The following is a 44,262-nucleotide window of genomic DNA, read 5'->3' on the forward strand; positions in this document are numbered from 1 at the left end:
GCAGAACAGCGGTTTTTGGTACCGTTAGTTGAGGTTCGAGTCCTTGCGGGGCAACTAGACATACAAACCTTTATTTCACTTGAAGTAAAGGTTTTTTTTATGGAAAAATTCTAAAAAACATTCTAATTTTTCTATAAAAAATCGTATCTTAATAAATATTTATATTTTTTTACTTTCCTTTTGAATAACAGGTTATTTAGAAATGTTTTTTCAATCAGACTGAAAAAAGCGTATTTTTAATGTCGGATATATTAGAAAAGAAGTGCGAACAGTTTTATTTTGAGCAGAGACTGTTTTTTTGATAAAAAAGGAATCGTTTTTGAATTATTTTGAAATAATATGGGTTGAGTAATTGAATTTGAAGGAGTTAGAAATAGCAATCAACTACCTTAATTAAACAAAACCCTTAGTTAATTGATTTATATTATTAGATATTGGATAAAATTATGTTAGACCACAATGAATTTCAAGTAAATAATTTAAGTAAAGGATTTTATCCTGTCTTTACTAAATTTTTTAGTGGTTTTTCTTTATTTGATAGTCTATTTAACTCAAAAAATACGCTTCAAATTCAGTTTTCTAATTTTTTGGAGGAAAAAAACTCTATAACCACAGGAAAAAATCACACAGAACAACCAACTGGTGGAAGTGAGCAATCTTTTTTTGTTCAACTTTCAGATAATTTTGGTCTTGATAATGTTCTTCCAAGAGATTTTGATACATATAAACGATATTTTGTAGCCTTGAGAGCAAACTTTTAGTGTTAGCTGTTGAGGTTTTTTATTTACCAGCTTTTTTATAAAAAAATCAGACACAAAAAGCTGTTTTAAAACGAATTTATACCTTTTCAAACCATATTATCCCATAATTATTATGAGCAAATTAAATAAACTTCCAGTATTCAAAGAAACAGTATATTTGATATTAGACGGAGAAGCATCACACAGAGAAGAAGCAGAATTTATGAAATTTATAGCCACTTCAAGATGGCACAGAGAATACTTCGAAAACGAAAAGCAATTACATACGCTCATTCAGAAAAGCATAGAACGCCAACCAATGCCGTTCAACTTACAAGAACTCATACAAAGTCAAGTTCAAGAGGAATACAATAAAAATACAGAAGAAGAAAAAGTCAGAAATAATAAATAGAAATATTATAACAACGCAAAAAAACTCTTAATTCAAATTATAATTTACTGAATTAAGAGTTTTTTATTCTTTAACTTTTTGGCTCTACTGAACTTTCTAGCAGAAAATAACTTATGCTTCACTTCTACGGAGCTGACATTTTTAGACATTTTCTCCATCTACCAATGGAAAGCTCTTACAGAGCTATTTTGTAGCCTCATTAGAAGCAAGCCACTGGTAGAAATAAATCAAATTATGTTGTAATTGAGTTCCATAGGAACGAGCCTAATTATCCATAATAAATCAGTTTGAAGAACCAATAATAAAAATATTATTCTTTATTTCCTTAAATCCTCCTCTTTAATAGCAAGAGAATACAAATCTTTTCCATCCTTATCTTTATACGTAATTTTCAATACTCTTGACTTTCGTTTGCCTTCTATTTCAATAACTGCATAGTTGTGCTTTTTAGCAATGAAAGAATCCTTGAGAGCTGTCGGATTTTCGTCCTTATAACGAGAAGAAGAACCTGCCGTTAGTGAAGATGATGTAAAATCATACAAGGGATAATTATTTTCTCTTTCCATTTTTGTAATTACGCTATGATGACGGTCGCCAGTAAGGAAAATTACACCTTCAATATTTTGCTCTGCAATCGCATCTAAAAGCCTTTTACGTTCCTCTGAATACGTAGCATAATTTTCAAAAATAGCACTCTCATTCAATACTTGCGCTCCCATTACTACAAACTTAAAGGTAGCATGGCTAGAAGCTAACGACTCAATAAGCCATTGTACTTGCTTCTCACCCAAATAATCTTTGTTTTCAGCTTCATAATCTTGAGACTGTCTGAATGTTCGATTGTCTAGCATAAAAAATTGAGCATCTCCCCACGAAAAAACACTTACAATATCATTTCCTCCCTCTATTTGATTGGTATTCTGATTGCTCCAAAAAAGATTGAAGGCTTCTGTTGTGATGTCTTTGTTCCAAAATGTATAATCAGAGTCATTTGGTCCAAAATCGTGGTCGTCCCAAGTAGCATAATTATGAACTGTTCCTAAAAGAGGTTGCATTTCTGGCAGCGAACGAGTGTGCGTATAACGGTGCATAATGCCCGAACGACTGCCCCAGTCTGGTTCACGTAAGTAGGTATTATCTCCTCCCCACACCATAAAATCTATATTTTCCTTATAAATTGAAGTAAAAATTTCATATTCACTTCCATATCCATCCCCAGCTCGGTCGTCATTTTTTTCATTCACATAGGTACAAGAACCAAATGCAAATTTTATTTTTGGTGGGTCAGTACGCCACTTCCAAAGCACTTGAGTTTGACATTTCAAATTATATTCAAAAGGAATTTCTTTACCATCTATAATGACTTTGTACTCATATTTTGTAGAATGTTCTAGGTAAGGCAGTACTGGTTTGGCTACAAAAGCTGTCAGAGCGTTGGTTTCGATAGGCTCTGTAAGTTGAAAAGCAGTACCTGAAATAGTTTCGCCTGTAGATAAGTTCATCGTAGGACGGTAAGCAATCTGTACTTTTGCAGCTTTTTTTGTCTGTACCCACAATCCAATTTCTTTCATTTCAGAATAGCCTACCATAGGTCCTGACTGAATGAGTTCTGATTTTAAATTGTCTTGAGCAAAAGAATAAGAAGGTAAAAAGACCAAAAGACAACAAAACAAGCAAGCAACTGAAATTATATTGGGAATTTTTCTTGTGTCAAAATTCATTTTGAAAAGATTTTATGTAATGAGATATTATTTTGAACGTAAAAATACATATCTTTTCAAGAATGAACGGATAAATTTACTTTAATAAATCTTTATTTTAATGGTCATTCGTTGCTGTTACAATTTTACAGATAACTTGGTCTAACGACTCTACTTCGTGTTGCAAATGGTTTAAATAGTGTAGTATATACTCTTGATTTATTTCTATTTTAATCAAATTCATTAACCCTAGGATAGTAGCAACTGGTCTTCTGACTTCATGAGATTGTTGCCAAGCAATTTCTTTGAGGCGTTCGTTTTGTTCTTGTATCTTGATTTCCTTCTGTTTCCTTTCTGTAATATCAATAACCATCAAAACAAAAGATTCTATTTCTTCTGCTTCGTCTTTTATAGGAGATATTTTCGTCAAATATACTCGCTCTTTGTAAGTTACTTCATACGAGATAGACAACCCTCGCCAAACTTTAGGTATAACTTCTTGAAGTCTGCGATATAATCTAGGCAAAATCATTGCGCTGACGTGTTTTCCAAAAAATTGCTTTGGGTCAATATCATACACTTTGTAACCTTGCCCGCCTGTATAAAGAACGGTCAAGTTTTTATCTATTAACGATATTGAGCCATCTGGAAAGTTTTGAGCAAGAATATCCAGATTTTGTTGAAGTGTTTTTGCTGTTTGTTGTATTTCTCTATGTTGAGTAATATTTTCTACACTATGTGATATGCCAATGATATTTTGTTTTTTGTCATAGACAGGAAATAGTATAAATCTCCACCAATTCTTGTTGTCATGCTTTTCAATTTCTATCCTTTTTCCTTGCAAAACCTGCTGATAATATCCTTCAAATTCACTTCTGTATCTAGGCAAAACAAAATCTAATGCAGCATCATATTTTTTTGGAACTCTATCAAATATTTTCTTACAAATGCTTCTAACCATTTTATTACTATAAATAATTTTCAAATCATTATCTATAAAACTCTTTGCATAATTACTACTCTCATAAATAGAATCTAATATATTAAGTGTACTTTCTTGCTCTTTTATGGCTTCTATCGCTGAAAGGCGAAGTTCTAACTGCTCTGTAACTAAATATGCCAATGATTTGAGTCTCTCTTGTTCCTTTGCCGTAAGACGGCGAGGCTTTTTATCAATGATACATAATGTACCTAAGCTATACCCTTCTTTTACACGAATAGGAACTGCAGCATAAAAACGTAGTCCAAACTCTCCTCTTACTAAAGAATTATTTAATGTTGCAGGATTTTCAATCGCATTTTGTATCTCATAAAATTCGTCTGCGAAAATAGCAGATGAGCAAAGCCCTGTTTCTTTGGGCATCTCTCTTATATCTAACCCTTGAGCAGATTTAAACCAAACTCTATCTTCATCAACTAAAGAAATAATAGAGATAGGAACATCAAATAAGTCTGCAACGAGGCTTGTAATTTTATCAAAAGCTCCATCTTTAGGAGTATCCAATATTTGATATTTTTTCAAAGTACTCAAACGCTTTTGCTCATAGTCTGTATCTACATAAAACATTATAATGGTAATATTTTTAGAAAAAAAATAATAGATTTTATAAGTATTTTCATTTAACGAAACAAACCAACATTTTGTTTTACAAACTCATTAAAACAAAATCAATATTATTTATCAATTTTTTAATACAAAAAAGAAAATAATAGAAATAACCACAAACAGAAAATATAAATATTAATTTTTGAATTATTTACAGAAACAAAACCTTTATTTTTTCAATACTTTAAAATTTACTGAGTATTATGAGAAATTTTGAGGTCATGCCTTGAAATTGTAAAATATCTTTCAGATTCGTAACTTTGCATGTTATTGTAGCACAACACTATACTGACATTTTGGCATCTTGTTAAGCAATAGACTGTTTTTTCTTATCAATTTTGAAAAAATGAAAGGCTTTGCTCTATTTTTGACTTAACACATAAAACATCATAAGCCATAGCTGCTTCGTATAAACAGCTCATAATTAGCAAATAATACAGAACTATATAAAATACTATGTTTAATTCAATTACAAATGTGGTTGCTAAAGTTTTCGGTACAAAATCGGAGCGAGACCGCAAGAAACTTATTCCTTACGTAGAGCAAGTAAATAAAGAATATAAAGAACTTCACGGACTGACAGATGAGGAGTTGAGAGAAAAAACTCGTAGCGTAAGAGCAGAGATAAAAGAATATACTTCAGAGATAGATAATGAAATAGCGACGCTCAAGCAGCAAATTGCAGACGACCCAGAAATGGACATCAGTACGAAGGAAAAAATATTTGTACAAGTAGATAAATTAGAAAAAGACAGAAACGAAAAGCTAGATGAAATATTAGACAAAGTATTGCCTTTAGTATTTGCTATTGTAAAAGACACAGCCAGACGTTGGACAGAAAATAAAAAAATTACGGTAAAAGTTACTGACCACGACCGTAGAATTATTCAGAAAAGACAAGCAGAAGGTCGCTTCAATGATGAAATAGAAATTAGTGGAGAAGGAGATAATGCAACTGTTACATGGCACAACAAATGGATGGCTATGGGACAGGAAGTAAAATGGGAGATGATTCACTACGATGTTCAGATTATGGGTGGCGTAGTTCTCTACCAAGGTAGGATTTCAGAAATGGCGACAGGTGAGGGTAAAACATTGGTGGCAACGCTTCCAGCCTTCTTGCGTGGTTTGTCTGGAAAAGGTGTACATGTAATTACGGTAAACGACTATCTAGCAAAACGAGATTGTGAGTGGGTTGCTCCAATTTTTGAGTTCCACGGAATGAATGTTGATTGTATTGACAAACATCATCCAAACACAGAAGCACGTCGAAGAGCTTACGAAGCCGATATTACTTACGGAACAAACAATGAGTTTGGTTTTGATTATTTGCGTGATAATATGGCTCGTGATACAGAAGAACTCGTACAACGTGGTCATTATTTTGCTATGATTGATGAGGTAGATTCTGTTTTGATTGACGATGCTCGTACGCCTCTTATTATTTCAGGTCCTGTACAGAATGCAGGAACACAAGAATACGATATTTTTAAACCTCGTGTAGAAAAATTGGTAGGACTTCAAAGAAAACTAGCACAAGATTTCTTGAAAGAAGCCAAACAAAAAATTAAAGACGGTAAGGAAGCAGAAGCAGGCTTATCACTTTTTAGAGCTTACCGAGGACTTCCAGAATACAAGCCTTTGATTAAGTTTTTGAGTGAGCCAGGAATGAAGGCATTGCTTCAAAAAACAGAAAACGAATATTTGGCAGACAATGCTCGTCGTATGCCAGAAGCAGATGAACCTTTGTATTTCTTTGTAGAGAAAAAGCAAAACAAAGTTCAACTCACAGAAAAAGGAACACAAGCTATCACAAAAGACGGCGAAGACCCACGTTTCTTTGTACTTCCAGATGTAGCAACACAAATTGCACGCATAGACAATGCAAAAGACTTGGAAGACAAACAAAAATTAGAAGCCAAAGAGAAACTTCTTACAGACTATACCAACAAAACATCTCGTATCCATACCGTAACACAGCTTTTAAAAGCCTACACGCTTTTTGAAATTGATGTAGATTATGTAGTGATGGACAACAAGGTAAAGATTGTAGATGAGAAGACAGGTCGTATTATGGACGGTCGTCGTTACTCTGATGGACTACACCAAGCCTTAGAAGCCAAAGAAAGTGTTGAGATTGAAGACCCAACTCAAACCTATGCAACTGTTACACTTCAAAACTACTTCCGTATGTATTACCGTCTTTCTGGTATGACAGGTACGGCAGAAACAGAAGCAACAGAGTTTTGGGAAATCTACAAGCTAGATGTTGTTATTATTCCTACAAACCGTCCGATTCAGAGAGACGACCGTCAGGATAAGATTTTCCGTTCGGTACGTGAAAAATACAACGCTGTAGCTGATGAAATTCAAGATTCTGTAAAGGCAGGAAGACCAGTGCTTGTAGGTACAACTTCGGTAGAAAATTCAGAGATTTTGAGCCGTATGCTCCAAATGCGTAAGATTCCACATGAAGTTTTGAATGCCAAGCAGCATCAAAAGGAAGCAGAAATTGTAGCCAAAGCAGGAGAATCTGGACACGTTACGATTGCAACCAACATGGCAGGACGTGGAACAGATATTAAACTATCTCCAGAATCAAGAAAAGCTGGAGGATTGGCAATTATCGGAACAGAACGCCACGATTCTCGCCGAGTAGATAGACAGTTACGTGGTCGTGCAGGTCGTCAAGGAGATGTGGGTATTTCACAGTTCTTTGTTTCTTTGGAAGACCAACTAATGCGTATGTTTGGTTCTGACCGTATCGCCAAAATTATGGATAGATTAGGCTTAGAGGAAGGCGAAGTAATTCAGCACTCTATGATTACGAAATCTATCGAAAATGCACAGCGCAAGGTAGAAGAAAATCACTTTGGTTCTCGTAAAAACCTATTGGAATATGATGACGTGATGAACCAACAAAGAGAGGTTATCTATAAGCGTCGTCGTAATGCACTTTTTGGAGAGCGTTTAGAGCTTGATATTATGCTCATCTTTGCAAAAGTAGCAGACCAATTAGTAAAAATTTATAAAGGAGATTACGAAACATTCCATTTGGAAGTATTCTCATTGTTGGGGGTTCAGACACAGATTACAAAATCTGAATTTTCATCGCTCAATGATACTACTATTGCAGACCGTTTGTATGAAGAGGCTTACACAGCATATCGTCAGAAAAACAAAGATATTGCTGAAAAAGTAATTCCTATTTTAGAAAATATACATCAAGGACAGCCAAATGCAAGAGAGATAATCATTCCGATTACCGACCAACGTAGAATGGTTCAGATGCCAGTCAATATTCAAGAGACTATTGAGAAAAAAGGTGCAAATTTAGTGGCTACATTGGAACAGACAATGGTACTTTCTATCATTGATAATCTTTGGAAAGAGCATTTGAGAAATATGGACGATTTGAGACAGCAAGTTCAGATGGCTCGTTTCGAACAAAAAGACCCATTGGTTATCTATAAAATGGAGGCTTTTAAGCTTTTCCGTTCTCTTTTAGATGAGATTAATCAAGAGATTACTTCTTTCCTTTCTCGTGCTAAACTTCACGAACCAGACCCAGAAGAATTACAGGCTCTACAAAATGCTCAACGCAGACAGTTAGAAATGAGACAACGCCAAGAGCAAGAAGCAAGAAAGCAAATGGCAGCTAACCGTACAGAAGACGTAGATACAACTAGCGATAATGAAAAAGCACATGGAACACAGCAAAATGTTGCTCCAACTGCTCCTAGAACGGTAGCCAAAGAACCGGGAAGAAACGATGTAGTTACAGTGCGTTATCAGAACGGACAGGTAAAACAGGCAAAATACAAAAGTGTAATGTCTGATGTTCGTAGTGGAAACTGTGTAATTATCTAATCAAATAGAAATATAGTTCTTAGTTAAAAAGCAACTTCATTTTTTGGAGTTGCTTTTTTTATGAAATATTCTGTACTATTTTAGAATTATTGGCAAACCTTAGTTACAGTGATTCACGTAAGTTTATTCAAACCTAGTCCAAACACAAAGTCCATTTTCATGCTAATTTTTCTTGTTATAATTAGTTCTATTATTTTCACTCTACTTGTTATCACAAGCATTATATTTATTATTTTTAACCGTAAAACGGAATTTCAACTATTTTTAAAAAGTATTTTTTCAAGAGTATGGATTTCTCCTGTTTATCTTTTTTCATACCCTAAACATAAAGCTAAAATAAAACAGATAGTTTCTGACTTCATGTATCTTTATAAATTAGGTGTTATAGTTAAAATTACAGAAATAGAAAATTGGTACTATGGCTCTGAAGATTTAACCTTATTATATGTGTTACTTATAGGAGAGAGAATAAAATACGAGAGAAGTAAGAAAAAAAGAGAGTATTTATACAATAAAAATCCATTCTTCAAATATGACGAAGATGATGTGTTTGTTTTTCGCCATAACTATGAACAGACGTATATAGTAAATTCTATTTTTGAAAAAAATGAGGAACAAAGTCTATGTGTATATATTGAATGTACTTCTAGAACTAATATTACTAGTGTCGTTGATAGAGTTGCAAAAGGCTTTCCACTACAAGGAACTTTAAAGGTTGATATTTTAAATCTTATCTATGAGGATTTTGGAAAAATAAACCTTTTTGAAACATTAATACATAGAAAAAAAGAAATAGAAGTTCTCTTAAATGAAAAAATTGACAAGAAAAAATATGCTTTTGATATTGAGACTATATCTGTGAATATAGAAAATACAGACGAAGTCACTACATTTTTAAATAATTCTGAAAAACTTTTTAATAGAGACTTTATTCATGATTTTTCTCATATAAATCCACCATTTATCTCTGCATACCTTGGTAAAAAAAACAGATTACGAATAGAAAGTAAACAAACATAATTTATAAGTATTGTTTTTAATTTCTTTTCTAAAAAGATATGTATTACTTAATTACTCTTCCTCATCTTGTAAAGGAGTAAATTGGTTCTTTCTTGCAGCCATACTCTGTTCTATGTGTTCTACTATTTTTGAAGCAATATCTACTTTGGTTGCCGTTTCGATACCCTCCAAACCAGGGGAAGAATTTACTTCCAATATCAAAGGACCACGAGAAGATAGCAGAATATCTACACCAGCCATAGACAAATCCATTGCTTTGGCAGCTTTTATAGCTGTTTGTTTTTCTACTTCTGAAAGCTCTATAACTTCACTTTTACCTCCTCTATGAAGATTCGAACGAAATTCTCCCTCTTTCCCTTGTCTTTTCATAGAACCTACTACTTTTCCAGCCACAACAAAGGCACGCACATCTGCCCCTCCAGCTTCTTTGATAAATTCTTGAATCAGAATATTTTCCTTCAATCCAGAAAAGGCTTCAATAGTTGATTTAGCCGACTGTTCTGTATCTGCTAATACTACTCCTAATCCTTGAGTTCCTTGTAAAACCTTTATAACGACTGGCGTTCCTCCTACTTCATTGAGAAGCATATCCACTTCTGCATTTTTTGGATATTTTGCAAATACTGTTTTAGGTATGCCTACATCTGTTTTTGAAAGCAATTGAAGACTACGAAGTTTGTCTCTAGACTGTAAAATACTTTGAGAACTATTTACACTAAATGTGCCCTGCATTTCAAATTGACGTACCACAGCCGTTCCAAGATACGTAACAGATGCCCCAATTCTAGGAATGATAGCATCAAAATGAGAAAGCAATTTCTTTCTATGAAAAATTTGAGGACTTCCCTCTTCCATTCGAAAATGGCATTTCGTATGATTGATAACAAAGGCTTCGTGTCCTTTTTGCTCAATGGCTTCTACAAGTCTTTTTGTAGAATATAAATTCTTATTTGTAGAGAGAACTGCTATTTTCATTATATATATTTTTATTTTTTCATCTTTGGTAGAGGCAATAAATATTTATGAGCGCAATCTACTAAGAAACGTCCACTCAAAAGTTTTCTACCAAGTAAAATAGGATAACGCATATTTCCACGATTAGTTAGAGTAAAGTCAGTTTTATAATCACTTCTACCAATACGTATAGGGGTGCGTATTTTATAACGAGTTTGTGTAATTCCGTTTGAGCTACGTACTTTTTTCTGTGAAAATTCCTCTAAGCGATATTCTTTGTCTTGGTAACTTTCGTGTGTGGGGTCTAAGATGGAAAAGCACAACAACTGTTTTCCGTCTTCTTCTTCTATTCTTATATTATGACAATGCAATGAAGAAGTATATGCACCTGTATCTGTTTTTGCATCTATTGAAGGCACTCCCAAATCGGTTAGTCCTACTTCTTCTACTCTTCCAATAATTTCCATATTGCTTTTTTATTGATAAAAATTTCAAGTTTAGAATCTAAAAATAACCATTTTGTTTAGTTTTATAGAAACTTATTTTCTTGGAAGGTAATTTTTCAGTTTTTGACTTTGCACTAAAAAAACAGATAGAGTACTGGACATCAATAGGTATTTGCTGTTCTGTGAGCCACAGAACAGGGAAAAAATACCGTTGTTGGTGTTTAAGCGTAGCGACACCAACAACTTTTTATCTCATGTCCAGTACTCTAAAAAACAGATATATTTCTCTTGTTTAGTTTCAAATGCAATGGTATAGCATAATATCAATAGAACAATAGAAATTGACTTCTATAATTTTTACTCTTTCATTCGATTTTATTAAATTCGGTAAACCATTGTCTTTTAACTATAAAAATATTATATCATGGCTAGAATACATTTATTTGAGTTTGAAGACCAAAAATGGTTTCCTACTTTTTTGAGAAATTATGGAACAGATTTTTTACAGTTTTTATCGAATAAAACTAAAATGTATAAACCCATAATTCCTCTTATTGAAAATCTAATTTCAAAAAATCAAACCAATCAGATTATTGACCTTGGCTCAGGAGGAGGAGGAGGATTAATTTGGTTAAATGAGGCTTTAAAGAAAAATAACCCTCATTTGAAAATTATTTTAACAGACTATTATCCAAATATCACAGCTTTCGAACACACAAAAAGTGTCGCTAAAAATTTTGATTATATACCTACCTCAGTAGATGCAAAAAATGTTCCTCAAGATTTGAAAGGAGTTCGAACACAATTCTTATCATTTCATCATTTTAAACCTATTGAAGCGAAGCAAATATTACAAAATGCTGTAGATGCAGAGCAATCAATTGCAATATTTGAAGCTCAAGAAAGAACTATTCCGAGCATATTAGCGATGCTTTTTTCTCCGATTACGGTTTTATTAGTTACCCCATTTATAAGACATTTTAGTATTGGAAGAATTATTTTCACCTATTTTATTCCTATTGTTCCATTATTTGTGTTATGGGATGGTGTAGTTTCTTCACTACGTACATATTCTGTGAAAGAAATGACTCAGCTTGTAGAAGAATTGAATAACAAAGAGAGTTTTGATTGGAAAATAGACCGAATAAAATCAGGTCCAGGAAGTATCTTATATTTGATTGGCACCAAGAAATAGTTTTTTTGCTGCTCTTTTTTCCTATTAAAAAACAGCAAACTTTTTTAGCTTTACACAAATTCATTTTCGAAATTCTATTCAAGAAACTATTTTCTAAAGAAACTTAGCTATGTCAATAAAAATATTCTCTTTCTCATCCGTTAGAACACTAATAATATTGCTTTGCTTTATTTCTTTTAGCTGTCAAACAAAAAATAATCAAATAAGTAAAAATAGCAATTCTGATAGAATACACGACGACCTTAAAGACAAACTAGAGAGTGATATAAATATAGAAGAACAAGCTCAACAAAGTGTCAATTTAGAAGATGACAAACAAAACTTTGATGCTTTTATGCGTATTCGGAGTTCTGTAGAAGGTTTAGACAGTTCCAATCAAGCTAAGGAAAGTACCTATTACTGGGAAGGAAACATTTATTCATTCATTAATGGAGAAAAAAGTAAAAAATTAATGGGAATGAAAGGGTTCAGTATGTCCAGATGGATAAAGACCGATTCTTCTAGGCAGCTTCTGACAAGAGAAGTCGCTCTATATACCGACCCAAAAACTGGAGAAATTTTAGAAAAAATGAAGAATCCATTTTTAGATAAAAATGCAGATTCTATAACTGTAATCCACGTGTGGAACAATCCAGTAAACCAACGTTTTCCTTATTATATAAACGAAAAAAATCCAGAAGAAAGCTATGTTTATGGAATTCCTTATAGCAACTTAGGAGAAGATATGGTTTGTTTTTATGCAGATATTTTCTTGGCTTACCCATCACTCATTACTCGCAAAGAGTTTCCAAACAATGTTCAAAGCGATTTGTATCAAGGTGCAGAGCTTTTCCAATTTTTCGTTCGAAAAGACGACGTAGAAAATCCAATGCTTACCGACATTCCAGCTACAATTTCTTGGACACGTATAGGACAGTGGCTGCCATTTATGGAAATGGGCGATAGAGACGGAAACCTAGTCTATCAGTGTAGAGGGTATAAAATTTTAGAAGGCTTTGAAGGCTTGCCACAAGATGTGAAAGGCTACGTTTTAGAAAAACAGCCTATTTTTCAGCACGCACCGACAGAATACACACAACCCAATGAAACTAGTTGGTCGTATTTTAAGAAAGTAAAAATTAAAAATTAAAAATTTACTTGTATCAGATTTACTTTATTTTTCTAGAAGTCAGTTTAGTATTACAAATTACTTTTTTTGTAGTGATATTAAAACTGTTTTTTTACAAAAAAAAATCAAAGTTACCTTCTCAAAAATCTGTCTCTGTTGTAATTGCTGCTAGAAATGAGGCTCATAATTTAGAAAAAATACTTACTTCTATTTTTCAACAGAGTTATCAAAATTTTGAATTGATTGTAGTAAACGACCGTTCGGAAGATAATTCATTAAAGATTTTAAAAAAATTTGAAGTAGAAAATCCTACTAAAAATTTCGCTGTTATTTCTATAAAAGACAAACCTCAAAACTGGAACGGAAAAAAATATGCTCTCCAAAAAGGAATAGAAACTGCTCAAAATGAAATCATACTGCTTACTGACGCTGACTGCTTACCAAAAAACAAATTTTGGATAGAAAAAATGGCTGATTCTTTTGATGAAAATACAAATACAGTCGTTGGAATTTCATTGTATGAAAAAAGTAAGAATCCTTTTTTAAACTGGTTTATCCAAAACGAAACACTCATTACAGCACTTCAATATATTTCCTTTGCCAATATCGGAATGGCATATATGGGCGTGGGGAGAAACCTAGCATATAAGAAAAATCTTTTTTTCAGTCAAAATGAAAAAATAACAAAGCCGTTGTTAGTATCCCCACCAACGACAATATTTAAAAAAATATCTTCAAAAACTGGAGGCGATGATGATTTAATTTTTTCAGAAAAACGTTTTTATAAAAATGTAAATATATGTTTAGAAGGACAAACTAAAAGTCAAGCTCCTCAAACTTTTCAAGAATGGATAAAACAAAAACGCAGACATTTGGCTGTCGGTGTACAATATTCATTTCGACAAAAAGTTATTTCTAGCATTTATCCATTGAGTATTATTTCTTGGTATGCTGCCATTTTTGGATTTTTGATACAAGGGTTTTATGAAGTTTTAGGCTTTGAACTGCTTCGCCAGTTGTTTTTTTTCAGTATTTTGCGTATATTTTGTAACCAAATTCAAGATAATTCCGTTTTAGTCCGTTTTATAAAAGAAAAGTTTTGGAAAGGTTTTCTCAAAGACTTTTTTACTCGTTTTTTTGGTTTTGAAATCGTATTTATTTTTTATTATTTCGTGGTGGGAATGGGAGCAACTTTTTTTCCTCCTAAAAAGTGGAAATGATTTTGAATTAGAAAAATCATAAAAAACGTGTCAAAATGACCTTTTCTTACCTACTTCTTGTTTATGGATTGAAAATAGCTAAGTAAAAATAGATAACAATACGAGTAGTTACCAATCATACAAAAGCATTTATTTATACCTCTATTGATGAAAGATAATAAAAACACCTCCGAAAATTCAGAAGAAAACAAAAAACCTTTGGCAAATGCTGACAATAAAGAATTTTCAGATAAAGCACTCAAAGACTTTGATTTGATAGATTTGGCAGTAAAAGGCGACCAACAGGCGTATGCTGAACTGATGAATCGTTATAAAAATTCGGTGTATTTTATGCTTCTCAAGATGGTAAAAAATACGGACGATGCAGAAGATTTGACCGTTGAAGCCTTTACAAAAGCCTTTAAAAGTCTCAAAAAATTTAAAAAAGAATATACTTTCAGTACATGGCTTTTCCGTATTGCAACCAATAACTGTATTGATTTTATTCGTAAGAAAAAATTAGAAACCCTTAGTCTTCATACGCCGTACAAAAACGATTCGGGCGAGCAGATTCAGATGGATGTTCCAGATAAAAATCTTACACCACAAGAAGAAGCTATCCGAACACAAAAAATAGAAATTATTAGAGATTTTGTTGACCAACTCCCACCAAAGTATAAAAAATTGGTAGAGCTTCGCTACTTCGATGAGCTTTCGTATGATGAAATTGCAACAGAGTTAGATGCTCCTTTGGGAACAGTAAAAGCACAGCTTCACAGAGCAAGAGAGCTTATGTATGACCTTGTAAAAAACAAGCGTGATGTTATTTAGATAGAAAACTATTTCTAGTATTTATAAAAAATTAATCCCTAAGATTTGATAAAAGTCTTAGGGATTCTTGATTTATTTTACGGCTACTGTATTTTCCTCATACTTAGACGGACATTTCAAAAGAATATCACTTACCACAAATTGCTCATTCTCATATTTTCCAATCACAACCACTTTTTCAGAACGTTTGAAATCTGTCATTGAAGGTGGAGGTGTACTGGTAATAACACGCTGCTTTTTACCTTTTTCATCTACAAGTTGAAAAGCCATAAAATTAGCATCTGCAACAGGATTGTATTCAATTCCCATTACTTCACCACTTGCATCTCTAGGAAGTTCGCCTACAACATGAATTTTGTTATCATTACCATCTTTAGCAAGAGAAAGAGCTGTATCAAAATCTACGTACTGACTGGCATTTTCACTAGAACTGACAAAAATTCCGATACCCACAGCAATAATAATAAGAACAATGATATGTGAAAGTTTCATAGTTGAATCAATTACGGATTAGAAAATAAGCGAAGCTAACTGATTATTAGTTTAGAGTTTGTTTAATTTTTTGTTTTACTAGCAAAAATGAGAAACTTTTTGACTTATCAAGGCATTTTTTGAGAAGAATAGCGAGCTATTTGACGAAAAATAACGTAGATACAGACTAAAATTTACCATTTGTAGCTCAAAGAAATAATTTTAAACAAGCTCTTATCTTATAGCCTCTTTTAACGATGAACAGTATAAGAGAGTTGTTTTATTTTTTTGTTAAAGCACTTTATGTGTTTTGCCTTTATCTGCAAAAACTAAGTCTTCCAATTTTTTTACTTTGCGTTCTGTTGCTACTAAAAAAACAACGATTCCAGCAAAAATAGTTGTCAAAACAGCTACCACAACATAGATTTTCCCATCTGCTCTGAATGTATCAGCCATTTCAACTTCTGTATTTTCATAATCTCGCTGCGTAACAGGAATTTTTCCATTTTTTGTTTGTTCTGTATTTTCAGTTTGTGCCATTACAGCTAAAGGTGAAAAAGCAAAAGAGAAAAGAAGTAGAAGGAAATATATATTTTTCATAGTGATTGATGTAACTCAGACTTCTAGTCTGTGTAAAAGATTATTTATTTATAAACAGGCTGGAAGCCTATCTTACAAGTTTAACCAAAAAGAGTTTTGTATTCTATTCTTCGCATTCTGACACGAAGCTGTGCCACCCAAACTCCTAAAAGTGTCCAGCCAATGATGGCAATGTAGAATACTTTTTTCAAATCATTATCATAGTCATACGCACTAAAAGCTGGATTTCCCTCTGCCCCTGGGTGCAATGAGTTTACTAATCTTGGCAAAATATAAATGAGTGGAATATAAGTAGCAAAAGCAAAAATATTGAAGACTGCGCTTATTCTGCCTCGTTTTTCATCGTCTGGCAGTGCGCTGCGTAAGAGCAAATAGCCAAAATAAATGAGAAGAGCAATAGCAGAAGCATTTTGTTTGGGGTCGCCACTCCAAAACTGTCCCCACGTAAATCTTGCCCACCACATTCCTGTCAAGATTCCCAAAACACCAAAGGCAATTCCAGAATTAGCAAGCTCTACAGCCCAATCGTCATGTTTTGGATTAGACGTTTTGAGATACATAATTGAATAAATCACAGAAGCAAGCAGCATCAAGACCATTCCAAACCACATTGGAACGTGAAAGAAAAGATTTCGAATAGTTTCGTTGAGAATATTGAGCCTTGGCACTTGAATTAAAAGCCCTCCAATAATTGTATAAAAGAGAATAATAACACAAGCAACTTTCCACCAATGTTTTTTGAGTAAATCCATAATGTAGAATATGTAGAACATTCTGTTAGAATGTACATAAAATAATTTTTTGCAAAATTACAACTCAAAACACCAAAGAACAAAAATAGACAGACAAAAGAAAGGCTAAAAGTTTATAAAAACAGAAAATAAAGCGCATAAAAAAGCCGTTGCACATCATTCCGATAGTGCAACGGTAAAATTTTAGTTTTGTCAGAAAGCCCCCTCTCCGAAAATAACTAAATGAAAGCCTTTAAATATTTATACTCTAAAAATACTACTTAGGTTTCAAAAAAACAACTTCTGACAAATAAATATTTTATTCTGATTCAGAATTTATTAAAAACACACTAAATCACTTGTTTACAAAGATTTACAAATAAAATAAGATTAATAACAACTTAAAAAAGTTGCACTATTCTATCAAAAAATTTCATATTAAATTAAAAAAATAGCAAAAAACAGGCTACATTTGTTTCAATTTTGATTTATATACAGAAATAAAATCTAGTAGAGTACTGGACATTAATAGCTATTTACTCTTCTGTGCGTCACAGAACAGGGAAAAGTGCCGTTCGTTGGTATTTTAGTGTAGCAACACCAACAACTTTTTATCTCATGTCCAGTACTCTAAACAATCTAGGCATTGGACAGGCTAGTATAAATCTTATTAAAAATATTTGAAAAAAATTTGTAAAACTGATTTTGAAAGTAAAACAAAAAAATGAAGTGCTACGTTACACTTTTACAATAATTAGGTTGTCGTTTTGGTAAATCAAAAATCAGAGACAATTTCTACAAAAATGAAGCAAACTAACTTGTTTAGTCTGAATAACTTATTACCTTTGCAGCCTTAATTAAGAAAATCAGTTTTAGAGTAGAAAGCTGATGCAAAACTTAAAATTATCTCAACAACATAATTAAATATAAGCCTATGTATTGGACACTAGAACTTGCTTCTTATTTAGAAGATGCCCCTTGGCCAGCGACAAAAGATGAGCTAATCGATTATGGCACACGTACAGGTGCGCCTATGGAAGTAGTAGAAAATTTACAAGACTTGGAAGACGATGGCGAGCCTTATGAAAATATTGAAGAAATTTGGCCAGATTATCCAACAAAAGACGACTTCTTTTTCAATGAAGATGAGTATTAAGAAACACTAATCAGAAAATAATCTGATGTATAAACTCTATTTTGATTACTTTTGTAACAGAATAGAGTTTTTTTTTACGTAAAAGCCTCGTTGATGGCTGCATTTGAGCCTCAACGACGGTTTATAACTTTTAATCAACCGTCAACGAGATTAAAATCGTCGTTGAGGATTTACTGTTATTACATGCAAACTTTACAAAACGACCTACTTTTAAGAACAGCTAGAGGAGAACAAACCGAGCGTGCACCTGTCTGGACGATGCGCCAAGCAGGAAGAATATTGCCAGAATATAGAGAACTACGTGGAAAATTAAGTGGTTTTATCGAACTGGTTACTACGCCACATTTAGCTGCCGAAGTTACGATTCAGCCTGTGGATAGATTAGGAGTAGATGCTGCCATTATTTTTTCAGATATTTTGGTTATTCCAGAAGCGATGGGATTGCCTTACGAAATGGTAGAAAAAGTAGGTCCTCGCTTTCCAGAAACTATCAAAACAGAAGCTGATGTCAAAAAAATGACAACTGACGGAATTGAGGAGAAACTAAACTACGTTACAGAAGCTATTTCAATTACTAAGAAAGAACTCAACGGACGAGTTCCTTTGATTGGCTTTGCAGGTGCGCCCTTCACACTTTTTTGTTATATGATTGAGGGAAAAGGCTCAAAAACATTCTCTAAACCTCGTGGACTTCTCTACGAAAATCCAAAAGTAGCACATCAGTTACTCCAAAAAATTACCGATTCTACAATTACATATCTGAAAGCTCAAATCAGAGCAGGAGCAGATATTGTTCAAGTTTTTGATTCTTGGGCTGGCGTTTTGGGATTGGAACAATACAAAGAATTTAGTTTGAAGTATATTTCTCAAATTGTGGATGCGATAGATGAAGTTCCGACAATTGTTTTTGGAAAAGACCAGCACGCAGCTAGAGCAGATTTTGGAAAGCTAAACTGTAATGTTGTTGGCTTAGACTGGACAATGACGATTGAAGAATCAAGAAAACTCATTGGAGAAGATAAAGTATTGCAAGGCAACCTAGACCCTTGTGTTTTGTACGGTTCGTATGAAAGCATAGAAGCAGAGACAAAGAAAATGCTCTCATCTTTTGGAAAAGGCAAGCACATTGCTAACCTCGGACATGGCGTATATCCAGATTTAGACTTTAGAAAAGTAAAGCATTTTATTGATACAGTGAAGAGTTGGAAATACTGATTTTAATTGATAATTAGTTGATTGCTACTCTACAGTTTCTAGTGTATTGTTTTATAATATTCTAGGATTAGAAAACTAATAAAAAATTGGAAGGTGCAACCCTTCCAATTTTTTTTACATCTTGACTACAAATAAGTTACTCAAACTATAATCTCTTTTCTGATGAAACCATCAATTCTTTGTAGCCTGTTAATGCTTAGTTTTTTATTTTTCACAAGTTGTAGCAAAGAGGAGGAGAAAACGACCTTCAAAAATAAATTTGAAATAAATATAAATGGAGCTAATTATAAATCTATAAATGAAGATATTTATGGAAACGAAAATTGTGATAATATTTATGTAGGAGCATCTTATGCTAATGAAAATGGCGAAACGCTATTTCATATTAGGTTTCAAATTTCTAAGACAGGTCATCTTATTGAAGCAAGATATGAAGAGTATGCTACTCTATCAAAAAACTCTAACTACATAAACATTTTTTTAACACCTAATTTCAATCCATTAGCAACCTTCAACATTTCAAACTTCCATTATGAGCCTATTACCGAAGAGGTAGAATTTGATTTTGATGGAACAGTCTATTATGCAGATGATAATTCTATTTCTAGGAATATATCTGGTAGTATGCAAGCAACGTCCTTAAAGAATATAGATTGTTCTGTTCCAAATACTGGACTTGAATATTTTTCTTCTGAATTGAATTTATTTAGTTTTAATAATAGTGCATCAGAATATGATAATGGCTTACAGTTACACCGTTTTTTTTCCAACAATGGATTCCGTGTTTACTTATCTCTTTCAAAAGACTTGTGGCTACAGAATTCTGACGAAATTACTTTTGATGAAAATACTTCTTTAGATAGAGTAGATTTTTTTGAAACTATAGGTGATTTAAAAGCTGACCACTTCAAGCATATCAATGAACAGGACTGGAAGACTTATAAAACAAGTGGAAAAATTATTATTGAAGAGAAATATGTAGAAAAAGGTAGAAATATGGTGCGTGGAAAACTTAATATACTAGTAAAAGACAATGGAAAAATAATATATAACCTCAACGGAATAGAATTTAGAACAAGTAGCTTTGAATAATCAGTCTTGCCGTTGCTGGTGTCTTACCAATAACGGCATTTCATCATCTAAAACTCATAACTCAAAAAGTAGCTAAAACCAAGATTTACTGGTTTATCATTTTGTCCGAAGCCTGCAATGGTAGTAGGCTTAAAAAGTGAGTCGTTGGGCTGACTTACTCGCATTCTGATTCTGAACAAATAACTCATATAAAAATGAGATAAAAATCCTTTTCTAGCCAAGTTTACTTTCATTCCTGTATTGATTTCTGCCCAATGGAAAGTGAGGTTGTCTTCTGAAAGATTTCTAAAGAAACGAGTACGGTCATTTTCTACAGCTTCCAAATCCCAATAACGGTCATCGACATCATAAAATAGTTTATGAGAAAAATTAGCAATCCCATATCTTGCTCCCAAAACTATCGCTTCTCTGTCTAAAAGGCGATGTAAAACATTGTATTCTACACCAACACTGCCATAAAACCCAGTATTCTGATATTGAAAGAAATTAGCAACACCTACATCTTGTGTAGAAAGAGCGTCTCCATATCCACCTTCCAATACAGCAAACCAAACATTATTTAGTGTAAACTCTGCATTTCCATTGAAACGTAAAATATTGAAATTACGAACATTATTGAAGAGCGACCAAACATCGGCACCCACACGCAAAGAAACAGGCGTATATTTTACAGGAGGTTTGGGTTCTTTTTTCTTCTTGACTACTATCTGTGTCGTATCTGTTGGAGTAGTTGTTTGTGCAACTCCAATATTTGTCATTCCTAGAAAAAGACATACAATACAAAAAGTCTGAAAAAGCGATGTATAATTAATTTTCATTTGATTTATTTTTGTCTTTATCAATTCTTATTTACTGTTCTGTGAGCCACAGAACAGGGATAAAACCTTACTCCTGCCATGGTTGGTGTCCCTACCGATGATAACTAAACTATCTGATTATTTTGATATGAGGTAATGGATTATCATCATTGATTTCTTTGAGTTCTGGTCTCAAAACTTCTATATCCGTAAAGGTACTATAAACAATTTCTAAATTTGTAATAGCTTCGTCATACCCACAATCTGGAGGCAAAACCTCAACATCTACTTTGTATTTCATTATCAAAGTATCTTGAACCGTATCACGCACAGCATTTATAGTTCTGTATTTATAAAAAACAAACATGGTAGAATCTGCACGAGTAAAAATAGGTAATTCAAAGACCCTTGATTTTGTAGTTGAGTCATACAAATCTGTTGGCATTAGTTCGTTAGTGCGAGTAAAAACACCCACCACTCTATTAAAACTTGTGTCTATAGCTTGTGTACTGGCTTCATTAGCATAAAACGAAACGGCAGCAAACTGCACATTATCACTCACAAAAGTACAGTTTTCACAACTAGAGAGAAAAAATGGCAAAAATATAATGCTATATAAAACCTTTACTAAATATTTTGAACGAAATTTTGACATAGAATCAAGTTTAGAATGATTTGTAGCCACAAAAGTAACAAAGACTTTCCGAACTCTCTCTAAAGTCGTTCTCTAATTTTATTTTTTTATAGAATCCTAAGAGTTAGTAGCAATTTTGTTTATTCAAAATCTACCTCTCTAACGTTTTTATTTGTTCTGAGTCTCTCTACTTGATGTCTTAGCTGATTTCTAAGTTCATTTCCATTTTTTATTCCTTTTATAGAAAGATTAGGATTCGTTCGGTCAGAAGAAGTAATTTCAATGATAGAAAGTCCTACCAAACGTTGTAAAAATGGCTCTACTAAGCGAATATCTTTTACTCTATACAGCTCAATTTCATCAGTTGTGCGTGTCAATATGCCTTTTTGAATGATTAAACGTTCAGTAGTAAGTGTGTATTTTAAGAAACGGGCATCAAAGATGGTAAAAGCAATTATACTAGCAGGAACAACCATAGCAGCTATTAAAAGAACCCAAAACGTGGTATCTAACTTTGGATTTTGTACGCCAGCCGTCCACAAATAAATTATCAGAGTAGGTAGTGTTATATCCAAAATTACCCAAAAGATAATTTTTTTGATATGCAAAAGCCACGAAGGCGAACCACTCCAAATAGTTTGCTCTGAATGTTGAGTATTTGAATTATTTGCTGGATTTGGTGTATTCATAGTATAAAAAGGCTTTTTTTGGTGAAAATTAAGACAGAATAAAATATCTTTGTAGTTGAATTATCTAAACTACAAAAAAATCATAGTTAAATAAATCTGTATAGCAGGCTTCTAGCCTGTGAAAAAAGAAGAATTTTAAAAAATACGTTTTAAGACCAGTCTGGAAGACTGATATACATAAAAAAATGAAGTAACACTTTGTGTTATACGTTTGAAACAACATAAAAGATGGGTAGAAAAAAAATGGAGCGTTTTGCAGAAAACCTAGAACGCTATAATGTATTACAAATTGAAGATGAAAATTATTTAAAGCTAAAAGGAAATTGGAACAAGATACATTTTCCAAGTTCGCAGCCTATTGTTTTGGAACTTGCTTGTGGGTATGGTGAATATAGCGTAGGACTAGGAAAAGTATATCCCAATAAAAATTTCGTAGGTGTAGATGTAAAAGGTGACAGACTTTGGAGAGGAAGCACGGAAGCCTTGAAAAACGATTCTCATAATATTGCTTTTCTTCGTGCAGAGATACAAAAACTAGATGAGTTTTTTCAGGAAGATGAAGTTAGTGAAATTTGGGTTATCCACCCCGACCCACGCCCAAAGAAAAGAGATAGAAAACGCCGTCTGACAAATTCTCGCTTTTTAGATATGTATAAAAAAATATTGAAAAAAGGAGGAACTGTTCATCTCAAAACTGACGACGATGGACTGTATGACTATACCTTAGAAGAGCTTTCTAAATACAAAATTAAAAATCTGCTTCTAACAAGAGATTTACATAACTCTCCTCTCTATCCAGAGCATCATGGCATCTTGACACGCTATGAAAAACGAGCGCAAAATCAAGGGTTGAAGATAAATTATTTGCGTTTTGAATTTGAGGATTAAACCTATAAGGTTTTCAAAATCTTATAGGCTTAAAATAACTATTCGTTTTTCAGCAGTTAAAGCAGAATTAGGTGATTATTTCAACATTAAGTATTTTTCTAAATCAAGATTTTGCAACTTAGGTAAATCAATACTAAATAATTCAGCTTGAGATTTTAAAGTAGTCAAAGAATCATAATATCCCATTATCTGCCCTATGATGTAGTCTTTATCATCTTTTTCACAAGAAGAAATTTCTTGTTCTAATTCAGATAATTTATCTAGTTGTAAATCAATAAAATCATCTAGGTAATTTTTATAGTTACTAGTATTCATGTTACTTCTCTTTTAAAATTCTTAATATGTTTTACTCCACCTTTGTTAAGGTTTAAACTACTCTACAAATATTTTCTTAGTACCCTCATTCCCTGCAATATTCGGAAAATACATAAGTTCTACACTAGCAGGATTGAGCGTAAAGACACCAGAATAACGTGGTTCTAAGACAATTTCAAAAGTATGTGTTCCGACAGGAATTTGAGTACAGAAAATAGCTGTTTTGTGTTTGAACTCTTCTCTGTACGTTTCTATGCCTCGGTAATAGTAAAAATAATTTTGACGAAACGAATACGGATTTTTTCCATACACACAACTGGCAGGTATTGGCACTTCGATAGCAACATATTCAGATTGCTTTGTTACAGTTAGTTCAACAGTAAGAGTAAGTTTTTTTCCTGCTTCCAAATAGACAGAGTCTAGTTTTTCCCTTCTCCCATCTTGCTCTAAATAGGTTTTGATTCGGAAACTTCCATCTATTTTTTGTTTGGGTTTTTCTTCAAAATATTCTTGCGAAAGGCTTATAAAAACAGGTAAACTTCCCTTTTTAGAAATTTCATTTGGTAAATCACTTTTGGAGAAAGAAGCCAATTTTTCAGCTTTCCATTCTTTTCCACCCCAAAATAATTTAGTTTCAAAATCATTATCATCACTTTGAGTTTCAGATTTATTTTTATTTAAACTATACTCTTCTTCAAAATCTAGTAAAATAGTGGAAAGAATGCTTGCCGATTCGTGTGTATTTCTCCAATAACCATTCTGATTTCTTTCTTCTAAAAAATACTGACGAACTTTTGCCAAATCAATACCCAGTTTTTCAAATTCTTTGGGTTTAGTTTTTTTAGCGTCTCTCAAAATTTGATAGGCTAAGAGTGTAATCTGATTGTTGTTTTCAAAAAGTGAATAATATCTCCAGCCATAATCCCATTCTTTCCAATATATTCCATCAAATTGAGTTTGGTTTCTATTCATTTTCAAAATATCTAAAGAATATGGCAAATCATAGAGTTGTCTAAGACGGATAATAGAAAATAAACTATACAGCGACTTCAAATTTTGCTTGTTTTCATAATATTCTAAAGAATCAGCTATATTTTCTGCCTGTTTTTTATAGGTAGAAATTAATTTTTTATTAGTTGCTAAACTTCTGTACAGGCTTGCTTTCTGATACAAATATGGAACATACGTATCTTTAGCTATCGCTTGTTCTGCTTTTTGTAGTGTTTCTAGTGGAATGTCAAAGCCTTTTTCTTTGGCATCATACAATACACCATAAATATAAGCTGTCATCAAAACATTTGGAGCTGACGACTCCCACCACCCCCAAAGTCCGTCGTCGTACTGTGCCTTTACAAGTTTTTTAATGAGCTTTTCTAGTTCTCTTTGCTTGTTTTTTTCAAAAGGTTTGCCTAGTTTTTCCTTGATTTCTTTTTCTAAAATATAGGCTTTTATCTTTGAGGCTTTTTGTTCATTACAGGCATACGCATAATTTTGAATATTCTCTAACTCCAAAACCATCGCTTCTAAAATATTATCCTGTACAGTAACTTTTACTGGATTTGCAGATGAAAGAGAATCCTTGAAAGCTGATAGGTTGAGCGTCGTGTCGCCTTCCAAAATAGCAAAAAAGCCTCTTTTTTTGAGTAGTCCTTTTCTATAAATAGGAATTTTTCGTTCTTCTCCATCCGTATAAATTTGTCCTGCTTTCAAATTAGCATTCATCGCATAACTGATTTTTAATGAATCTCTGAAAATGCTCAAAGAATCTGAATTTTTATCAGAACTGAAAATAGAATAGTCTTTTGCCTTAAAACGAAGCGAATCGACATACGAAAACAAAACATGTTGGCTTCTACCTTCCAATTTTTTATCATCCAAACTAAAAAATGTCGTCGTACTGACAGAATCACTGCTGTATGAATTTATCTTTCCAATCACTCTGACAGAATCGCCTTCCAACAAAAAACGAGGCAAGGAAAGTTCTGCTGACAGCGACAAAAAAGAGTTGGTTTGTGTGAGTGCTTGCCCATTTTTCCACTTTTTCCCATAAGCTATGGCAAATGTTTTCCAAGAAGTGATATTGTCTGGAAAAGTCGTCATGAAACTTGCCTTTCCATTTTTGTCTGTTTTGAGTGTAGGTTGCCAGATAGCATTGTCTGTAAAATAATTTCGTAACGCTTTTTTCTTTTGAGGAGCAGCATCAATTCCATCTATTTCTGGATTTTCTAAGGTAAATGAATTAAAATTTAGTGGGATTCCTATATTTTGAATTTGAACACCTGCTACCTGCCCTTGTAGAGCTGTTATGTCTGCGCTATTGACAACACTCACAGAATAAGCCATACTGCTTTTTTTCTCTGCTGCGTACCCTGTAACTACAACAGACTCTAAAGCCTCTGTACCTTCATTCATTTGTACTTCCATGTGTGCTGAAGTTGCTTCTCTCTCCTCTATGCCGTAACCTACATAGCTAAATACCAATGTACAGCCAACGGGAGCGTAGAGCGTATAATTTCCTTCTATATCCGTAGTTGTTCCAATAGTTGTTCCCTTCGCCATTACAGTTCCACCTGGGAGAGCTTCTCCATTTTCATCGGTTAGAGTTCCTGTATAAGTTATCATTTGAGTAGTGGCATCAATTTTAAAACTGGTATAATCAAACTCTTTTTCTTTACGCTTAGAAGGAGCAAAAACATCATATTGCTTTTTCTCTTTTGTTGAACAGTTTATTCCATTTTGTGAAATATCAATTTCAATAACTTGATTTTCTTTGACTTCTACATTTTCTACTTTATCGCAACCCACTTCTTTATAAATGACCAATACAGTATAAATTCCTGATGGAAGTTTTCCCTTGAAAGGAATCATGTTTTCAAATCGGTATTCTTTTTCAAACTCTGTACTGGTAGAATCTGTATTTTTAAAAATAACTTCCTTCCAACGTTCACTTTTCAAAGTCAGTTGAGGAGTTTTCCAATTGTAAATGATAGGCTTGTGTTTTCTTCTTCCAAAATAAGCATAACCAATAAATGGAAAAGCATAATTAGCTTTAGTAAATTCTTTTGTGCCTATTCCAGAAACATATTTTGAAGTAGGGAAAAAGTCAGATGCAGGAATATTATGATTTTTAATAAACCCTTTTTCTTCATCAAATTCATAGCGCACAAACGGCTCAAAGTTTAGAGGATAAGATAAAGTAGTGTCGTTGGTCGTTTTACGAAATACAAAACTTCCTTTTTGTATTAACGGATATTCCCATTTATATACATAATCATTTCCTTCTCTTTTAGATTTAGAATAAATAACTTGTTTTTTCCCATTCTGCTCTAGTATAGCGTTGCTATTGCTATAATAATTTCCATTAGTTTGAAGGATAACTTTGTGAGCCCCCAACATCATTTTTTCCTCATCAGAATATTTTCTTTCTACTGATTTTTTGGAAACATAATTAGGCAAGTTATCCAAATCATACGATAAGACCGTTAAATGATTTTTTGGAATGGAAAGGCTATCTATCGTAATGATATAGTTTTCTGTTCGGATTTCTAACTTATGCTTTCCTTCGGAGAGTTCGATATGGTAGTCTTGATTTGGTGTTATGGCTGAATAAAAAGCTAAACTATCATCTATTTTTATCCACGTAATGCCGTCTTTTTCGCTAGGAAAATGTAAGAGTAAAGCTCCTTTCTTTCTGTTATGTCCTGCTTCAAACGCTGTAAAAAGTCTATGGTTTTGGTCTTCTATTCCATTTACTCTTGCAAGTTCTCTTTTCATTTTTGAGAGAATAGAATCATACGCAATAGAATATCTAAATCCTTCTTTTTTTGGAAATAAAAAGTCGTAATACATTACAGAATCTAATCCAAAACGAGTTTTCCAATGTTTATAACTTCCCAAAAACAAATTATTTCTCATATCAGTATCCAAGTCGATATATTTTTCCCAAAAACGTTTTTTCTTAAAGTTGAAACCTGATTTGTAGCGTGCATTAAGAAGAGGTTTTGTATGCTCTTCAAACTTGGAATTGGTAGAAACAACGGTTACATCAGCATTTTTTACTGGACGATGTTTGTAATCCTTCACACTAACCGTAATTTCTTCTTTGAAGGAAGGCGAAGTAACCAAAGGCGCATCAATACCAATAAAAAGTTGTTTTTTGTTTCGCAGGAAAGCATTCTGGTTCTCATATACTTCTGCTCCATAAGTATAAGCTGTTTGCAAAACGTAGGGTTTGTTCGCTTTGTCTTTTATTGCTATTCGGATAACAGAATTAGAATCTACTTTTTGTAAAATCAGTTTATTTTTCTGAAAAAGACTATAACGAACGGCTGCTTTATGTGGATTCTGAATAGTCAGAAGCAGAGAATCTAGGCTATAATTTCCCATAACCTCTAAGCTATTGGGTACATTATGCGTTTGTGTAAGCGTGATTTCTTCGCCGTGTAGTTTTGTTTGGAGAGCAAAATCAAATTTGGTAATGGTTAGGTTAGTGCATTGCTTGAATGGAAATGTGATAGAATCTTGTCGTTGCACTTCTTTCACAAAATCTGCATTAGTTTTATAATTTCGAACGACGATTCCTTTTTTTGAAACAGTATCCTTTCCTTCCTTATAAACAGCATACACAAAACCGTCCTCAAAACGAGTTTCTAAGCTAGGAATTTGCGTAAAATGATGGTATTCAACAGTTTTTTCCTTTTCTTTGGTTTCGTTGTTAGAGTTATGTAAAGTTACTTTGAGTTTGTAAGACAAATCGGCCGCAGGAAAAATAGAATCTGGAATTGTGATGAGAGTTTCTCCAAAAGGTTCAAGTTTTTGTTCGTGTTTCCACAGGTTTTTGTATTTGTATTGTTCTAAAGAAGGTTCATAGGTGGTGTGAAAGTCAGCATTTGTCAAAGCAACGGTTACTTTTCCATCCAAAATATTGAGATTATTAAAATCTTTTGCTGAAAGGCGTACTGAAAAAGGAGTATTTCTATACTGCTTCTCATCTGAAAGTTTCATTTCAAAATTTTTGATATTGGGTAGAAAATAATCTTGATATTCAAATTTTGTAGCTACCAAAACTTTTCCTTTTTTATCCTTCAAAACAAGTCCTGCAAACTGCCCTAATTTTAAACTTAACGAATCAGAAAGCACAATTTCTCCCTCAAAGCCTCCTTTTCGGTAGCGTTTAAGGGTCATTATTTTTTTGTGTGTGGTAGTGCTAGTAGAGATAAAGACATCTACTTCTTTTGATTTGATAGGTTTTCCTTTTCTAGCTGCCAGATAACCTTTAAAACGAAGTGTGTCGTAAGGACGATATTTTATTTTGTCAGTCAAGAAATATCCCCATCTGTTCAACCCACGAAAATAAATGCTATTATTTTCTTCTTTCTTTTTGAAAATATTAGCAAAAAAACGAACCAAACGGAGGTCAGTAGCTTCACCATAACGTATCACATCTACAATTTTTTTACCTTGACGATATGGCACAATCCAAAAGTATTTGATAGGAAAACTATAAATAGCTTTTTTATAAAATGGAGGTCTTCGGTGTCGGTAATCGTATCTATATTCTCTTTCTGCATAGAGGAACCACGTTTTGCCAGCATATTGTATTTCTAAACTAGCATCGTCTTTTTTATTTGGTAGTGGATAATGTTTAAATTGTTTATTGTAGGAAATTTCAATTTCTTTCTCTCTAAGTGTATTTTCATTTTCCAAAAATGCCTTTACTTTCAAGTCAGCAAGTTCATTTCCCAAAGAGTCATAGACAAGAAGCCAAGAATGATGAGCATTTTTTTGCAGCACTACATATAAAGGGACAATCGTAACGAGTTTGGTTTTTAAGAGGTCTTCTTCTGTCCAAACTATTAAGTAATATCCATATTCTGATTTTTGAGATAGTTCTAATTCATACTCTTTTGTGTATGCGCCTTTGTACTTTTTAGACAAATCAATAGAATCTACTAAAGTCAGATGGTTTTGAAGTTCAGTAAAATCTTTATCTAAGATATTACGAGTAGAATATGTTCCAAATTCGTCTCCATCTGTTTTGAATTTATAGACTAAGGCAAATTTGCTATCAGTTCGACTTTCAGATAAAAGTTTGTTTTTTGAAGTAGTTTGAGCAAAAGAAGTTTGAAGAAATGATGTAAAAAAAGTAAAAAGTAGAAGTAAAAAGTAGTTTTGTTTCATAGTGAGTAGTTTTTTATCTTAATTTTGTTTGAGATTATTATCTATTCGTGAAAAAACTGAAATACGTTGCAATAAATGTTAAATTCATTTTACCTGTCAAAGTCAATCTGTTTGAACTACATAGTTTTTAAATAACCCTTCATATTCTAAACTCTTCCATCAAAATTTGTATTTATGTTTTTACCTCAACTTTTAAAAAATTATAAGGTCGTTTTGGGTTCTGGCTCGCCACGTAGAAAAGAGCTTTTAGCTTCTATGGATATAAATTTTGAGCAGCGTGTCAAAGAAGTCAATGAAGATATTTTACCCTCTTGGAAAACCGAAGAAGTAGCTCAAAAACTAGCAGAAAAAAAGGCTCAAGCACAGCAAAAAGAACTACAACAAGATGAAATTCTGATTACCTCTGATACGGTGGTTGTTATTGATGAGAAAATACTTGGAAAACCTCAAAATACGGACGAAGCAAAACAGATGTTAGCACTACTTTCTAATAAAAAACATTTGGTAATCACAGGAGTTTGTATTTGTAGTAAAGATAAGTTACATAGCTTTTCAGACACTACAGAGGTCTTTTTTAAGGAATTGAGTGAAGCAGAAATTGATTACTATGTTCAGCATTATAAGCCTTTTGATAAAGCAGGTTCGTATGGAGCTCAAGAGTGGCTCGGAATGGTAGGCGTAGAGAGAATAAATGGCAGTTATTTCAATGTGATGGGATTGCCTGTCCATAAATTATACAAAGAGTGGTCTTATTTTTTATCTTGAATAGCTTTGTTTGTTCAAAATCAGTCTTCTAGCTTGCCGTAATTCGTGGTAAAAAGATACGATTAATCAACTTTACTATTTTTATTCTAATTGATTTACTATAAAGAAAAATTGTTATAAAAAACAACCATATAAATACATATTTTTTTTAAATAAAAACAGTTGAAAAACTGCAAAAAATACACAAATTGCCTTTATATATACATCAAATAAAAAAATAAAATTTGCAAAAATTACGAAAATAAGCGAATTTGCAATACATAGAGTAGTTTTGATTGCTGCTTTCTTAAAAATATCCTATCTGTTATTTCTTTAATAAAATAAAATATGCCTTTCCAAAACCAACTATATGGTATATTGGGAATGTTTGTGTATCTTTTAGTAGTACTTTTTGTCCCTTCTTCGTATGCCTTTCCCCAACATCATACGACTTTGGGCGCAACTCCACTAGAAAACACCTTCCAAAATGCCCTTACTCTTTTTGAACAGAAGCATTATGAAGCTGCTCAAAAAACTTTTTCTTCCTATTTAGATGCTACTGGTTCTGATTTGTCCCCTCAACAAGAAATCAGTCAAACGCTAGAAGCCACGTACTATATTCGTCTGTGTGAACTCTATTTAAAAAAGCCTTATTCAGAACGCAACAGTGTCGAATTTATTTCTACCTACCAACATACGTATTTTGCCGACAGACTCACACTTGCTTTAGCCAATGCTTTCTATGAAGAAGGAAATTATCGTAAAGCTGCCTATTACTATGCTTCCTTAGAAAAATCTCGTCCTACTGAGCAAGAAGAATTGGAAATCAATTTTCGCTTGGCATATTCTTATTTTAAAATTAGAAGAACAGACAAAGCGCTTCGTACTTTTTCATCTCTACAATCGAAAAACAATGAATACTATGCACAAGCAAGTTATTATGTAGGATTTATTAATTACGAACTCGGAAACTTCGAAAAAGCCATTGAAAACCTTACTAAAGCAAAAGCAGATAAAAAATATGTAGAAAGTTCCAACAAACTCATCGCACAATCTTACTATGGCTTAAAAGACTGTGATGGATTGAGCAATTTTCTCTCTTCTATTGCACAAGAAAAGCATGAGGTTGAGCTTTTTTATTATGCTGCTCAATGTGCTTATCTCAACAATGATTTTGATTTAGCCTATGAGTGGTTTGGTCGTTATAAAAGAAACAGCAAACAGCTTTCCGATTCGGCAGCCTATCAATACCTCAATACGCTTTATGAAACTGAAAAGTACGACGAGTTTTTAGATTATGAGATGTCTTCACTTGCTGGTGGAGAATACTACTCTCCTATTTTGCTGATGAAAGCTGGTATTTATGAGAAAAAAAATAATTATAAAAAAGCAGCAACAGTTTATGATGAGTTAGCAGCCTATAACCCATCGGGAGCAGAAAAAGCATATTTTTCTAAATTAAAAAATCTGTATTTGTCAGAAGAATATGAGTTCCTGTTTTCAGAGAGCAAAAAATTTGAAGAAAAATTTCCTCAAAGCGATTACTTGCCAGAGGTTATTATGATTACGACAAATGCTCTAACGATTGGGAAGGATTTTCAAAGTGCAATGAACTACCTCAAAACTAGAGATAGTAACAAGAAAAATATTAGAAAGAATGAATTAGATAAGATGTATGTAAACTTAGCCTTAGAAGCTATAAAAAAACTTTTCAATCAGTCTTCTTATGATGAAATGAGAGGTGTGATGAGTGAACTTAGTAATACCGTTTCTATCAATGATTCTCTTCAAAATTTCATTCATTTTTATACTGCTGAAGCACTTCTTCAAGAGACTAAAGTGGGAGAAGCTGAAAATATATATAAAAAGATTCCTGTATCAAGTCAGTTTTATGCTGATTCAAAATATGGATTAGGAGTAATCAATTTTAATAAGGCGAGTTATAGCAGCCGAGCCAAACAAGATGCACTGACCTTTTTAGAAGAATATTTAAAATCTTCAAGAGAATTGGTGGTAAAGGAAAAAGCTGTAGATGCTCTTACTCGTTTGGCGACTATTTATGCTTCAAATGGTCATAACCAAGAGGCTGAAATAAATTTTATGAAAGCTCTACAATTTGGAGATTATGAAGTTGAGTACATTAACTTTTCTTTAGGACAAATTTATTTTGTTCAAAATGATTATAACAAGGCAATAGAACGTTTTGATTTAGTAATGCAAACGCCTAATTCTTTGTATGCACAATACTCACAACTTATGAAAGCCAAAATCTATGAGAGCAAAAGTGAGCGTAAAAAGGTTATTCTGCTTCTCAATGATTTTATTAAGCGTTATCCTCAAAGTGAAAAATTAGCAGAAGCTCTGTACAGCCGTGGAAATGCTTGGAACGGACTGGGAAATAATAAGAATGCTATCAATGATTATACTGCCTTGATTAGTAATTATCCTACTTCTGAAAAAGCAACTCTAGCCTTGAACACATTGGAAGATTATGCAGATTTTGGTATAACAGTAGGAAATATAGAAGAACTTAGAAATATCTATGCTAGTCATAATTCTAGTTACAACCTAGATGCTGTTACCGTTTCTGGTTCTGGGCTAGGGGAAGGTGTGAAAGAAGATTTTGAAATAGCTTTCAAACTTTATAAGAAAAATGAGTTTTCTGGAGCTATTGCAAGATTTAGAGACATCATAAGCAAAAATGATATTGCAGGAACAGCTTATTACGACCCCATTTATTATTACTTAGGAAAAAGTTACCAATATTATGGAGACAACAACCAAGCAATAAAGAATCTACAACGAGTAGGAGGAAAGATGCAAACAGGTGCGTTGTCAGATATGGGAGATATTGAATTTGGAAGAGGAAACTACAACAGTGCCATCACACATTATAAAAGTTTGGAAAAAATTGCTCCTAACGACGATATGCGTATGTTGGCGTGGGAAAACCTTACCAAAACCTATGCTCAACAAGGCGATTATGCAACAGCAAATAATTATCTAGCCATTATTAGAAATAAAAAAGCGTTGGCAAACAATGATTTTGTCAGACTATATGAAAATAAAATTTTGGCAGGACAAGAACAGATAGACGAAGCGATTGAAGGACTTTCCAAATTAGGAAACGACAGACAGGCAAATCCAAAATATGCATCAGAAGCTCTTTATGAACTTGCAAAACTTATGCACACGATTGGAGACACACAAAGCGCAAAATCTATCTTACAAGATTTGAGAAAAGAATTTGCTGAGCAAACAGAAGTACAAGTAAAAGCAAATAAATTGGCTCTTTTGCTTGATTAAAATATACTAACCAATGCAAGTTTGTTGTCGATGTATTTCGACAACAAACTTTATGAAATATTATCCTAAAACACACTAGCTTTATTTTACCTATGAAAAAAATAGCTACAAAAAAACACTTTATTTGCTTTTCTATATTTCTCACAATACTTTTTTTATTAAATTTTGAACAAAAATCACTAGCCCAAAATCAAGCTGAATTAGAACAAGAAAAAGTAGAAGTAAATAAAGTAAACGAGTTTGAACTGATAGCCAAACCTCCTGTCAAAACAAAGGCTAAAGTTGCTCCACTTACTGTATTAAAGATTTCAAAAGACGAAGAGGTAGATTTTAGCAAGACAATAACCTTTAGTCGCCTCACTTTTAGAGATATTCCAAACGAACTTGCTCCAACCATTCCAAAAGAGCTTAAAGGAAACTATGTAAAGGCTGGGTTTGGAAACTATATCACACCTTATTTTGAAGGTTTTTATAGCCGTAATTTGAATGAGAATAATAAAGTTGGTGTTTTTGCTCATCATCTTTCCTCAATGAATGGCATTGTTGATAAAGAAAATTCTGCGTATGGAAATACAAATGTTTTGCTTTTCTCTGAACACACAAAAGAAAGATTTATCTTGTCTTCTTCTGTCAATTACAATTTAGAGAGAGTACATTATTATGGCTACAATTCAGATATAGAAACTCCAAATAAAAAAGATATTCAACAAACCTATCACAGATTAGAAACAAAGTTAAACCTTATTTCTCTTCCTAAAAAAGACGAATTGGGAGAAATTAGTGGCAGCAAATTAGGATATAAATTTTCAGTGGGTTTCAATTATTTTGATGCAATTAATGATGTGAATGAGTGGCAAATTCCTGTTTTAGGAGAAGTAGTGTACTCATTTTCTGAAAAATCAAACTTAAAATTTGATACAGAGTTTAACCAAACACAGCAGAAAAATAGCATAGCTCTCCAAAACAATACACTTACAAATAACCGAACACTTGCCAGTTTAACTCCTTCTTACAATTTTAATTCAGATAATCTCACAATGAATGTAGGGGCAGGTGTAGCATATAGTTCAGATTCACTTTTAGAAAATAGCACAGAGAGTAATATCTTTTTTTATCCAGCAATAAACATTTCATATCAACTCAAAAAAGACAAATTTTGGCTCTTAGGAGAAATTGGTGGTGGAGTAAAACCTCAATTTTTGAGTATGCTTACAGTTCAAAATCCATTTTTGGCTTCTGTTCAGCCTCTTAGCCATACATTTTCACAGTTAGATGCTAGTTTTGCTCTTCAAACTAAATTTCATAAAAACGTAAAAGCCAATGCAGAAATAGGCTATGCAATGTATGACAATATGCCATTTTTCACACCTTCTTTTTCAGAGGTTTCGAAATTTAATGTTGTTTATGACAATGTAAATATATTGCGTACAGGTGTTTCGGCAGCTTATCAAAAGAGCCAGTTTAATGCTCGGCTTTCAGCGAACTACTTCAATTACTCACTTACAGACTTGAAAGTAGCACATCATCGTCCAGATATTCAAACGAGTATAAATATTAGCTATATATTTTTTGATAAGCTAACAACCGAACTTTCAATGATACAGCTTTTCGGATTACAAACTCAAAATAGTGTTGGTGAGACTGTAAATTTAAAACCTATCCATGACCTAAGCACGAAAATTTCTTACAGATTTACTGAACGTATTTCTGCTTTTGCCAATGGTTATAATCTCATCGGACAAAACTATGAACGTTTTATTGGCTATCCAAACAATGGAATTACAGTCGTTGTGGGAGGAAAATTTATTTTCTAATGAATAGTGTCGTTATTGGTGTCCTTACCATAGTAAGGGTATTTATTGTCTTGCGTCTAAAAACTGGTGTAGGGTTCGCTCCTACGGAGCTTATCAAAATACCAATTTCTATAAACTACCTATGGAATGCCCTTACAGGGCTATTTGTGAGCCTCTTTAGAGGCAAACCGTTGGTAGAAATAGGTGTAAGAGAGTAATTTAAGTTCCGTAGGAACGAGCCGTTGTTTATATTAAGACACATTTACAGAAAAACAGATAGCCTTACGGCTATTATGTCCTTACCAACAACGACAAAGTTACTTTTGAATAATTTTTAAGTAGTTAGCTGGTATAATTTTGTTATTTTCAAAAGCTAGTGCAATTTTATAAAAAGTTGAATTTTAACTTTGTCAAGGGTCTTTTCGAAGAAAAAAACAGACCTTGACAATAGTTTTTATAAACTAAATTGTACTACTCAACTACTTAATTATTCATTTTTTAGTAACTTATTTGTCTTTCTTAACTTTAGAATTAGCACGAATACGGAATAAGATATAAACAGGAACAAGGAGCAAAATAGCATATACATCCCATCCCATATCTTTTCCTTTGCTTCCCAAATTGATAAAAATATAGCTTACTCCTCCTAAGAGAGCAATCAAAACAAGGATAGACATATTTCCAAAAAGGGTCTTGCGCTTGTCGCTTGCTCTTCCAAACGCCCCCCTCAAAACAGAATGTTCTTGATTGTAACTACTCATTTCTTCAGCTTCTTCTTTGGCTTCCTCTTCTTCTAATTGTTTTAGTCTTTCTTCTGCTTCTGCCCAACGTTTGCGCTTATCTAAATCTTCTTTTTTTGGATTGTAATAACGAGGTTGGAAGTCAAATTTTTTATGTTTGGGCAGACGTGTTGATTTTTTGAAAAGCATATTCTATATAATTTTTACTGCAAATACAGCTATCAATAATTATCTATTTTCTCTAAGTATAACGTTCAGAATCTTGAAAAGTAACATATTCTTACAAAAATACAATATCTCTATCAAGATTAAAATTAAATGGCTACTGCATCAGTTCTGCTAATTTTTCAATCGTTTTCCAATTTCTTGTAGTAGCTTTTGTCTTTAGTTTCTTTTCAAAGAAGTTATTGGTCAGTTTAGAAGTATGGTATTTACCTTCGCAGAAAACAAAAACATCTTTTTCAATAACTTCAAATTTGTCATTTATCTTCTCTTCAATTTCCTCAGCCTTTGCAATATTTTCAGTAGTTGGAATATCTCCTAAAAACGTAAGATGAAGGTGGTTAAGCAACTCTAATTTATCTTTTTCAGCCTGAATAAAAGGATTAGAAGACTGAATTTTTAATAACTCTTCTCTTGTTCTGATAATTACTGGAACTTCAAAACCATATTTTTCTAAAATAGCTTGTTCTATTTTCTTTGTGATTTTATTTTCCTCTATATCCGTTTCAAAAATAACATTTCCACTCTGAATATAGGTTACAGGGTTTCGAAAACCTAAATTTTGATAAATCTCTTTTAAGTCTTTCATCAAGATTTTTCGCTTTCCTCCTACATTGATGCCTCTCAAAATGGAAATGTATGTTTTCATAGAATAGTTTTTACTATAACCAATAAATTGTTAGCTCATAATCTTCTACTTTTTTTCATTTCTAGCCCAAAAAGTGAAGAAGATACGTTTTATTATTCGCTGCTTTATTAAATAACTGTCTTAAAGAATCAAACCCTTCTTCAATATGCAGTCGATTATAAGCTTTATGCTTTGTTTCTTCGTTATGCCACATTTCTGGATAAATACCATTGTCATTTAGTTCTTGTGCATCATATAGAGATAAAAAAGTTTGCTTATTGACTTCACTTAGTATCTCATTGAGAAAATATACTCTCTTAGGAGGCAAATATGAAATAGCATTATCTTCAAAATCTAAGCTATCATCATATTCACCTTCCAACGAGGCGAAAAAATCTATAATACTTTCTCCTATGTGTTCATTCGGATAAAAAACTTCTGAAATATATTCCTTATACTGATTGTCAACCACCTTTTGAAGAATAAATAAAACTCCCTCAAAGTTTCCTTCAAAAAAAGCAGAATCTGTTGTCATTGATTCTTCGAAACTTGCAGGATTTTTTGCCAGTTGCTCAAATTTATCCTCACTTATTTCATATATTCCAATTCCTTGTCCCATTCTGTTTTACTTTTTTGATAAAATATTTATGTAATTAACTTTTAAAACCTATTACTCTACTTCACCACCTCGTCCATCACATCACTCACAACATAATAGCGAGGGTCATCAATAGAGCGTTCAATAACTTTCTCAAATTTCGGATTTGCCTTTAATAAAAGTGTAATACATTCTTCACTTAAATGTGTAAATTTAATTTCCTTTCCTAAATCCAAATAACGATTGGCTACACCTCTCAATGCTTCAATGCCTGAATGGTCGCTTACTTTAGATTCTATAAAGTCAATCTCTACTTTGTCTGGGTCAGTTTTTGGGTCAAATTTAGAACTAAATGCCTGTGTAGATCCAAAAAATAAAGGCCCCCAAATTTCATAGACTTTTGTCCCATCTTCTTTGATGCGCTTTCTAGCACGAATACGAGTGGCATTTTCCCAAGCAAAAACTAAAGCCGACATAATCACTCCTACAAAAACGGCAATCGCCAAATCTTGCCACACCGTAACAGCCGAAACAGTTATCAAAACAATCGCATCAGAAAGAGGAATTTTATGAAGAATACGGAAACTACTCCAAGCAAATGTCCCTATCACTACCATAAACATCACACCTACGAGCGCAGCAATCGGAATTTGCTCAATCAGTGGCGCACCAAAAAGTACAAAACAAAGTAGTGCAATAGCAGCTACAACCCCAGACAAACGTCCACGACCTCCAGATTCAACATTAATAATAGATTGTCCTATCATTGCACAGCCTCCCATTCCACCAAAAAGACCGTTTAAAATATTTGCTGTTCCTTGTGCTACACATTCACGGTTTCCACTTCCTCTAGTTTCTGTAATTTCATCTAACAAATTCAATGTCATTAGCGATTCTATCAAACCTACGGCAGCCAAAAGAAATGCAGTAGAAGCAATAAGTGTCCAGTGGTCTTTCATTGTATAAAACAGAGTAAAAATCTGATTTTGAAAAGTTGGTAAAGAACCTTCAATTCCAGTAGATTTTCCTCCACTTCCCTCTACTACAAAAGATTTTACAGTACTGACTTCTAATCCTCCAAAAATAGTAATGGCAGCTACTACCACAATTGCCACAAGCGCAGAAGGAATTTTTTTAGTCAGTTTTGGTAGTCCAAACATAATTCCCATCGTCAAAGCAACTAAAGCAACCATAATGTAGAGTTCATTTCCGTGTAACCAAACCTTTTGAACTTCATCACCAACCATTATTTTCTCCTTAAAGAAGTCTATCTGAGCTAAAAAAATCACAATCGCAAGTCCATTTACAAAACCCATCATTACAGGATGAGGAATCAGACGCACAAACTTACCCAAACGGAACACTCCAGCCAAAATTTGAAAAACTCCCACCAAAAGAAGCGTTATAAAAAGCCATTGTAGGCCTAAGTAGTCATTTGCCATTCCTAAGGTTTCTCCCACTTTATTTCCTTCAATAATCAAGTGGGTACTCACAACAACAGCAGCCATCGCACCTGTCGCTCCAGAAATCATCCCAGGTCGCCCTCCAAAAATTGCTGTAACAATTCCCATCATAAATGCGCCGTACAGACCAACAATAGGGTCAAGTCCAGCTACAAAGGCAAAAGCAATCGCTTCTGGAACAAGTGCCAAAGCTACAGTAAGTCCAGAGAGAACATCATCTTTAGGATTTTGAGTAAAGGTTTGAGAAAAATTTTGAGTAAAGTTTTTGAATATCGAAGTCATTTTAATTTATAGTTTAAACACACGACTGTGCGCTTGTACGATTATATTTCAGAAAGTTATCTAGTTGTAGCTCTGTGTGATGAGGTCATTTTTTTTGAGAGTGCAAAGGTACGACTTTTAAAATTGAGGTAGGGTATAAAGTCAATAAAAAATCCATTCCTAAACAGATTAGAAATGGATTTTAAAGAAATCATTAAACTATTTGATTTAGACTTTTAAGTAAATAGATTGAATCTCTATATTGGAATCTTTTCCTGTGATAGTATATTCAGTAGTAAAAGAAGACTTATCCTTAAAAAAGTATTTTCCATTATGTCTATCTAACCTGCAAATGTGTTCTGTACCAATAAAACTATTTTCACTTTCTAATGGAATAAGAGTTTGAAATAGCTTTCCTTTAGTAACTCCATCATCTAAGAAAATATGAATAGCATTGTTTTCTAAGAAATAAACATATTTTCTTTGAAAGTTTATCTGTTTTGAACTTTTAGCTAAAAGTAAAATACCTTTTTCTTGATAGAATAATTTGTTAGTCTCTGCTTTTGAAACTACAAAAGAAGCATTCCCCCTTGCAGTATCTAAATTTTGAGTCTTTCTATCATAAATTTTTCTCTCAAAAGACCAGTTTCCTACCAAATTATCAAAGATTTCTTTTAAAAACATATTACTTCATGTATTTTATTCATTCTAAAGAACGAGCTACATTAATTTTCATTCTTAAATGCCTGACGTGGCTTTATTTGAAGAATTTGGAATAACTCTTTATCCGATTTATAATCTGGATTTGGCGTTGTGAGGAGTTTGTCTCCAGCAAAAATAGAGTTTGCACCTGCCAAAAAGCAAAGAGCTTGCTCTTCTACACTCATTCTGACACGTCCAGCCGACAAACGAACCATTGCTCTAGGCATAATAATTCTTGCTGTCGCTATCATTCTGACCATTTCCCAAACCGAAACTTTTTCTTGCTCTTCTAATGGCGTTCCCTCAACAGGCACAAGTGCATTTACAGGCACAGATTCTGGATGCTCTGGAAGCGTTGCAAGCGTATGAAGCATTCCTATACGGTCTTCTTCTGCTTCTCCCATTCCGATAATTCCACCCGAACAAACTGAAATTCCACTCTTACGAACATTTTCTAACGTATCCAAACGATTAGAATAATCTCTAGTACTGATAATTTTGTCGTAATATTCTTCGCTCGTATCCAAGTTGTGGTTGTAAGCATAAAGCCCTGCATCTTTGAGTTTTTGGGCTTGTTCTTCAGTAAGCATTCCAAGCGTACAACACACTTCCATTCCCATTTCGTTAATTTCTTTAACAGCATCAACAACTCTGTCAAACTCTCTTCCGTTACGTACTTCTCTCCAAGCTGCCCCCATACAAAAACGTGTACTACCAGATTCTTTGGCTTCTTTAGCTTTTGATATAATTTCTTGATTTTTTAAAAGACGGCTTGCCTCTACGTCAGTATGATAACGTGCAGCCTGTGGACAATACGCACAATCTTCTGGACAGCCTCCAGTTTTGACAGACAAAAGCGTACAAACCTGTACTTCTGATGTTTCATGAAATTTACGATGAACACTTGCTCCTTTATAAATCAATTCTAATATAGGTGTATTATAAATTTCTGCAATCTCTTGGCGTGTCCAATTCGTCTTGATAAGATGTGCTAGTGGTGTTTCAGACATGTGTGTATATTTTTATATGAATGAGTTTTTAAATTCTAATTTATAAGAGATGAAAACCAATAAATTATTTTTTCATAAATCACAAACTATCGATAATAAATCATAACTGACTTCGCAAAGCTATCAGTTATCGTAACTGCTTTGATAAATCGTAATTTTTAATTCGTAATTGACTTTGTCGTCTTTCAGTTCGTAATTATTTCTCAAGTTACGCAAAAATAAAAAAAACAATTCCTAAATAAGGTTTCTGTACTTAAAATCCTTTTAAAATAGCCTTACAACAGGCTTTATTTTGTGTTTTTTAGAAAGGATTAAAAATTTGATAAAAAAAGACTAAAATCTATAAGCAAAATTGTGAAATCTTTAAAGATTAATTTCAATAATTACGAAATACATAAACTTTAATTAATTTCATTAAAAAATTTGCAACAAAAGAATACTTTCCTTTACTTTGTATCATCAGAAAGGGAAAAACGTTATGAATTTGTCAAAGCAATTTTCTCTAAATAATAAGATAGAATAAGGCAAGACAGAAAAGTTTGCTTGTCTAATTAAATAAAAGTAGTAATCAATAAAAAACGAACAGTAAAAAAATGATGCAGTCATTTAAAACTGGAAACTGATAACTGCTAACTGAAAATGTAGGATGGTGAAATTTTTGGCAGCCACGCCCCTCGGTCTCAGGGGTGAAGGTTTTGGGATAAATCAAATGACTATTCATAAATAATCATCTGACTAACTACTTCGTGAAGGTTCGAGTCCTTCTCCTACAGCTAAACAAGTAAAAAAAGTTTGCTTGTCTAATTAAATAAAAGCAGTAATCAATAAAAAACGAACAGTAAAAAAATGATGCAGTCATTTAAAACTGGAAACTGATAACTGCTAACTGAAAATGTAGGATGGTGAAATTTTTGGCAGCCACGCCCCTCGGTCTCAGGGGTGAAGGTTTTGGGATAAATCAAATGACTATTCATAAATAATCATCTGACTAACTACTTCGTGAAGGTTCGAGTCCTTCTCCTACAGCAACTATTAAAAGGCTTTTAGGTAAAAATTACCTAAAAGCCTTTTTTGATAAAAAAAATATTACAATTATTCATCTGATTATCAACAGATTAAATTTTTATCTTAACTTTTTATTAAAAAAATATGGAGTAGAGTTTGCATATTCAAAAAAAGAACGTACCTTTGCATCGCACTAAGGGAAACAAAGACACTTCAAAAACAAAATATTTTTTTGATTTTGAACTAAAACTTTCCAAAAGTTGTAGTTGGTGTATCAGCCATCAAAAAATAAAAATGGTGATGTAGCTCAGTTGGTAGAGCGTCGGACTGAAAATCCGTGTGTCGGTGGTTCGAGCCCACTCATCACCACAAAAGTCATATTTTAGAGTAAATTTGGCTTATAGCGAGAAATAAATAAGTGTATTTCAGATTAGAAGTAGCTTACAAAAGTTTATTTACCAAGTATTTATATAATTTACATTATATGGGTACTTGGTTTTTATCTTTATAGGTATCTCATATTTAAAGAGGTATCTTAATTAAGAACTTCAACCATTCCAAGTTTTGAATGACATTTACTAATTGTTAAACATTCAAAATAAAGTAAATGGTTATTAAAAAATTTAATCAGTTGCACGTTAATTTCTTTGCACAAAAATTATCTTCTGGCAGACTGTCCATTAGGGTCAGAATAACAATACAAGGACAGAGGCAAAATATTGTTACTGGAATTGTGATTGATGAGCAAAAACAATGGAATAACCCTACAATCCGTTATCATAAGCAAGCAAAGCAATATAATGATAGGCTTACGATAATTCACAATAATATTTTAGAGTGTTTTAACCGTTTAGAGAATTTAGGTCAAGAACCAACAGCTCTCATGGTTAAAGAAACATACAAAGGGAAAACAACACCTCCTATAACTGCTTTACAAATAGTTTATGATTACTTAGAAATCAAGAAACAGGAAAAAATAAGCGATAATACATTAGAGAAATATGATGTATTATGTAGAGATTTTGAAGCCTTTTTGATAAAGAACAACCTCAAAACCCTTTCTGCAAACGATTTTAAAAAAAATCACGCATACGACTTTTTCCTATATTGCAAATCAAGTCCAATTTCGGGCAAACCTAATTCAGATTTAGTTGCAAAACGTAAAGTATCTGCAATAAAAACAGCTTTAGAAATAGCCTTTGATAGAGAAAAAATACAGAAATACAATCTAGGTTCTACTTTAAGGGATATTAAAGTCAAGAGAAAAAAAGAAGAGATTATTTTTCTTACACCAGAAGAAATACAACGACTACAAAATAAAAAAAACTTAGTTCAGCGTCTTGAAGAAGAAAGAGACGTTTTTTTGTTTCAATGTGCTACTGGACTTGCTCATTGTGATGTTGTTTTGTTTAATCAAAATCCACACACAAAACTCATCAAGAGAGATGTGCAAGATTGGATTTTCTTTACAAGAGGCAAAAATGGTAAACGTATAGAAGTCCCCTTATTCTCTACAGCTAGACAGATTTTGGAAAAATATGACTATGTTTTACCAATAAAATCAAATGGAAAAAGAAATGCTTATCTAAAAGAGATAGCAGACCTTTGTAGAATAGATAAAAACCTTACCACCCATGTAGCTAGACGTACATTTGGAACAATTTTACTTTGTTTCGAAAAAGTAAGTCTGCCTGTGGTTTCTAGGTTATTATCTCACTCCAGTATTTCAGTAACTCTTAAACATTATGCTGCTATACTTCCAGATTTTGTTGTAAAAGAGGTAAAACACCTACTGTAATATGATGAATTTATTTTGTGTACACTCCCCCTCTGTACACTTTTTTACACAAAAAAAGCTACATTTTTTCAAACATAGCTTCTTCATCTTTTATACTCTTCTATCATAGGTAGTAACTACTGTATCTGGATAGAAATAGACCA

At 32.9% G+C, this 44,262-nt stretch carries 34 protein-coding genes, 1 tRNA gene and 1 pseudogene; 18 read left to right on the top strand and 18 right to left on the bottom strand.

What is annotated here, in order from left to right; genetic code table 11:
- The first annotated feature begins 446 nt into the window (after positions 1-446).
- Together QZ659_RS08520 and QZ659_RS08525 are read left to right on the top strand one after the other, a co-directional pair.
- The gene (locus QZ659_RS08520; protein WP_291724893.1) at positions 447-761 is read left to right on the top strand and encodes a hypothetical protein; all 315 of its coding nucleotides are present in this window, start codon (positions 447-449) and stop codon (positions 759-761) included.
- Between the two features lie 112 nt (positions 762-873).
- Positions 874-1,152: a hypothetical protein gene (locus QZ659_RS08525; RefSeq protein ID WP_291724895.1), complete on the top strand. Its 279-nt coding sequence runs from the start codon at positions 874-876 to the stop codon at positions 1,150-1,152.
- A gap of 317 nt (positions 1,153-1,469) precedes the next feature.
- On the opposite strand, the gene QZ659_RS08530 is transcribed toward QZ659_RS08525, so the two are convergent.
- Positions 1,470-2,873, bottom strand: coding sequence for an alkaline phosphatase D family protein (locus tag QZ659_RS08530; RefSeq protein WP_291724898.1), 1,404 nt, complete (start codon positions 2,871-2,873; stop codon positions 1,470-1,472).
- A 97-nt stretch (positions 2,874-2,970) separates the two neighbouring features.
- Entirely contained in the window at positions 2,971-4,419 is a 1,449-nt protein-coding gene (locus tag QZ659_RS08535; RefSeq protein WP_291724901.1) for a PAS domain-containing protein, read from the bottom strand.
- Between the two features lie 495 nt (positions 4,420-4,914).
- Between QZ659_RS08535 and secA the strand changes: the two genes are divergently transcribed.
- Both secA and QZ659_RS08545 read left to right on the top strand, forming a co-directional pair.
- Positions 4,915-8,328, top strand: a complete 3,414-nt coding sequence (gene secA / locus QZ659_RS08540; protein WP_291724903.1) for a preprotein translocase subunit SecA — start codon at positions 4,915-4,917, stop codon at positions 8,326-8,328.
- Between the two features lie 159 nt (positions 8,329-8,487).
- Positions 8,488-9,348 carry a hypothetical protein gene (locus QZ659_RS08545; protein ID WP_291724906.1) on the top strand — a complete coding sequence of 287 codons (861 nt, stop codon included), beginning with the start codon at positions 8,488-8,490 and terminating at the stop codon, positions 9,346-9,348.
- Between the two features lie 51 nt (positions 9,349-9,399).
- Here the strand turns inward: QZ659_RS08545 and rimK are convergent, their stop codons facing one another.
- Both rimK and QZ659_RS08555 read right to left on the bottom strand, forming a co-directional pair.
- The gene (gene rimK / locus QZ659_RS08550) at positions 9,400-10,323 is read right to left on the bottom strand and encodes a 30S ribosomal protein S6--L-glutamate ligase (protein ID WP_291724908.1); all 924 of its coding nucleotides are present in this window, start codon (positions 10,321-10,323) and stop codon (positions 9,400-9,402) included.
- Positions 10,324-10,334: 11 nt separating this feature from the next.
- On the bottom strand, positions 10,335-10,769 hold the full coding sequence (locus QZ659_RS08555; RefSeq protein WP_291724910.1) for an ATP-dependent zinc protease: 435 nt from the start codon (positions 10,767-10,769) through the stop codon (positions 10,335-10,337).
- Positions 10,770-11,172: 403 nt separating this feature from the next.
- Here QZ659_RS08555 and QZ659_RS08560 point away from each other — a divergent pair, with 403 nt between their 5' ends.
- From QZ659_RS08560 to QZ659_RS08575, 4 genes are all read left to right on the top strand, one after another.
- The gene (locus QZ659_RS08560; RefSeq protein ID WP_291724913.1) at positions 11,173-11,943 is read left to right on the top strand and encodes a hypothetical protein; all 771 of its coding nucleotides are present in this window, start codon (positions 11,173-11,175) and stop codon (positions 11,941-11,943) included.
- Between the two features lie 109 nt (positions 11,944-12,052).
- Positions 12,053-13,072, top strand: a complete 1,020-nt coding sequence (locus tag QZ659_RS08565; RefSeq protein ID WP_291724918.1) for a DUF1838 domain-containing protein — start codon at positions 12,053-12,055, stop codon at positions 13,070-13,072.
- 71 nt (positions 13,073-13,143) lie between these two features.
- Entirely contained in the window at positions 13,144-14,271 is a 1,128-nt protein-coding gene (locus tag QZ659_RS08570) for a glycosyltransferase (protein ID WP_291724920.1), read from the top strand.
- A 147-nt stretch (positions 14,272-14,418) separates the two neighbouring features.
- Positions 14,419-15,081: an RNA polymerase sigma factor gene (locus QZ659_RS08575; protein ID WP_291724924.1), complete on the top strand. Its 663-nt coding sequence runs from the start codon at positions 14,419-14,421 to the stop codon at positions 15,079-15,081.
- 72 nt (positions 15,082-15,153) lie between these two features.
- Here the strand turns inward: QZ659_RS08575 and QZ659_RS08580 are convergent, their stop codons facing one another.
- From QZ659_RS08580 to ccsA, 3 genes and pseudogenes are all read right to left on the bottom strand, one after another.
- Positions 15,154-15,573, bottom strand: a complete 420-nt coding sequence (locus QZ659_RS08580) for a cytochrome c maturation protein CcmE (RefSeq protein ID WP_291724927.1) — start codon at positions 15,571-15,573, stop codon at positions 15,154-15,156.
- A 270-nt stretch (positions 15,574-15,843) separates the two neighbouring features.
- A complete protein-coding gene (locus QZ659_RS08585) occupies positions 15,844-16,152 on the bottom strand; it encodes a CcmD family protein (RefSeq protein WP_291724930.1) in 309 nt (102 codons plus the stop codon).
- An 80-nt stretch (positions 16,153-16,232) separates the two neighbouring features.
- A pseudogene (gene ccsA, locus QZ659_RS08590) lies at positions 16,233-16,937 on the bottom strand (cytochrome c biogenesis protein CcsA); the annotation flags it as partial.
- A gap of 880 nt (positions 16,938-17,817) precedes the next feature.
- Here ccsA and QZ659_RS08595 point away from each other — a divergent pair.
- From QZ659_RS08595 to QZ659_RS08605, 3 genes are all read left to right on the top strand, one after another.
- Positions 17,818-18,039 carry a DUF2795 domain-containing protein gene (locus QZ659_RS08595; RefSeq protein WP_014797151.1) on the top strand — a complete coding sequence of 74 codons (222 nt, stop codon included), beginning with the start codon at positions 17,818-17,820 and terminating at the stop codon, positions 18,037-18,039.
- A 183-nt stretch (positions 18,040-18,222) separates the two neighbouring features.
- Positions 18,223-19,254, top strand: coding sequence for a uroporphyrinogen decarboxylase (gene hemE / locus QZ659_RS08600; RefSeq protein WP_291724941.1), 1,032 nt, complete (start codon positions 18,223-18,225; stop codon positions 19,252-19,254).
- A gap of 162 nt (positions 19,255-19,416) precedes the next feature.
- Positions 19,417-20,346 carry a hypothetical protein gene (locus tag QZ659_RS08605; protein ID WP_291724944.1) on the top strand — a complete coding sequence of 310 codons (930 nt, stop codon included), beginning with the start codon at positions 19,417-19,419 and terminating at the stop codon, positions 20,344-20,346.
- Between the two features lie 47 nt (positions 20,347-20,393).
- Here the strand turns inward: QZ659_RS08605 and QZ659_RS08610 are convergent, their stop codons facing one another.
- From QZ659_RS08610 to QZ659_RS08620, 3 genes are all read right to left on the bottom strand, one after another.
- Positions 20,394-21,164 (bottom strand): DUF6048 family protein, encoded by a 771-nt coding sequence (locus QZ659_RS08610; RefSeq protein ID WP_291724947.1) that lies wholly within the window; start codon positions 21,162-21,164, stop codon positions 20,394-20,396.
- 109 nt (positions 21,165-21,273) lie between these two features.
- Complete coding sequence (locus QZ659_RS08615; RefSeq protein ID WP_291724950.1) at positions 21,274-21,798, bottom strand: DUF6452 family protein; 525 nt, start codon at positions 21,796-21,798, stop codon at positions 21,274-21,276.
- 119 nt (positions 21,799-21,917) lie between these two features.
- Positions 21,918-22,466 (bottom strand): PH domain-containing protein, encoded by a 549-nt coding sequence (locus QZ659_RS08620; protein ID WP_291724953.1) that lies wholly within the window; start codon positions 22,464-22,466, stop codon positions 21,918-21,920.
- 228 nt (positions 22,467-22,694) lie between these two features.
- On the opposite strand from QZ659_RS08620, the gene trmB reads away from it, so the two are divergent.
- The gene (trmB, locus tag QZ659_RS08625; RefSeq protein ID WP_291724956.1) at positions 22,695-23,354 is read left to right on the top strand and encodes a tRNA (guanosine(46)-N7)-methyltransferase TrmB; all 660 of its coding nucleotides are present in this window, start codon (positions 22,695-22,697) and stop codon (positions 23,352-23,354) included.
- 75 nt (positions 23,355-23,429) lie between these two features.
- Here trmB and QZ659_RS08630 read toward each other — a convergent pair whose 3' ends face one another.
- Together QZ659_RS08630 and QZ659_RS08635 are read right to left on the bottom strand one after the other, a co-directional pair.
- Complete coding sequence (locus tag QZ659_RS08630; protein WP_291724959.1) at positions 23,430-23,669, bottom strand: hypothetical protein; 240 nt, start codon at positions 23,667-23,669, stop codon at positions 23,430-23,432.
- Between the two features lie 57 nt (positions 23,670-23,726).
- Complete coding sequence (locus tag QZ659_RS08635) at positions 23,727-29,849, bottom strand: carboxypeptidase-like regulatory domain-containing protein (protein ID WP_291724962.1); 6,123 nt, start codon at positions 29,847-29,849, stop codon at positions 23,727-23,729.
- A gap of 174 nt (positions 29,850-30,023) precedes the next feature.
- Here QZ659_RS08635 and QZ659_RS08640 point away from each other — a divergent pair, with 174 nt between their 5' ends.
- From QZ659_RS08640 to QZ659_RS08655, 4 genes are all read left to right on the top strand, one after another.
- The gene (locus QZ659_RS08640) at positions 30,024-30,614 is read left to right on the top strand and encodes a Maf family nucleotide pyrophosphatase (protein WP_291724965.1); all 591 of its coding nucleotides are present in this window, start codon (positions 30,024-30,026) and stop codon (positions 30,612-30,614) included.
- A 327-nt stretch (positions 30,615-30,941) separates the two neighbouring features.
- Complete coding sequence (locus tag QZ659_RS08645; RefSeq protein WP_291724968.1) at positions 30,942-33,899, top strand: tetratricopeptide repeat protein; 2,958 nt, start codon at positions 30,942-30,944, stop codon at positions 33,897-33,899.
- A gap of 92 nt (positions 33,900-33,991) precedes the next feature.
- Positions 33,992-35,713, top strand: a complete 1,722-nt coding sequence (locus QZ659_RS08650; RefSeq protein WP_291724971.1) for a hypothetical protein — start codon at positions 33,992-33,994, stop codon at positions 35,711-35,713.
- Positions 35,713-35,910 carry a hypothetical protein gene (locus QZ659_RS08655; RefSeq protein WP_291724974.1) on the top strand — a complete coding sequence of 66 codons (198 nt, stop codon included), beginning with the start codon at positions 35,713-35,715 and terminating at the stop codon, positions 35,908-35,910. Before QZ659_RS08650 ends, QZ659_RS08655 begins: the two co-directional genes overlap by 1 nt.
- A gap of 288 nt (positions 35,911-36,198) precedes the next feature.
- On the opposite strand, the gene QZ659_RS08660 is transcribed toward QZ659_RS08655, so the two are convergent.
- The 6 genes from QZ659_RS08660 to bioB all read right to left on the bottom strand — a co-directional run bounded on the left by QZ659_RS08660 (position 36,199) and on the right by bioB (position 41,316).
- The gene (locus tag QZ659_RS08660; protein WP_291724977.1) at positions 36,199-36,621 is read right to left on the bottom strand and encodes a hypothetical protein; all 423 of its coding nucleotides are present in this window, start codon (positions 36,619-36,621) and stop codon (positions 36,199-36,201) included.
- A gap of 133 nt (positions 36,622-36,754) precedes the next feature.
- A complete protein-coding gene (locus QZ659_RS08665) occupies positions 36,755-37,303 on the bottom strand; it encodes a DUF1697 domain-containing protein (protein WP_291724980.1) in 549 nt (182 codons plus the stop codon).
- A gap of 61 nt (positions 37,304-37,364) precedes the next feature.
- Positions 37,365-37,901, bottom strand: coding sequence for a DUF1877 family protein (locus tag QZ659_RS08670; protein WP_291724983.1), 537 nt, complete (start codon positions 37,899-37,901; stop codon positions 37,365-37,367).
- A gap of 56 nt (positions 37,902-37,957) precedes the next feature.
- On the bottom strand, positions 37,958-39,625 hold the full coding sequence (locus tag QZ659_RS08675) for a SulP family inorganic anion transporter (RefSeq protein ID WP_291724986.1): 1,668 nt from the start codon (positions 39,623-39,625) through the stop codon (positions 37,958-37,960).
- 207 nt (positions 39,626-39,832) lie between these two features.
- Positions 39,833-40,288: a DUF6314 family protein gene (locus tag QZ659_RS08680; protein ID WP_291724989.1), complete on the bottom strand. Its 456-nt coding sequence runs from the start codon at positions 40,286-40,288 to the stop codon at positions 39,833-39,835.
- Positions 40,289-40,329: 41 nt separating this feature from the next.
- On the bottom strand, positions 40,330-41,316 hold the full coding sequence (bioB, locus tag QZ659_RS08685; RefSeq protein WP_291724992.1) for a biotin synthase BioB: 987 nt from the start codon (positions 41,314-41,316) through the stop codon (positions 40,330-40,332).
- Positions 41,317-42,617: 1,301 nt separating this feature from the next.
- Between bioB and QZ659_RS08690 the strand changes: the two genes are divergently transcribed.
- Both QZ659_RS08690 and QZ659_RS08695 read left to right on the top strand, forming a co-directional pair.
- A tRNA-Phe gene (locus QZ659_RS08690) sits at positions 42,618-42,690 on the top strand.
- Between the two features lie 238 nt (positions 42,691-42,928).
- Complete coding sequence (locus QZ659_RS08695) at positions 42,929-44,119, top strand: site-specific integrase (RefSeq protein ID WP_291724995.1); 1,191 nt, start codon at positions 42,929-42,931, stop codon at positions 44,117-44,119.
- Positions 44,120-44,262: the final 143 nt, after the last annotated feature.

This window comes from Bernardetia sp. (genome assembly GCF_020630935.1).
Lineage (GTDB): Bacteria > Bacteroidota > Bacteroidia > Cytophagales > Bernardetiaceae > Bernardetia.

Excerpts from the sequence above, each read along its gene's own strand:
- QZ659_RS08655 (WP_291724974.1), top strand. The coding sequence starts at position 35,713 with ATGAATAGTGTCGTTATTGGTGTCCTTACCATAGTAAGGGTATTTATT.
- QZ659_RS08650 (WP_291724971.1), top strand. The coding sequence starts at position 33,992 with ATGAAAAAAATAGCTACAAAAAAACACTTTATTTGCTTTTCTATATTT.
- QZ659_RS08595 (WP_014797151.1), top strand. The coding sequence starts at position 17,818 with ATGTATTGGACACTAGAACTTGCTTCTTATTTAGAAGATGCCCCTTGG.
- QZ659_RS08695 (WP_291724995.1), top strand. The coding sequence starts at position 42,929 with ATGGTTATTAAAAAATTTAATCAGTTGCACGTTAATTTCTTTGCACAA.
- QZ659_RS08620 (WP_291724953.1), bottom strand. The coding sequence starts at position 22,466 with ATGAATACACCAAATCCAGCAAATAATTCAAATACTCAACATTCAGAG.
- QZ659_RS08635 (WP_291724962.1), bottom strand. The coding sequence starts at position 29,849 with ATGAAACAAAACTACTTTTTACTTCTACTTTTTACTTTTTTTACATCA.
- QZ659_RS08565 (WP_291724918.1), top strand. The coding sequence starts at position 12,053 with ATGTCAATAAAAATATTCTCTTTCTCATCCGTTAGAACACTAATAATA.
- QZ659_RS08525 (WP_291724895.1), top strand. The coding sequence starts at position 874 with ATGAGCAAATTAAATAAACTTCCAGTATTCAAAGAAACAGTATATTTG.
- QZ659_RS08675 (WP_291724986.1), bottom strand. The coding sequence starts at position 39,625 with ATGACTTCGATATTCAAAAACTTTACTCAAAATTTTTCTCAAACCTTT.
- QZ659_RS08630 (WP_291724959.1), bottom strand. The coding sequence starts at position 23,669 with ATGAATACTAGTAACTATAAAAATTACCTAGATGATTTTATTGATTTA.
- QZ659_RS08555 (WP_291724910.1), bottom strand. The coding sequence starts at position 10,769 with ATGGAAATTATTGGAAGAGTAGAAGAAGTAGGACTAACCGATTTGGGA.
- QZ659_RS08575 (WP_291724924.1), top strand. The coding sequence starts at position 14,419 with ATGAAAGATAATAAAAACACCTCCGAAAATTCAGAAGAAAACAAAAAA.
- QZ659_RS08680 (WP_291724989.1), bottom strand. The coding sequence starts at position 40,288 with ATGTTTTTAAAAGAAATCTTTGATAATTTGGTAGGAAACTGGTCTTTT.
- rimK (WP_291724908.1), bottom strand. The coding sequence starts at position 10,323 with ATGAAAATAGCAGTTCTCTCTACAAATAAGAATTTATATTCTACAAAA.
- QZ659_RS08520 (WP_291724893.1), top strand. The coding sequence starts at position 447 with ATGTTAGACCACAATGAATTTCAAGTAAATAATTTAAGTAAAGGATTT.
- bioB (WP_291724992.1), bottom strand. The coding sequence starts at position 41,316 with ATGTCTGAAACACCACTAGCACATCTTATCAAGACGAATTGGACACGC.
- QZ659_RS08605 (WP_291724944.1), top strand. The coding sequence starts at position 19,417 with ATGAAACCATCAATTCTTTGTAGCCTGTTAATGCTTAGTTTTTTATTT.
- QZ659_RS08640 (WP_291724965.1), top strand. The coding sequence starts at position 30,024 with ATGTTTTTACCTCAACTTTTAAAAAATTATAAGGTCGTTTTGGGTTCT.
- QZ659_RS08660 (WP_291724977.1), bottom strand. The coding sequence starts at position 36,621 with ATGCTTTTCAAAAAATCAACACGTCTGCCCAAACATAAAAAATTTGAC.
- hemE (WP_291724941.1), top strand. The coding sequence starts at position 18,223 with ATGCAAACTTTACAAAACGACCTACTTTTAAGAACAGCTAGAGGAGAA.
- QZ659_RS08615 (WP_291724950.1), bottom strand. The coding sequence starts at position 21,798 with ATGTCAAAATTTCGTTCAAAATATTTAGTAAAGGTTTTATATAGCATT.
- QZ659_RS08610 (WP_291724947.1), bottom strand. The coding sequence starts at position 21,164 with ATGAAAATTAATTATACATCGCTTTTTCAGACTTTTTGTATTGTATGT.
- trmB (WP_291724956.1), top strand. The coding sequence starts at position 22,695 with ATGGGTAGAAAAAAAATGGAGCGTTTTGCAGAAAACCTAGAACGCTAT.
- secA (WP_291724903.1), top strand. The coding sequence starts at position 4,915 with ATGTTTAATTCAATTACAAATGTGGTTGCTAAAGTTTTCGGTACAAAA.
- QZ659_RS08670 (WP_291724983.1), bottom strand. The coding sequence starts at position 37,901 with ATGGGACAAGGAATTGGAATATATGAAATAAGTGAGGATAAATTTGAG.
- QZ659_RS08535 (WP_291724901.1), bottom strand. The coding sequence starts at position 4,419 with ATGTTTTATGTAGATACAGACTATGAGCAAAAGCGTTTGAGTACTTTG.
- QZ659_RS08585 (WP_291724930.1), bottom strand. The coding sequence starts at position 16,152 with ATGAAAAATATATATTTCCTTCTACTTCTTTTCTCTTTTGCTTTTTCA.
- QZ659_RS08530 (WP_291724898.1), bottom strand. The coding sequence starts at position 2,873 with ATGAATTTTGACACAAGAAAAATTCCCAATATAATTTCAGTTGCTTGC.
- QZ659_RS08665 (WP_291724980.1), bottom strand. The coding sequence starts at position 37,303 with ATGAAAACATACATTTCCATTTTGAGAGGCATCAATGTAGGAGGAAAG.
- QZ659_RS08645 (WP_291724968.1), top strand. The coding sequence starts at position 30,942 with ATGCCTTTCCAAAACCAACTATATGGTATATTGGGAATGTTTGTGTAT.
- QZ659_RS08580 (WP_291724927.1), bottom strand. The coding sequence starts at position 15,573 with ATGAAACTTTCACATATCATTGTTCTTATTATTATTGCTGTGGGTATC.
- QZ659_RS08560 (WP_291724913.1), top strand. The coding sequence starts at position 11,173 with ATGGCTAGAATACATTTATTTGAGTTTGAAGACCAAAAATGGTTTCCT.
- QZ659_RS08545 (WP_291724906.1), top strand. The coding sequence starts at position 8,488 with ATGCTAATTTTTCTTGTTATAATTAGTTCTATTATTTTCACTCTACTT.